This window comes from Defluviitalea raffinosedens, from assembly GCF_016908775.1.
Lineage (GTDB): Bacteria > Bacillota > Clostridia > Lachnospirales > Defluviitaleaceae > Defluviitalea > Defluviitalea raffinosedens.
In genome coordinates this window covers 1-57,671 of sequence record NZ_JAFBEP010000013.1, presented here as the reverse complement: position 1 = coordinate 57,671, position 57,671 = coordinate 1, and the positions used below count along the sequence as shown (strand labels likewise).

The 57,671-nt window shown below is 35.4% G+C and carries 46 protein-coding genes, 4 pseudogenes and 1 riboswitch (1 of these 51 running past the window's edge); of the genes and pseudogenes, 4 read left to right on the top strand and 46 right to left on the bottom strand.

Annotation, left to right across the window (positions count from 1 at the left end; genetic code table 11):
- The 6 genes from JOD07_RS10100 to JOD07_RS10075 all read right to left on the bottom strand — a co-directional run.
- Positions 1–846: the 5' portion of a DUF6179 domain-containing protein gene (locus JOD07_RS10100; protein ID WP_204613845.1), read on the bottom strand. It extends 525 nt beyond the left edge of the window; only the first 846 of its 1,371 coding nucleotides appear in the window; its start codon is at positions 844–846; its stop codon lies off the left edge, out of view.
- Positions 833–1,324, bottom strand: a complete 492-nt coding sequence (locus tag JOD07_RS10095; RefSeq protein WP_158741357.1) for a DUF6323 family protein — start codon at positions 1,322–1,324, stop codon at positions 833–835. The genes JOD07_RS10100 and JOD07_RS10095 overlap by 14 nt, the downstream gene beginning before the upstream one ends.
- Positions 1,325–1,628: 304 nt before the next feature.
- Entirely contained in the window at positions 1,629–2,558 is a 930-nt protein-coding gene (locus JOD07_RS10090) for a cysteine ABC transporter substrate-binding protein (protein WP_330636248.1), read from the bottom strand.
- A gap of 16 nt (positions 2,559–2,574) precedes the next feature.
- Positions 2,575–3,324, bottom strand: a complete 750-nt coding sequence (locus JOD07_RS10085) for an amino acid ABC transporter ATP-binding protein (RefSeq protein ID WP_279380856.1) — start codon at positions 3,322–3,324, stop codon at positions 2,575–2,577.
- Between the two features lie 11 nt (positions 3,325–3,335).
- Positions 3,336–4,013: an amino acid ABC transporter permease gene (locus JOD07_RS10080; RefSeq protein ID WP_158741359.1), complete on the bottom strand. Its 678-nt coding sequence runs from the start codon at positions 4,011–4,013 to the stop codon at positions 3,336–3,338.
- Entirely contained in the window at positions 3,994–4,659 is a 666-nt protein-coding gene (locus tag JOD07_RS10075; protein ID WP_204613844.1) for an amino acid ABC transporter permease, read from the bottom strand. The genes JOD07_RS10080 and JOD07_RS10075 overlap by 20 nt, the downstream gene beginning before the upstream one ends.
- A 574-nt stretch (positions 4,660–5,233) precedes the next feature.
- Between JOD07_RS10075 and JOD07_RS10070 the strand changes: the two genes are divergently transcribed.
- Positions 5,234–6,568 (top strand): hemolysin family protein, encoded by a 1,335-nt coding sequence (locus JOD07_RS10070; protein ID WP_243429303.1) that lies wholly within the window; start codon positions 5,234–5,236, stop codon positions 6,566–6,568.
- A 274-nt stretch (positions 6,569–6,842) separates the two neighbouring features.
- On the opposite strand, the gene JOD07_RS10065 is transcribed toward JOD07_RS10070, so the two are convergent.
- The 22 genes and pseudogenes from JOD07_RS10065 to JOD07_RS09970 form a co-directional block, all read right to left on the bottom strand.
- The gene (locus JOD07_RS10065) at positions 6,843–9,056 is read right to left on the bottom strand and encodes a chemotaxis protein CheW (protein WP_204613842.1); all 2,214 of its coding nucleotides are present in this window, start codon (positions 9,054–9,056) and stop codon (positions 6,843–6,845) included.
- A gap of 75 nt (positions 9,057–9,131) precedes the next feature.
- Positions 9,132–10,016, bottom strand: a complete 885-nt coding sequence (locus JOD07_RS10060) for a CheR family methyltransferase (RefSeq protein ID WP_204613840.1) — start codon at positions 10,014–10,016, stop codon at positions 9,132–9,134.
- Between the two features lie 229 nt (positions 10,017–10,245).
- Positions 10,246–11,721, bottom strand: coding sequence for an Hpt domain-containing protein (locus tag JOD07_RS10055; RefSeq protein WP_204613829.1), 1,476 nt, complete (start codon positions 11,719–11,721; stop codon positions 10,246–10,248).
- A gap of 47 nt (positions 11,722–11,768) precedes the next feature.
- Entirely contained in the window at positions 11,769–12,179 is a 411-nt protein-coding gene (locus tag JOD07_RS10050) for a response regulator transcription factor (protein ID WP_158741364.1), read from the bottom strand.
- Between the two features lie 47 nt (positions 12,180–12,226).
- A complete protein-coding gene (locus tag JOD07_RS10045) occupies positions 12,227–13,306 on the bottom strand; it encodes a protein-glutamate methylesterase/protein-glutamine glutaminase (RefSeq protein WP_158741365.1) in 1,080 nt (359 codons plus the stop codon).
- A gap of 90 nt (positions 13,307–13,396) precedes the next feature.
- Positions 13,397–14,872: a chemotaxis protein CheW gene (locus JOD07_RS10040; protein WP_204613826.1), complete on the bottom strand. Its 1,476-nt coding sequence runs from the start codon at positions 14,870–14,872 to the stop codon at positions 13,397–13,399.
- 18 nt (positions 14,873–14,890) lie between these two features.
- Positions 14,891–15,943: a methyl-accepting chemotaxis protein gene (locus JOD07_RS16015; RefSeq protein ID WP_416387173.1), complete on the bottom strand. Its 1,053-nt coding sequence runs from the start codon at positions 15,941–15,943 to the stop codon at positions 14,891–14,893.
- Between the two features lie 66 nt (positions 15,944–16,009).
- Positions 16,010–16,378 (bottom strand): annotated as a pseudogene (locus JOD07_RS16010) (methyl-accepting chemotaxis protein); the annotation flags it as partial.
- An 872-nt stretch (positions 16,379–17,250) separates the two neighbouring features.
- A riboswitch (cyclic di-GMP riboswitch) is annotated at positions 17,251–17,337 on the bottom strand.
- 409 nt (positions 17,338–17,746) lie between these two features.
- Entirely contained in the window at positions 17,747–19,381 is a 1,635-nt protein-coding gene (locus JOD07_RS10030) for a chemotaxis protein CheW (RefSeq protein ID WP_204613822.1), read from the bottom strand.
- Between the two features lie 49 nt (positions 19,382–19,430).
- Entirely contained in the window at positions 19,431–21,665 is a 2,235-nt protein-coding gene (locus tag JOD07_RS10025; RefSeq protein ID WP_204613819.1) for a chemotaxis protein CheW, read from the bottom strand.
- An 89-nt stretch (positions 21,666–21,754) separates the two neighbouring features.
- Positions 21,755–22,579 carry a CheR family methyltransferase gene (locus tag JOD07_RS10020; protein ID WP_204613817.1) on the bottom strand — a complete coding sequence of 275 codons (825 nt, stop codon included), beginning with the start codon at positions 22,577–22,579 and terminating at the stop codon, positions 21,755–21,757.
- 344 nt (positions 22,580–22,923) lie between these two features.
- A complete protein-coding gene (locus tag JOD07_RS10015) occupies positions 22,924–24,390 on the bottom strand; it encodes an Hpt domain-containing protein (RefSeq protein WP_204613815.1) in 1,467 nt (488 codons plus the stop codon).
- Between the two features lie 46 nt (positions 24,391–24,436).
- Positions 24,437–24,847 carry a response regulator gene (locus tag JOD07_RS10010; RefSeq protein WP_204613811.1) on the bottom strand — a complete coding sequence of 137 codons (411 nt, stop codon included), beginning with the start codon at positions 24,845–24,847 and terminating at the stop codon, positions 24,437–24,439.
- A gap of 47 nt (positions 24,848–24,894) precedes the next feature.
- Positions 24,895–25,971, bottom strand: a complete 1,077-nt coding sequence (locus tag JOD07_RS10005; protein WP_330636244.1) for a protein-glutamate methylesterase/protein-glutamine glutaminase — start codon at positions 25,969–25,971, stop codon at positions 24,895–24,897.
- 91 nt (positions 25,972–26,062) lie between these two features.
- Positions 26,063–27,541, bottom strand: coding sequence for a chemotaxis protein CheW (locus JOD07_RS10000; RefSeq protein ID WP_204613808.1), 1,479 nt, complete (start codon positions 27,539–27,541; stop codon positions 26,063–26,065).
- An 18-nt stretch (positions 27,542–27,559) separates the two neighbouring features.
- Positions 27,560–28,612, bottom strand: coding sequence for a methyl-accepting chemotaxis protein (locus tag JOD07_RS16005; protein WP_416387172.1), 1,053 nt, complete (start codon positions 28,610–28,612; stop codon positions 27,560–27,562).
- A 51-nt stretch (positions 28,613–28,663) separates the two neighbouring features.
- A pseudogene (locus JOD07_RS16000) lies at positions 28,664–29,047 on the bottom strand (methyl-accepting chemotaxis protein); the annotation flags it as partial.
- A 566-nt stretch (positions 29,048–29,613) separates the two neighbouring features.
- Positions 29,614–29,862, bottom strand: coding sequence for a hypothetical protein (locus JOD07_RS09990; RefSeq protein WP_158741368.1), 249 nt, complete (start codon positions 29,860–29,862; stop codon positions 29,614–29,616).
- Between the two features lie 45 nt (positions 29,863–29,907).
- Positions 29,908–30,267, bottom strand: coding sequence for a response regulator (locus JOD07_RS09985; RefSeq protein WP_158741369.1), 360 nt, complete (start codon positions 30,265–30,267; stop codon positions 29,908–29,910).
- A 695-nt stretch (positions 30,268–30,962) separates the two neighbouring features.
- Positions 30,963–32,135, bottom strand: a complete 1,173-nt coding sequence (locus tag JOD07_RS09980) for an MFS transporter (protein WP_201800604.1) — start codon at positions 32,133–32,135, stop codon at positions 30,963–30,965.
- A 134-nt stretch (positions 32,136–32,269) separates the two neighbouring features.
- Positions 32,270–36,349 carry a hypothetical protein gene (locus JOD07_RS09975; protein ID WP_204613804.1) on the bottom strand — a complete coding sequence of 1,360 codons (4,080 nt, stop codon included), beginning with the start codon at positions 36,347–36,349 and terminating at the stop codon, positions 32,270–32,272.
- On the bottom strand, positions 36,336–38,795 hold the full coding sequence (locus JOD07_RS09970) for an efflux RND transporter permease subunit (protein ID WP_204613802.1): 2,460 nt from the start codon (positions 38,793–38,795) through the stop codon (positions 36,336–36,338). Before JOD07_RS09970 ends, JOD07_RS09975 begins: the two co-directional genes overlap by 14 nt.
- Positions 38,796–39,013: 218 nt before the next feature.
- Between JOD07_RS09970 and JOD07_RS09965 the strand changes: the two genes are divergently transcribed.
- Positions 39,014–39,589, top strand: a complete 576-nt coding sequence (locus tag JOD07_RS09965) for a TetR/AcrR family transcriptional regulator (protein ID WP_158741372.1) — start codon at positions 39,014–39,016, stop codon at positions 39,587–39,589.
- A gap of 100 nt (positions 39,590–39,689) precedes the next feature.
- Here JOD07_RS09965 and JOD07_RS09960 read toward each other — a convergent pair whose 3' ends face one another.
- The 13 genes and pseudogenes from JOD07_RS09960 to JOD07_RS09900 all read right to left on the bottom strand — a co-directional run bounded on the left by JOD07_RS09960 (position 39,690) and on the right by JOD07_RS09900 (position 52,231).
- Positions 39,690–40,307, bottom strand: coding sequence for a class I SAM-dependent methyltransferase (locus JOD07_RS09960; RefSeq protein WP_204613799.1), 618 nt, complete (start codon positions 40,305–40,307; stop codon positions 39,690–39,692).
- A complete protein-coding gene (locus JOD07_RS09955; protein ID WP_204613798.1) occupies positions 40,300–40,755 on the bottom strand; it encodes a flavodoxin domain-containing protein in 456 nt (151 codons plus the stop codon). The genes JOD07_RS09960 and JOD07_RS09955 overlap by 8 nt, the downstream gene beginning before the upstream one ends.
- A 2-nt stretch (positions 40,756–40,757) precedes the next feature.
- Positions 40,758–41,219 (bottom strand): MarR family winged helix-turn-helix transcriptional regulator, encoded by a 462-nt coding sequence (locus tag JOD07_RS09950; RefSeq protein ID WP_158741376.1) that lies wholly within the window; start codon positions 41,217–41,219, stop codon positions 40,758–40,760.
- Between the two features lie 185 nt (positions 41,220–41,404).
- Positions 41,405–43,261 carry an FtsX-like permease family protein gene (locus tag JOD07_RS09945; protein WP_204613797.1) on the bottom strand — a complete coding sequence of 619 codons (1,857 nt, stop codon included), beginning with the start codon at positions 43,259–43,261 and terminating at the stop codon, positions 41,405–41,407.
- Positions 43,248–44,012 (bottom strand): ABC transporter ATP-binding protein, encoded by a 765-nt coding sequence (locus tag JOD07_RS09940; RefSeq protein ID WP_158741378.1) that lies wholly within the window; start codon positions 44,010–44,012, stop codon positions 43,248–43,250. The genes JOD07_RS09945 and JOD07_RS09940 overlap by 14 nt, the downstream gene beginning before the upstream one ends.
- Before the next feature lie 131 nt (positions 44,013–44,143).
- Entirely contained in the window at positions 44,144–45,178 is a 1,035-nt protein-coding gene (locus JOD07_RS09935) for a sensor histidine kinase (RefSeq protein ID WP_204613796.1), read from the bottom strand.
- Positions 45,175–45,849 carry a response regulator transcription factor gene (locus tag JOD07_RS09930; protein ID WP_204613795.1) on the bottom strand — a complete coding sequence of 225 codons (675 nt, stop codon included), beginning with the start codon at positions 45,847–45,849 and terminating at the stop codon, positions 45,175–45,177. Before JOD07_RS09930 ends, JOD07_RS09935 begins: the two co-directional genes overlap by 4 nt.
- A gap of 284 nt (positions 45,850–46,133) precedes the next feature.
- Positions 46,134–46,673, bottom strand: a complete 540-nt coding sequence (locus JOD07_RS09925; protein ID WP_158741399.1) for a PadR family transcriptional regulator — start codon at positions 46,671–46,673, stop codon at positions 46,134–46,136.
- Between the two features lie 190 nt (positions 46,674–46,863).
- Positions 46,864–47,565 (bottom strand): arginase, encoded by a 702-nt coding sequence (locus JOD07_RS09920; RefSeq protein ID WP_158741381.1) that lies wholly within the window; start codon positions 47,563–47,565, stop codon positions 46,864–46,866.
- 359 nt (positions 47,566–47,924) lie between these two features.
- A pseudogene (locus JOD07_RS09915) lies at positions 47,925–48,461 on the bottom strand (methyl-accepting chemotaxis protein); the annotation flags it as partial.
- A 31-nt stretch (positions 48,462–48,492) separates the two neighbouring features.
- Positions 48,493–50,580 (bottom strand): methyl-accepting chemotaxis protein, encoded by a 2,088-nt coding sequence (locus JOD07_RS15465; RefSeq protein WP_330636242.1) that lies wholly within the window; start codon positions 50,578–50,580, stop codon positions 48,493–48,495.
- A gap of 339 nt (positions 50,581–50,919) precedes the next feature.
- Positions 50,920–51,315: pseudogene (locus JOD07_RS09905) on the bottom strand (ABC transporter permease); the annotation flags it as partial.
- A complete protein-coding gene (locus JOD07_RS09900) occupies positions 51,308–52,231 on the bottom strand; it encodes an ABC transporter ATP-binding protein (protein WP_204613794.1) in 924 nt (307 codons plus the stop codon). The gene JOD07_RS09900 and the pseudogene JOD07_RS09905, both read right to left, overlap by 8 nt.
- 179 nt (positions 52,232–52,410) lie before the next feature.
- On the opposite strand from JOD07_RS09900, the gene JOD07_RS09895 reads away from it, so the two are divergent.
- Positions 52,411–53,103: a response regulator transcription factor gene (locus JOD07_RS09895; protein ID WP_204613864.1), complete on the top strand. Its 693-nt coding sequence runs from the start codon at positions 52,411–52,413 to the stop codon at positions 53,101–53,103.
- The gene (locus JOD07_RS09890; RefSeq protein WP_204613793.1) at positions 53,103–54,470 is read left to right on the top strand and encodes a sensor histidine kinase; all 1,368 of its coding nucleotides are present in this window, start codon (positions 53,103–53,105) and stop codon (positions 54,468–54,470) included. Before JOD07_RS09895 ends, JOD07_RS09890 begins: the two co-directional genes overlap by 1 nt.
- A gap of 166 nt (positions 54,471–54,636) precedes the next feature.
- Here JOD07_RS09890 and JOD07_RS09885 read toward each other — a convergent pair whose 3' ends face one another.
- The 5 genes from JOD07_RS09885 to JOD07_RS09865 form a co-directional block, all read right to left on the bottom strand.
- On the bottom strand, positions 54,637–54,948 hold the full coding sequence (locus tag JOD07_RS09885; RefSeq protein WP_158741388.1) for a hypothetical protein: 312 nt from the start codon (positions 54,946–54,948) through the stop codon (positions 54,637–54,639).
- On the bottom strand, positions 54,948–55,370 hold the full coding sequence (locus JOD07_RS09880) for a hypothetical protein (protein WP_204613792.1): 423 nt from the start codon (positions 55,368–55,370) through the stop codon (positions 54,948–54,950). Before JOD07_RS09880 ends, JOD07_RS09885 begins: the two co-directional genes overlap by 1 nt.
- A gap of 281 nt (positions 55,371–55,651) precedes the next feature.
- Positions 55,652–56,020, bottom strand: coding sequence for a RidA family protein (locus JOD07_RS09875; protein WP_158741390.1), 369 nt, complete (start codon positions 56,018–56,020; stop codon positions 55,652–55,654).
- Between the two features lie 3 nt (positions 56,021–56,023).
- Entirely contained in the window at positions 56,024–56,323 is a 300-nt protein-coding gene (locus JOD07_RS09870) for a hypothetical protein (protein WP_180322470.1), read from the bottom strand.
- A gap of 154 nt (positions 56,324–56,477) precedes the next feature.
- Positions 56,478–57,404 (bottom strand): hypothetical protein, encoded by a 927-nt coding sequence (locus JOD07_RS09865; protein ID WP_204613790.1) that lies wholly within the window; start codon positions 57,402–57,404, stop codon positions 56,478–56,480.
- Positions 57,405–57,671 lie beyond the last annotated feature (267 nt).

Here is a 57,671-nt window from a genome sequence, read left to right as displayed (position 1 = left end):
TATATCTTCAATTTTCTGATGTATATTTAACATGAGGATGTGATGTTCTGTTTTCATCAATTTTTCATTTAAACTTCGTAAATCTTCCTGCATAATACTAAGCTGCCTTATATTGCGGTCTGCAAGAGCGCATACTAAAGATGCGGTTAGTACTTGTTCAAAAATATTTATCAATAAATCCTTATACCCTTTGTCATATCCATAAAGTAGATAATGAATATGCTCTGCATCAAAATTCTTACAAAATTCATTTTCTAAGTATAACTGCTCAAGATATTTTTGAATAAATTCAACTCCGCCTAAATCATCAACAGGATTACAAAGCTGATAATCAATAGAAGCAGGACAATCATAAGCTCCATAGTCTAAGTTGTATGCCTTAAAAAAAATCCTGATACCGTTTTCACTTAATGTTGCATTATATGAATGATTAATTGTATCCAGTTTGCTCTTTTGAACCAAATGGTAAAGATGTTTTGCTGTCTGAAACTTCGTATGAAGTATTTTCCGGCCTCTTTCATACATCTCAAAAACATCTGCATTCTTTATCTTTAACTCGTCTGCCGCAATGTCGGGATTAGGCAGAGACTTTAAGTATAATCCTATTGTATAAAGATTTGATTTCATAATGCTTTCAGCAACCTCTACCCTTATAGAGCTGCTTTTTCCCATATTGTATTGTTCACTTTTATGAGCCAAAAGACGAATACACTGAAGCTGAATATTCTCTAAATCAGACTCATCCAAAAGTCCACAAGTATATGCCTCCTGCAAGATAGAATTAAAATAAAATTCACCACTTAATTTATTGCATTCAATGAGGTGTCGTTTCTCAATACTCCCCATTTTCATCCTCCTCTTCCCAGTCATCTTCATCTACATCGTCTGGTTCATATCCATAGCACAAATTACGCGCTAACCCATCCAGCTCTCGTCCTGATAGCAATTCCAGAGATCCTTGGCATTCGCCGTCAAAAGCATTTTTCATAAATCGGATCAATTCATCATCAGTGATTAAATCAAGAGTTTCATTTTTATAAAAATAAAACATCTCAATTAAAACATGGAGTGTTTCTACATAGTTGTACATAGAGATATAAGGAGAATCACAAAACGCCTTAATGATTTTGTCGATTACACCGCTGCCAAATTCAATACGTCCATAATTTTTCAAGGATAGACTTCTTGTTTCAATAAGCCCAAGAGCATCGATATGCGTTAAAGTTAACCCAAACTTAGAAGTATACTCATTACATTTTACAATTTCATCAACAGCTTGTTTTTGAATTAAAAATGAAAATGTACTTATAAGCTCAAATGACAACAAAACCACCTCCAACAAAATCATAAAAAACTTAAAAAATTCCCCCTTGACATTTAATCAAGAATATGATATGGTATAATTGAGTATTTTTATTTTAATTTATTAACCATATTATTATATCATCTAATTTTATTTAAAGCAAGAAATACCTTTAAAAGCCACCGATTATACATGTATAACCGGTGGCTTTCTCTTAGTCTCTCCCAAAAGTCCGCAATGATTTTTATATTAAATTAGGCTCAGAATCAATAATCTGATGAGATTAAGATATCCCACTCCAATTATTGACCTGAGCCTTCTTAGGTTACTCCAATTTCCCACCTTCAATAACAAGCTGTTCTTTATAGTCTTCTCCATAGATCTCAGCAAGGGTTGCATCATATGCCTGGTGTATAAAATTCTCTTTACCAAGAGCCTCAAGTTCTTTATTAATCCAGTCAAGGAGTTCCTTGTTCCCTTTCTTAACAGCCGGTGCAATTGTATCTTGTCCGCCTAATGAAGGTACACCAACTACAAATCCAGGATTCTTTTTTGCCCATGCGATCACTTCTGTATTGTCATTAACGATAGCATCTCCACGGCCATCCTTTAATGCTTCAAATATTTCTGTATATTGCTCAAATTTTAATTGCTCTATATCAGGATAATTTTGGGTCAAAAAAGTTTCTGCAGTGGTTCCTTTAGCCACAATTGCTTTTTTACTTTTTAACTGCTCAACTGAAGTAATCGGAGCACTTTCAGGAGATACTATTCCAAGAGAAACTTTCATATACGGATTAGCAAAATCTACTTTTTGCTTTCTTTCTTCTGTAACTGTGAAATTAGCCATGATAATATCCACTTTGTTTGATTCAAGGAATGCTACTCTGCTTGCTGCATCCACTATAACAAATTCAACTTTAGATTCATCACCTAAAAGATCCTTTGCAAATCTCCTTGCAATGTACACGTCAAAGCCCTGAAATTCTCCATTTTCATCGACATAACCAAAAGGATATTTATCACTGAAAACGCCAATTCTGATCTTCCCTCGTTCTGTAATTTCAGCAAGAGTACCTTTAATTTCTGAGTTTCTGTTTTCTGAAGTACTTTTCTCTGACGTATCAAACTCCGATGTGCTGGTTTCAGTAGTCGAACTTACATTATTGCTACAGCCAGCAAACACTCCCAGTAGCAATACTGTAATCATCAATACATGAAGAATTTTTTTAATATTTTTTGGCATAATCATCATTCCTTTCCTCTAAAATTTAATATTGAAATTTATTTAAGAAGTGCTGAGCACGTTCTGTCTTTGGATTTGTAAAAAATTCATCGGGTTTCGATATTTCACAGATTCTTCCTTTATCAATAAAAACTATTTTATCCGCCACAGCTCGGGCAAAAGACAATTCGTGAGTAACGATCAGCATTGTCATCCCTTGTTTTGCAAGTCCCAATATTACATCCAGAACTTCTCTTACCATTTCAGGATCAAGAGAAGCAGTCACTTCATCGAACAACATAATCTCAGGATTCATACACAAAGCTCTGACAATAGCAATTCGCTGTTTCTGTCCTCCTGAAAGCTGCCGAGGATAAGAATCTTTTCGATCCAGTAAGCCCACCCTGCTTAATAACTGATTGGCCTGTTCCATCACTTCATTTTTATCTCTTTTTTGAACTTTAACAGGACCTAACATGATATTTTCAATAACTGTCATGTGTGAAAACAATTCGTAATTTTGAAATACCATTCCTATACGTTGACGGACTTCCTGCCAATTCACATCTTGCCCAACAAGACTTTTATTACGATATCTTATATCTCCTCCCTGTATTTTCTCCAGTCCGTTAAGGCACCTTAAAAGAGTACTTTTTCCACAACCTGAAGGTCCCAAAATTACAACAACTTCACCTTTATTGATGCTTAAATGAATATCTTCCAGAACTGTTATATCATCGTATTTTTTATACACTCCCTTAATTTCAAGCAATACTTCATTTGTTTCTTTATGCATGATGAATCCCCCTATACATTCCATTTATTTTCCAAGTTTTTAGATAACTGGGAAAGAGGATAACAGATTATGAAGTACAATATAAACAGAAAACCATACACCCAAAAAGATGCTGTAGGAACTTCTGTGCGAGAATGCTCTATAATTTGCTGTCCTACTTTAATCACATCTATAACTCCTATCAAAACCACTAAAGAAGTCGTCTTAACCATTCTTGTAGCCAAATTGATCGCCCCCGGAAGCATTCTTCTTACAGCCTGAGGGATTAGAATATATCTGTAAAGCCCCCAAAAACTAAGGCCTATTGCTTTTCCAGACTCGATCTGATGTTTTGGCAGAGATTCCAATGCACCCCTTACGATATCCCCCATTTCGGCAGCCCCCCAAAGGGTAAATACAACAATCGAAACAAACTCACCACTTAAATCAATATTTATAACCGTTGTAACCCCGAAATATATAACAAACAACCAAACGAGAATCGGTATTATTCTGAATAATTCAAGGTATATACGACAAATTGAACGGATCCATCTGGACTTTGATGTCCAAATTACTCCAAAAATTATTCCAAGCAAAGAACCAATAATAATAGAAATGAAAGCAATTTTTGATGTTATTAATAGCCCTCCCAACAGACGCTGTATATTCTTTCCCTTAAAAAGAACACTAATTCCCAAATTCTGCATACCGAACTTTCCTTTCCAGCCACGTCAGAAGTAATGATAAAGGCAAAATCATGATTAAGTACACAACTACCAACATAAGCAAAGATTCCAACGTCTGATAATACATTCCTATCAAATCTTTGGTTACATTCATGAGATCAACCACTGCAATCGCTCCTACTATAGAAGTTTCTTTCAATAAGAAAATGCAATTTGCACCGATTGAAGGCACACTTACTGAAAAGGCCTGAGGAAAAACCACATATCTCACCAGCTGACTTTTTGAAAGGCCTATACTTAACCCGGATTCTATCTGTGTTTTGCTTACAGCTTCTAAACCTCCTCTGAAAGCCTCCGCCATATAACTTCCTCCCAAAAAAGACAAACCGATGATCGCACATGCTGTTTCGCTCAATGTTATTCCTAGTTTAGTAAGACCAAAGTATAAAAAAAACAATTGTATAAGAAGAGGCGTATTACGCGACAACTCTATGTAAATATGCACAACTACTTTTAATCCTTTTACTTTGAAGTACAAAACTATGCTGCATATAAAGCCAATTATTAAAGAAATCAATATACCCCAAAATGCAAGTTTCAGTGTTGTCCATGCTGCTTCCCGGTAAAGCGGCAAACTTTCTGCTATAAACTGCCAGTTAAGGTTCATATGTTCATCCCTTCAATCATATTTAACATCCTTTCAAATCTAAGTAAGTATAATATTTTGCCATAAAAAAATCCCACCCCTGTTCAGAGGCAGAAATTTACTTCAGCCTACGAAAATTTCTAACTGTAAATCTCCTTTAACATTCTTTTTCTGTTATTGTAATCCATACTATTTTTATCTGTATAATATACTATAGCAAAGAAATACTTCTGTCAACCATTTTTTATTAGATTTATAATAGTCTATGCGCTTCCTGTTCTAATTAATTCATAATTTTACCTTTTTTTAATGACTTCCTTGCCGTAACGCTCTCTAAAGCATATTTACAGTTTTTACATTGACGATAGTAATTTTTTTCGATACAATAAATTTTGAATATTTTTTGAAAGGAGATGCGCTCGTAAACTATGGATGAAGGTGAGAGTAACAACGAAGATAAACCTCCTTTATACCATATATTAAAATTAATGAATAAGACATAGACTATGTTGCGTGATTAAAAATAGCAATTTAAATATTCTGTTAGCAACATAGACAAATATATGGTATTGAAATCGTATAAGGAGGATTTATTTTGGAAGGCTCTATTTTATTAATGATCCTATTACAAGTTATTCTGATTGCACTTAATGCAATCTTTGCATGTGCAGAAATTGCGGTCATTTCTATGAACGACAGTAAACTGTCGAAGCTTGCAGCTGAGGGAGACAAACGCGCAATCCGTCTTGCCAGGCTAACCAGTCAGCCCGCTCGCTTTTTAGCAACCATTCAGGTTGCCATTACCCTTTCCGGCTTTTTGGGCAGTGCTTTTGCAGCTGATAATTTTTCGGACAAGCTGGTTGGATGGTTCATGAAATTGGGTGTACCGATCCCTGAAAAAACATTGGATACAATTGCTGTAATATTCATCACCATAGTTTTATCATACTTTACACTCATTTTTGGTGAGCTTGTTCCCAAACGAGTTGCCATGAGAAAAGCTGAACCCCTGGCACTAGGAATGTCCGCTCTGATTAGTGGAATTGCCAAACTCTTTGCTCCTATTGTCTGGTTTCTTACCGTATCCACCAACGCTATTCTGCGATTGCTCGGCATTGATCCTAATGCAGAAGAGGAAGAAGTAAGTGAAGAGGAAATTCGTATGATGGTGGATCTTGGAAGTCAGAAAGGGACAATTGACCATGATGAAAAGGAATTTATCCAAAACGTCTTTGAGTTTGATGATTTGACCGCTGGGGACATAGCCACTCACAGAACTGAAATCTCTCTGCTATGGTTGGAAGAAAGCATGGAAGACTGGAAAAACACTATCTACAGTAGCCGTCATACGCTTTATCCCATTTGCAGTAATTCAGTTGATAATGTTGTCGGTATCTTAAATGCCAAAGATTATTTCCGCCTGGAAGATAAAAGCCGGGAAAATGTAATGAATAAAGCAGTGAAACCTGCCTATTTTGTCCCCGAAAGTGTTAAGGCTGATGTTCTGTTCCGCAATATGAAGCAAAGTCGCAATAACCTTGCTGTAGTTCTGGATGAGTATGGAGGTGTGAGCGGAATTGTCACCATAAACGACCTTGTGGAACAACTGGTTGGTGATTTGGGATATGACGAATTGATAGAAAATGAAATCACGCCGATTGAACAGCTTGACTCCAAAACATGGAAAATTCATGGCAGTGCTTCCCTTGAGGATATATCTAAAGTACTTGGTGTTTCTCTCCCAAACGAAGATTACGATACTTTTAACGGTCTGGTTTTCGATGCACTGGGTGCTGTTCCGCAGGACGGAACAAGTGTAGAAATAGAAACTTCAGGGCTTTTCATCAAGGTATTAGAAATTCGAGATCATCAAGTGGAAAAGGCGATTGTTTCTTTAAAAGAGCCTACTCGTACCGAAAATGATATATAAACGAATGAGAATGGCCACGTAAAAACATGGCCATTTTTTTATGCATATATCTTTGCTTAGGTCTCAAAACACTCACAAATATTCTAAAGTAGCCTTTTGCCTTCGGCTAACAATAATATTGATGAACTCTTATTCTTATCACCATAAAAAAAGTTTCTGACATCAACCTTCCAACAAATCAATGCACAGAAACTCTTACTAGGAATCTCTTATTTCCTACCTGCATTTATCCTGGTAATTCTTTTACTATATGCTCAAATTCCATAATTTATTTTTACATAAGCTGCAGTAGATCTAAAGGATTTACAATTAAAACCACCTGTCCGTTTCCCAGCAGAGTGGAACCAGATATCCCAGGAATGGCAGCCAGATGCCCATCCAATGTTTTTACCACAAATTCCTGTTCATTTTTTAACTTGTCCACAACAATTGCAAAATTTTCGGCCCCATTGGACAAGATCACTGCATTCAACTCTTCTTGATCAGCATTCCTCTCGCCAGTCATAAAGATCTGGCAGAGCCATTCAATTCTAATCACATTTCCTCTTAAACATGTAAAATATTTTCCGCTATACTTATGAATACTGTTCCTATCTATTTTTACTGTTTCGATTATGTATTCCAAAGGAATAATATAGTTTTCTCCAGAAGCTTCTACAATCAAACCATGAGAAACAGCCAATGAAAGAGGTAATTGAATAATCATTTTTGTTCCTTTATCCATTTCGCTTTCAATCATTATAGCACCATTGAGTTTAGCAATATTACTTTTAACGATATCCATGCCCACGCCCCGACCGGATATCTCTGTAATCTGTTTGGCAGTACTAAAACCAGGAAGAAAAATAAGATTCAATAATTGATTGCGGTTCATCTTTTCAGCGTCTGTGCTGGTGATCAGCCCTTTTTCGATTGCTTTGTTTTTTAAAGTTTCAGTATCCATTCCCGCACCATCATCTTCAATCTCAATAAACACATGTTTATTTTTATTGTAAGCTCGTAGTACAATCTTTCCTGTCTCCGATTTCCCTTTTGTCAACCGCTCTTCTGGAAGTTCAATGCCGTGATCTGCAGCATTACGTATTAAATGCACTAAAGGATCACTAATTTGCTCGATAATTGTTTTATCTAGCTCTGTATTTTCGCCCTCCATATATAACTCCATTTTTTTCCCCGTACTCTGCGCTATATCCCGTACAATCCTGGGCATTCTTTGAAAAACCGTCTTGATTTCTATCATTCTTATGGACATAATTGCATTTTGAAGTTCATCTGAAATTCTGTTTATATATGCTCCCACTTGCTTAACTTCTTTCGACATTTCAGGCAAGTCATAATCTATATTTAATCTTTTAGCAATATGCATAAATGAATTCTTAGCTATAAAAAGCTCAGAAATCATATTCATCACTTGATCAATTTTTTCTTGATTAACTCTAATAGTCTGTGAAACGCTTGATTTGGTTATATCTATTTTATTGGATTGCAGCTGGTTTATGACTGCAGAGTTTGTAGTATCGCCGGGGACAGATTTAATTCGTGAAATACATCCTTTAATTTCATCCAGTATATCATCATTATGTAAATCAATGAATTCTTCAGAAATAATAGAACTCATTATGGACTTTAAATAATCTATTACTAAAAAACTTAAATCAATGAGATTATTTTCAAATTTAAATCCTTTATCTCTTATCAATACCAACAGGCTTTCAAAAGTATGCACAACTTCGGATAACTTTTTTAAAGAGAAGTATTCCGGGTTTTGAGAGGGTAATGATGCAAGATACATTGATGCCCCGCCTTTAATACTGTGAATCATTCTAAATAATTCACTGATGGCTTCCCTGTCATCACTATTGCTATCAAGCTTCATAAGCAAATCATTCTCGATTTTATCGATATTTTCCATGCTTTCAATCAGAAACTGCTCTTTTATTCCTTCCGTCAAACCTTTTTTAAACTCTTCTGACTGTAAAATTTCAATCTCTTTCTCCTCTGAATCTTTATTATAAATTTTGCTTTCTTGATCCTCCCTGTTTTTACAGTTTTCATATGCGAGTCTCAAGTTATCAACTAACTGTTCTTCTTTCTGATGATCTTCATTTTCCAGGTACAGACCATTTTCATCATCCAGGGCATATTCTTTTAATTTCTCATGCATCCCTTTTATATAAGCATCTAAGAAATCTATACAGGAAAGTAAGCTATCAATAAGTCCTGTATCAACAGTTGCTTTTTTATCCCTTATGGCCTCCAATATAACTTCTATCTCATGGCTTAATCTTACAATGCCTGATATCCCTACAAAAGAAGACTCCCTCTTAATTCTTTTAACTTTTTCAAGGATTTGACTAAGCAAATTCATATCTTCAGATCTCACTTCAAGCTTCAGAACTTCCTTTTCAAATCCTTGAAGGCATTCCATACATTCATTAATAAACACTTTAACTACATCAATATCTTCTATATAGATTTTACTCAACATAATATTCTCTCCTTAGATCAAAAGAAGCATTTATGTGGTTTAAATCCAGTCACAAGTAGTTGATACCATCACAAATTAGTAAGAGTATCTTGCTATTTGAGCATCATTTACAGGCAAATCTTTTTCTCCATAATACTGTTTTGGCCTGGAATAAACTATTGTATCTCCTATTCTTTGAACTTTATAGGCAGATGAGAATCTTCCTACGGATTCCGAATGTCCTAGAAAAATAAATCCTCCGGGATTTAAAGATTCGTAGAAACTATCCAGAACACTTTTTCTCGACTCATCATCAAAATAGATCAAGCAATTCCGACAGAAAATAAAATCACACCCTTTAACAACGTTCATTTCATTTTGATCCATCAGATTAATCCGTTTAAAAGAAACAGGTTTTCTTACACTCAGATTGACAAGATACCTGTCTTGCATCCTTGTAAAATATTTCTCCAAATATTCAGGAGGTACATCCCTTACAGCTCTGCTTTCATAGATGCCAATTCTCGCACTTTTCAATACTTCAGTATTAATATCAGAAGCAAGTATTTCAATTTCCCATTTTTCAGGATGCTCAAGCATCTCCTGAAGAATAATAGAAATGGTATAAGGTTCTTCACCTGTGGAGCATGCCGCACTCCATATTTTTATTTTTTTTCTGTCACCTTTCTCTCTAACAACTATAGGTAACACATCCTCTGCAAAATTGCGCAATTGAGGAAAATCACGAAAAAAATAAGTTTCATTCACCGTTAGCTCATTAATTAATCTATCGAACTCAGATGAATCATCCGAAAATTTCAGCATCATATAATACTCATTTAAATTGTCCATCTCAAGGGATTCCGCACACTTTCCGATCCTTTTTTCTACATAATATTTTTTATTCCGCTCATAATATATTCCTGTTTTTTTATAAATCAATTTTATGAATTTATGAAATAATTCATCAGATAATATCATTCTTCCACCTCTTCATCACTCATAGCTTCTTAAGCAGCATCGCTCACCTTTTCAAAATGGTCCTCCAGCATTTATTACAGTACACGGGCTGTCATATTACATTTCAAAACTTCATTGCATAAGCGACTGCTATACTAGCGAAGGTATCATTGCAGCAGGCGGCATCACTTACAACATTTATGACATTATAACTGCTGAACCTATGTAATTTATATATATTAATCATTTCTTATTTTAGTTGTCCGTTGTCAATCCTTTTAAGCATTCTATAATAAAAATCACTGGAATAAAGAATTCCCAAAAGGGCATCCGATTCAGATTGAAATATGTTAAATTTTTCAATGGATTTTATTGAATCAAAAATGTTAATTATTCTTCTGGCATAAATTCCCTTTACAATAATCCCTATTTCTAAACCATAATTTTCCATACAATTTTTAAACTCAATGAGAGTTTTTACCTCATTTTCATATAAAATATCCAGTTGACTTAGATCAATAAAAATAACTAAAGTTGTAGATTTATTGACTTTTTCACTAAAATCATTCAATTTATTAATAAAATCTGTCTTTTCTGGTTTTAAAATTCTAAACAAATACTTTCCTTTTGCATAATTATAAGCTCTTTTACTCAGATTCAACATCTGAAATTGAATATTGGAATACAGTTCTTCAGCAATAGCGTTTTCTCTTTTATACATTTTAGTAATAAAAGTGAGAAACTCATTTAAATCCTTGATAAATAGGTTGAGTTTATCTTTATTTTTCATTCTGTCACAGGCGTTAACCGCTTCACTGTATAAAGACTCTATGCTGTATAGTGACTTTATTATGTTAGGTTCTTCCCCATTTATTTTAATTTCCTTTGATCTATTAAAAAGCAAATGATATAGTCTTATAAAAATTTCTAGAATAATAATATAAAAAGTATGATCGCTACTGTTAAAAAAGTAATCATTTCCTTCCAGCTTATTTCGGGTTAGATCTACTACGTTGATCCTTTCAACATAAAACAAGTCAAAATAAGCATACAGTTCAGCTTCTTCCATATCTGTGCATAGAATACAATCAAAAGTTTTGATTTCATTCGTACCAGATAATTCGGAAAAGAAACTGTCCGTTACACTGGAATACGCAAGGGAACCAATATCCTCAACACTTTTTAAGATCATTAAAAGTACAGGAGAGACCATAGGTGCATCTTCTTCAATAAAAAAAGTAATATAATACTTATTTCTACCTTTAACCTTTTTGTTCAAAAGGCTTGACACAATTCCTGTACCTGGCTGTTTTACCACAACTGATTTTTCTTCCTTTTTACCGAATCTGATAAGAGCTCCAACGTCTTCATTAATCATTAAAGCTTCATCCATAAGATCCTTTGGCACCTCTCCGGAACCTTCTTTTTTGTATTCCAGCATCTGCTTAACAATATCCAAGCCTTTAAAACATAGAGACACGATGTCTTGGTCAAACAAGATGAAACCGTTTCTTGCACAATCAAGCATATCCTCTATTTTGTGCATAATATTTCCAATATCCTCGTACCCTACCATGTGAGAAGATCCTTTAATTGTATGAGCGATTCTAAACAGTTCATTAATCTCTACAGATGAATATTCCATTTCCAGGCGAATAAGACATTCCTCTGCCTTTTGAAGCATTTCCTCTGTATCTTCCATATACAACTGGAACATGGTATCCATTAAGCTTACCTCCTAATACAGTATGATACCAATCAGTTTGGGATTGGTTATTTTATTATTTGAATAATGGATTTCCTCCACCTCTCCAGTTTCTCCACAGAATAATTTATAATCTGTGTGATATACTCTACATCCGAAAGAGTTTTCTGTATATAGTCATTGGCCCCATATTCAAGGGCGTTCAATATTTTATCCATAGTAGAATTTTCTGCCATCATTATAACCTGTATTAAAGCATCAAAACTTTTGATCTCCCTTAAAAGCTCAATTCCGCTCATTTCAGGCAAATCTATATCTATCAATGCAATATGGTATTTATCGCTTTTAACTTTCTCAAAAGCATTTTTGGCACTTTGAGTAACTTCAACTTCATAGTTTTGCTGTTCCAGATGATTTTTTAGAGTGCTTAGTATTTTTTCATCTGCATCTGCTATCAGAACTTTGTATTTATACTTCATTGGAAACCTCCATATAATTCAAAAAATACCTATTCATTAGATGTAGCCTAAAATTTTTTAACGGCTTTTATGATTTCATCCGCTATCTTATAAGAGGGCACTACAATCTCAGCGCCATCTCTTTCGATTGCTTCTCTTGGCATACCGAAAACCACTGCTGTAGACTCATCCTCAGCTATGGTAACGCCACCAGCTTTTCTAATCTTTACCATAGCATCTGCCCCATCATCTCCCATTCCGGTCATTAATACGCCGATCACCTTTTTAGCGCCAAAAGTGTCTAGTGCAGATTCCATCGTTACATTCACCGATGGCATAAAAATTGTTTGAGGATTGTTGGAAAGACGAAGTATCCCCTCTTTTCTTACCAATAGTTGATATCCTCCCGGAGCCAGATATCCTCTTCCATTTTGAAGGATATCTCCTGGTTCTGCTTCCTTAATTGGAAGCTGGCAGGCACTATCCAGTCTTTTTGCAAAAGAAGAGGTAAATGACGGCGGCATGTGCTGTATGATGATTACTGCAGCCTGTAAATCCTGCGGAAGCATCGGAAGAACTTCCATCAGTGTACGAGGACCGCCAGTAGAAATACCTATGAGAACAATTTTTGAAAGGTCTGGACTAGTGATTATGGGCGTTTTAATTATAGGTGCTGTTTTCTTTGCTATAGCGATAGTGCCGTCACGCCTCCTAAATTTGTCTTTGATACTTTTCTTGCTTTTGGATTTATGAGCCACTTTAATTTTTTGAATTATTTCCCTTCCGACAATATGTATATTAGAAGATACAGTTCCTGAAGGTTTAGTAACATAATCAAAGGCACCAAGCTCAAGTGCTTCGAAAGTTATCAATGCTCCTTCTTCAGTAAGTGAACTCACCATCAAAACAGGTATATCTGGATCTTCGTTCAAAATATGCTGCATAGATGTCAGACCATCCATAACAGGCATATTGATGTCCATTGTAATCACGTCCGGTTTTAACTCGTACACCTTATCGATGGCATCCTGTCCGTTCCTCGCTGTTCCAATCACTTCAAGGCTCGGATCAGTCATAACAATTTCCTTCAGAGCTTTTCTCATAAGAGCTGAATCATCTACAATCAATACTTTTATTTTGTCGGTCACGAATATCACCTGCCATCATCTTTAGAAAATTCGGGCGCACCCCGAAATAAATATTACTATACCCGTGGTAACGCCCTAAAAAACTTAATTTTAACACAAAGTTAGTATTTTACTAATATCCAAAATCAATATCATTCGTTTACCGTCATTAAGTTTTCCAACGCCTTCCACATAATCACTGTCAACCCCATTGCTTAATGTATCAGGTGGGGCTTCTATCAAGGTCTTTTCAAATCTAAGTACTTCCGAAACCGAATCAACCACAATTCCCGTTCTCTTTCCATTATGATCAATGATAATAATCCGTGTGGCATCAGTAATTGATTTTTCTGGAAGATTGAATAGTTTTCTTAAATTCAGTGCAGGTATTACATTTCCTCTTAAATTTACAATTCCTTCAATGCAGTATGGAGCCCTGGGTATTTTGGTTACTTCCGTCATCCTGTTGATTTCCTGAACATTAGCAATCTTAACCCCATATTCCACAGAATCTATTTTAAAAGTTACCAGCTGCTCTTCATCAATCAGTTGTTTCCCAATGCTCTTTCCATCACTATCCTCTTTGTAAATTCCATCAGTTCCGCTGATTCCACTGATTACATCAGCAGAAATTAATTTTGAAGGTTCAAGCATCAAAATCATACGCTTACCTTGATCCAACTTTGCCACTCCTTTGAGCTGATCCTCGCTTTGAGTGGAAAATCTCGGTGGAGACTGAATAATACTTGAGGGGACTCTCAAAACTTCTAAAACCTTATCCACCATAATTCCCGCAGTAAAACTGCCCATATCCACCACCAGGATTCTGGTGTGATCGTTAACTTCCAGATGTTCCATTCCAAAACATGTCCTTAAGTTTATTATAGGCAACAAGTTATTGCGTATAGAAACTACTCCTTCTATGTATTCTTCACAGTTTGGAACCTTCACGATCTGAGGTGTGCGGATAATTTCTTTAACCTTCATAATCCCAATGGCATATTCCTCTTTACCTAGGAGAAAGGAAACTAATTGTTCCTCATCGATAGACTCATTATTACTGCTGCCTAGGATCGCACTGTTCTTTTGCAAACTTTCGTTCTGCTCTTTTATCTCTTCCTTTTGGGCGTTGTTAACACTTAATGCCTTTACAACATCCAAAAGCATGACAAGCCTGTTTCCATTCTCCAGCTTTACAACACCGTTTAAATAGTCTAAATCCACATTTCTTATAATTTCTGGTGGTGCCTCTATGTCTGCAATATTTACCCTCATTACTTCCGATACTTTATCTACAATTACTCCTGTTGCTTTGCCATCTACATCTATGACGAGCACCCTACTGTTTTCATCCCTATTTTTTCTCTCTAGATTAAACCAGGTCCTCCCATCGATGATTGGCAAAATATTTCCTCTTAAATTGCACGCACCTTCAACATAGACTGGAGCATTCGGCACTCTTGTGATATCAGGAACCCTGATAATTTCCTTTACATCCATAATATCAGTCCCGAATTCATCCTCTCCAAGCAGGAAGGTAACTAGCTGGCGCTCTGTAAAGCTGGCATTGTTTATACCAGTAGCCATGACTATCCCCTCCATTCTCTACATATTCTGAAGTTCATCAGCCAATCCTGAGATCTCTTCAATCGCTTCTGCAAGTTCCTGCATACCTTTGGCCTGTTGATTTGCTGCTGCTGCTGCCTGTTCAGCTCCACTGCTGGCTTCCTGAGCAGCGGTTGCAATCTGATCCACACCCTTCTTTGCCTGTTCCAAAGCCACTAACGACTCTTCTGATCCTTTAAGAATCTCTCTTGCTCCTGTAAGGATCTCTATCATGCTTTCTTCAATAATATTGAGATTGTGTGTTGTTTTCTTTGCCTTTTCTACTTCAGTTAAAGAAGTTTTACTGGAAAGATCTATATCCGCTGCAACTCTTTGAATCTGATTCTGAATGCCTCTTACAAGATCCTTGATCTTATCTGTGTTTTCCGCAGATTCATTGGCAAGCGCTCTTATATCTCCGGCAACAACTGAAAAACCTCTTCCGAATTCTCCTGCCCTGGCCGCTTCAATAGAACCATTTACAGCCAGCATATTCGTTTGAATGGTTACATTAACTATAGCGTCCACAATTTTATCGATTCTTCTTGTAGTTTCCTCTAGGTTCTTAATATTTTTTGCAGAGACAATGCTAGATTCTGCTGAAGAAGATATTCCAGCAATCAAATTATCCACTGCTGTTTTGTTTGCCTCCAGCAACTGTTGAAGTTCTTCAATCTTTTCTGCAGAGAATTTCGCCCTGTCACTCATTTGCTGCGCAGCTACTGCAAGTCTGTCACCTAGTCCTGCAGCTTTTTCAGTAAGCTCGGCTTGAGCCTGGGCACCTGCTGAAATCTGCTGCATTGCCTTTAGAATCTCATTGGCAGTAGAATTTGCTTCCTCCACATTAGCTGACAATTCCTCAGATGCTGCCGCCAAGGACTCTGAAGACTTCTGGGCATCCGTAGAATACTTTAACTCTTCAGCCATCTGAGCCAAATCAGCAGCACCTGCATTTAACTCATTAAAAGCCAAATTTTGCATTTGAATTGATTTTTCTACTTCTTCAGCGGCACTACTTTGTTGTTCAGCAGCTACAGCAATCTGTTCAGCCATCGCCAGGAACTCACTGGCTCCTTTATTGGCATCCACTGCATTCTGAGATATTTCCACAACTCCTTCCCTTACCAAAATGATTTCCTCATTGATCTTAATAAGATCCTCAGTAGTTTTCAGTGCCTTCTCTACTTCTTCATTGGCAGCTTTACCAGCATTCTCAATATCCACCACAACAATTTTCACATTCTGTTGAATTTCATTCACCAGTTCTGTGATATTTCTGGCTGATTTTTCTGAAGTCTCGGCAAGATTTCTCACTTCATCAGCTACCACTGCAAAGCCCTTTCCATGTTCTCCCGCCCTGGCCGCTTCTATGGCTGCATTTAACGCAAGCAAGTTAGTTTGATCGGCAATTCTTACCACTGCCTGCACAATTTCTCCGATCTCATTGGATTGCTTCTCCAGTTCTCCAACAAGTTTTACGGATTCCATATTGGTATCCGCTGATGCCTTGATCCCTTTAATCATCAATTCTATATCATTAGAAGTATTATCTATCAGTTCTTTTGCAAGATCCACTCTCTTCAAGGATTCTTTCGCGTTCTTTTCTGCCACGACTGAAGCTTTATCGATCTGGTTAATAGCAGCTCTTGACTCTTCGGCTGCAGAAGATGCTTCACTTGCACCTCTGGCAATCTGTTCCATCGTTGCACCAAGTTCTTCGGCTGCACTGCTTGCTTCTTCAATCCCTGAAGCCAACTGCTCTGTTGCAACCGCAATCCTTTCAGAAAGTTGCTGCTGCTTTGCCAGTGTTCTGGCTCTCACTTTATCCTGAGCCTGTTTTCTGGCAAGTTCTCTTTTTTTCTCCATTTCATCTGTGATCCGAAGTGAAGTCTGTGATGTTCCTTTTTCACTTTCCATGTTTGAAGGCTTTGCAAGTTTTTTTTCCATAACATTTTGTCCTCCTATTTTTAAGTAAATTACGATGGTTTATATAATTAAATGCACAAGAATCAGAGTTGTTTCCAGTCCATTGTACATTCCCATCCAATTATATTGCCATGTTGTCAGTTATATCTTAAGGATTAAAAATAATATAGTATGTGTTCACGCCATCAGCAGTAGATTCCTTTCCCATATATCCATCACAGTGCAAAAAAGAAACTTTTTTCCGAAGTTCTTCTATACTGCACTTTATTTTACTTTGAATTCACACTTTGAGTATTTCAGCCATTCACTCGATACCATTCATTTCTGGCATCGTAATATCAAGTGTTACGATATGCAGTTTAACTCTGCAATAAATGAATAAAAGCCACAGCAACATCGTCTGCCATAGCTTTAAATAAGTTCTTCAAATGCAACCTGGCAACCCGACAATCATAGTGTTCTCTCACCTTAGACTCGTGGCTTTGCGTCCTTATTTTTCAATAAGTTTGCCTTTTCATGGTATTCTGTTTTTACTTAACTAAAAATCTCGTCAAATCCCATTGCAATAAATTAAAATTAAAAAATAGTACCAGCTTTGCCAAAGCTTTTTACTCCAAAAATAGAATTAAAAAATTTAGTTGTATTCTCCAAATCAAAATTCCGCTAAATATTGTACGTAAATTCGATACATTTCATAATAATTCGACTTAATTTGATGTAAGTATATCAAACTCATTAAATGATGTCAAACTAAATACCTATAAATTTATATAACTTTTCCAAAAACAGTTGGCGTAGTCATATTCCCGTAAGCAATAAAAAAAGAGTTTCTGACATTATTATTTCAGCAAAAACAATGCCTGGAAACCCCTTACTTTAGAATCTTTATATTCCTTTATCTCTGTTCGCATTTTCTATTCTTAATCCATCTTACATAAAACTCAACAAAGCTGAAAGGTTTAATATCAAAACCATTCGCTTACCATCATTCAGTTTTGCTATTTTGTCTATATAGCAATTCTGATCTTTTTCTTTTAATGCTTCTGAAGCTTTTTCAATACAGGCTTCTGAAAATCTTAAAACGCCAGAAACCGAATCAATCAAGATACCTATTTTCTTATTTTCAAATTCAGCAACTAAAAATTTGGATCCACAATAAGAGTCTAAATCTTGAAGTCCAAACATTTTTCTTAGATTCAGTATAGGTATGACCTCTCCCCTTAAATCAACCATTCCGGCTATGAATTGAGGTGCTCCCGGAAAATGTGTGATTTCGTCAATTCTGTTGACTTCCTGTACCTTATGAATTGCTATTCCATACTCCTCCTCATCAATTCTAAAAATAACATATTCACTGGTAAGTCCTACTTCATCAGGATGGAATGTACTGTCCTTTTTTGATTCTTTTTGATTAACTTCCAAAATCCCTTGTATATCTTCTAAATGAATCAACTGATCAGGCTCTAACATCATAATTAATCTTTGACCGTTGTTCAAATTATAAATTCCTTTAGTAAAACCTATACCAGCAAACATTGCATCCTGCACATTTTCTTTTAATAGTTGCTTTTGCACCTGAACCACATTGGACACCTTATCAACAATTATACCATATGACAAAAATCCATTGTTTATAATAATCACACGACCTCGTTTATCTAAAACTTCACACTTCATACCAAAATATTTTCCCAGATTAATAGCAGCCAAAAGTTCATTTCTTATAGAAAACATACCCTCTATATAGTCTGCCGTATTCGGTACCTTAACAATATCAGGCAATCCAATGATTTCTTTTACATAATCAATACTAAAGGCATATTCTTCTTTACCAACACTAAATATAATAATCTGATCTTCTTCCTCTTTTGCTTCCGAAGATATTAAATCTTCTATGGGGGGATGGTTCTGCTTTACAGTCTCATCAATCCCTTTAACTTTTGTAATTTTCTCGGCATCTAAAATCATAATCACTCTTTTACCCTCATCAAGAACTAGAATACCTTGAATCATTCCACCATCAATTCCTTTAATACTGGATGGAGGTTCGTTTACTTGTGTTTCTTCAATATTGATAACTTCTAAAACTTTATCGGACACCAGTCCTGTCATTTTCCCATGAATATCTGTAACAATAATTCTGCTGTTCTCATTAAATTCCTGTTTTGGCATACCAAATAATTTTCTGCAATCTATAACAGGCAACAAATGATCTCTCAAACTACACAAACCTGTGATATACTCTGGAGCATTAGGAACCTCTGTCACTGAAGGAATCCTGATAATTTCCTTTATATTCGACACTTTTAGAGCAAACTCTTCTTCGCCTACACGAAAAATTACCAACTCTATTTTCTTTGTATCAACAGCTTTTTCTCCATTATCCTCTGCTTCTTTTTTAACATTGTCCAGAATTACTGCCTCTGGCATTATCAAACTATCATTCTCCAACTCTTCCATTGATATTTCTGAATTTTGATTCTGTCCATTCTGTTGCTCTACAAGCACTTCTTTTTTCATCTTCTTAAAATTACCCTGTTTTTTCTTGCTGCTCCTTCCTGCCATTTATATTCGCCAGCCTTTCCACCATATGCTTAAGTTGAATACTTTATTTTTACATAAGCTGCAGGAGATCTATAGGATTCACAATTAAAACCACTTGTCCATTTCCCAGTAAAGTTGACCCAGATATCCCAGGAATAGAGGCCAGATGCCCATCCAATGTTTTTACCACAAACTCCTGTTCATTTTTCAGCTTATCTACAACAATTGCAAAATTCTCAACTCCATTGGATAAAATCACAACATTCAATTCTTCTTTCCCGACATCTCTCTCACCAGACATAAAAACCTTACTCAGCCATTCAATTCTGATAATGTCCCCTCTTAAATGCATGAAACACTTGTCATCATATTTATGAATGTTACTTCTATTAATTTTTACTGAACCAACAATATATTTCAGAGGAATAATATAAGTTTCATTTGCTGCTTCTACAATTAATCCCCGGGAAATCAGGTCACGGGTAACTGCCAGTGAAAGCGGTAATTGGATAATCATCTTCGTCCCTTGATCCACTTCGCTTTCAATCTTTATATTTCCATTTATGCTAACAATATTACTTTTTACAATATCCATACCCACGCCACGACCAGATATCTCTGTAATTTGCTTTGCAGTACTGAACCCTGGAAGAAAAATAAGATTTAACAATTGACTACGAGTCATCCTTTCCGCTTCAGCACGGGTAATAAATCCTTTTTCAATTGCTTTTTCTTTCAATTCCTCAGCATCGATTCCCTTTCCGTCATCTTCAATCTCAATAAATACATACTTGCTATTGCTGTAGGCTCTCAATACAATTCTTCCTATTTCTGGCTTACCTTTTGACAAACGCACGTGAGGGAGCTCTATACCGTGATCCGCAGCATTACGAATCAAATGCACCAAAGGATCTCCAATTTGTTCAATAATTGTCTTGTCTAACTCTGTGTCCTCCCCCTCCAAACGCAACTCCATTTTCTTACCTGTACTTTGAGCTATATCTCTTACGACTCTGGGCATTCTTTGAAAAACTGTTTTGATTTCCACCATTCTTATGGACATAATAGCGTTTTGAAGTTCCTCAGAAATACTGTTTAAATATTCTTCAAAATGTTTCATTTCCTTAGAGATTGCTGGCACTGCATACTCTAAATTCAATTTGGTTGAAATATATGTAAATGAATTTTTTGCAATAAAAAGTTCAGAGACCATATTCATCATTTTATCAATTTTTTCTTGATTAACCCGTATGCTCTGATTTATGCTGCTCTTCGATTTTACTTCATCAACTTTTTCTAATTTCAATTGAGTTGATGCAGCTTTTGATAATGCATCCTGTGATGTTGATTGAATTTGAGATATATGTTCTTTTATTCCATCAAGGATATCATTATTCTGTAAATTCAAAAATTCCTCCGAAAAAAAAGAGTTTATAAAAGACTTTAAATAATCTACCACCAAGAAACTTAAATCAATAAGATCATGATCAAATGGAACTTTCTTGTCTCTTATCAAATCTAATAAATTTTCAAAAGTATGGACAACCTCAGAAAACTTCTTTAATGCTAATTGTTCCTGACTTTGATGAGGTACAGTTGCAAGATATATGCCTGCGCTAGCTTTGGTACTATGCATAATTCTGCAAATCTCACTGATGGCCACTTGATCATCGTCATTGACATCAAGCCGCACTAATAAATCATGCTCGATTTTATCAAAATTCTCCATACTTTCATACAAAAATTGGTCCTTAATTCCCCCTGTCAATCCCTTATTAAACACTTCAGACTGCAGAACTTCCAAATTTTGATCTTCAATAATTTCCTTCTGATCCTTACTGTTTTCATCATCTCTAATTTCACAACTTTCATAAGCTTGTCGCAAAGTTGCAACCAACTGTTTTTCATCTTGCTGATCTTCATATTCCAGATACAATCTACTGTCAACATTTGAATCAAGTTTCATTAATCTCTCAAGAAGTCCTGTTGTATAAGTATCCAAAAAGTCTATATACAAAAGCACTCCATCAATAAGTTCTGTATCAACGGCCACTCTTTTATCTTTTATAGCCTTTAATATGCATTCTACCTCATAAGTTAATCTCACAATACCTGATAGCCCTACAAATGAAGACTCTCTCTTGATTTTTTGGGTCCTTCTAAAAAGATGACTGAGCAAATCTATGTCTTCAGAGTTCACCTCAAGCTTTAGCATATCTTTTTTTAAATCTTCAAGACATTCCTTACACTCATTAATAAACATTTTAACGATATCAATATCTTCTGAATAGATTCTGCTAAACATAATATTCTCCCCTTAAACCAAAAGAAACATTTATTTGGTTTTAATTGATTATTAGAGTCATCTATAGGCAGATATTTCGTTCTGTAATACTACTTAGGCTTAGAATAAACTATTGTATCCCCTATTTTTTGAACTTTATAAGCAGATGAAAACCTTCCAACAGACTCCGAATGTCCTAAGAAAATAAATCCTCCAGGATTCAAGGATTCATAAAAACTTGATAAAACAGTTTTTCTTGACTCATCATCAAAATAGATCAAGCAATTTCGGCAGAATATAAAATCGTATCCTCTAATATTGCTCATATCATTTTGATCCATCAAATTTATTCGCTTAAAAGATACAAGTTTTTTTACACTCAAATTAACAAAATACTTATCCTGCCGCCTTGTAAAATATTTCTCCAGGTATTCAGGAGGTACATCCCTTACAGCTCTGCTTTCATAGATGCCTATTTTTGCACTTTTTAATACCTTGGTATTTATGTCAGAAGCAAGTATTTCAATCTCCCATTCTTCTGGGTGATCAAGCATTTCTAGAAGAATAATGGAAAGAGTATAAGGTTCTTCGCCAGTGGAGCATGCCGCACTCCATATTTTTATTTTTTTTCTGTCACCTTTCTCCCTAACGACTATAGGCAGCACATCCTCTGCAAAATTACGCAATTGAGGAAAATCACGAAAGAAATAAGTTTCATTCACCGTTAACTCGTTGATTAATCTATCAAATTCTGATGTGTCATCTGAAAATTTTAACATCATATAGTACTCATTCAAGTTGTCCATTTCAAGCAATTGTGCACATTTTTCAATCCTTTTTTCTACATAATACTTTTTATTACGTTCATAATATAAACCTGTTTTTCTGTAAATCAATTTTATGAACTTGTCAAATAATTCATCAGATAATACCATTTTTCCTCCTATTATTGCTCATAACTTCCTTAGCAGCTTCTCTCACCTTTTCAAAATAGTCCAGTATTTTTGACAGCACATAAGCTGCATTACTAATATCCAAAAATTCATTGCATGAGCGGCTGCTATACTTGCGAAGGGATCATTGCAGCAGGCGGCATCATATCACAATGCTCATACACTATAACTGCTGAACTATATCATTTTAGATTTATTAATACGCTTCTGCTCATTAATTTGCATAATTTCAACAATACCCTTATGTATTTTCCCAATTTGCTATATGAGATCATTTTTTTACTTTTATACCTTGTATGTCTATTGGTGTTAAATCAATATTTAGCTTATTCACCATGATCTTTAAAAAGACTATGACAAAAGTTTTGTGAACAAAGCATACCTAGAACCGCATCAAATTCAGATTTAAATAGGTTAAACTCTTCAACAGGTTTTATAGAATCAAAAATGTTAATAATCCTTCTGGCATAAGGTCCTTCTGCAATAATACCGACTTCTATCTCATAAACCTTCAATTGATTTTTAAACTCAATCAGAGCTTTGATCTCATTTTCACACAATAAATCCAAGTTACTTAGATCAATAAAAATAGCTAACGTTGCCGATTTATTAACTTTTTCAATAAAATTACTCAATCTACTAACAAAATCTTCCTTTCCAGGTTTAAAGATTCTGAATAAATATTTCCCCTTTGAATAAATATAGGCTCTTTTGGCCAGATTCAGCATTTGAAATTGAATATTGGAATGCAGTTTTTCTTTAGTATCTTTTTTCCTTTTATACATCTTTGTAATAAGAATAAAAAAATCGTTTAAATCCTTCATAAATGAGCTGATTTGATCTTTATTTTTCATTTTGTCACTGACATTAACAGCTTCATTGTATAAAAACTCTATACTGTATAAGGCCTCTATTATGTTAGGTTCTTCTTCGTTTATCTTAATTGCCTTTGATCTGTTAAAAAGCAAATAATATAGCTTTATAAAAATTTTTAAAACAATACTATAAAAAATATGATCTGCATCGTTAAAGAAATAATCATTTTCTTCCAATTTACTTCGAGTTAAATCTACTATATTGATCCCTTTTACATAAAATAAATCAAAATATGTATACAACTCTGCTTCTTCCATATTTGTACATAAAATAATGTCAAAAGTACTTATTGCATTCTCACTAGATAACTCTGAAAAATAGCTATCCGTTACACTTGAATAAGCAATGGTGCCAATATCCTCAACACTTTTTAAAATCATTAACAATACAGGCGAAACCATAGGTGCATCTTCATCTATGAAGAAAGTAACATAATATTTATTTCTGCCTTTAGCTTCTTTATTCAAAAGGCTTGATACAATCCCCATGGCTGGCTGCTCTGCCATAACTTTTTTTTCTTGTTTTTTATTGAATCCGATTAAAGCTGCAATGTCTTCATTAATTTTTAAAGCTTCATCACTAAGGTCCTTTGGCATCTCGTTATTCTCATTTTCTTTTTTATATTCCAACATCTGTTTAACAATATCCAAGCCTTTAAAGCAAAGAGATACAATGCTCTGATCAAACAGTATAGATCCATTTCTTACACAATCAAGCATATCCTCAATTTTATGCATAACATTTCCAATATCTTCATAACCTACCATCTGAGAAGAACCTTTAATTGTATGGGCTATTCTGAACAATTCATTAATATTTTCTGTGGAATATTCCATTTCAAGGCGAATAAGACATTTTTCTGCCTTTTGCAGAATCTCTTCCGTATCTTCCATATACAACTGGATCATGGTATCCATTTAAGTTTACCTCCTAATACAGTGTAATGTCCTTCAGTTGAGTTAACTATTGTACGATTTGAATAATAGATTTTCTCCACCTCTCCAATTTTTCCACAGAGCAATTCATAACTTGGGTGATATACTTTACATCCGAGAATGGTTTCTGTATATAATCGTTAGCGCCATATTCGAGAGCATTTAATATTTTTTCCATTGTGGAATGTCCTGCCATTATAATGATCTGGGTTAATGCATCATAACTTTTAATTTCTTTCAAAAGCTCAACCCCATTCATTTCAGGTAAGTCTATATCCATCAAAACAATATGGTATTTATCGCTTTTGACTTTCTCAAGGGCACTAATAGCGCTTTGAGTAGTTTCTACTTCATAGTTTTCTTGCTCCAGATGTGTTTTTAAAGTACTTAATATTTCTTCATCAGCATCCGCTATCAAAACTTTATATGTATATTTCATCGAATACCTCCATACAATCCCAAAAATACATACCATTAGATTTGATACTAACTCTTTCTGACGGCTTTAATGATTTCATCCGCTATTTTATAGGAGGGCACTACAATCTCAGCACCACCTCTTTCAATTGCTTCCCTCGGCATACCGAAAACCACTGCTGTGGACTCATCCTCAGCTATGGTAATCCCTCCAGCCTTTCTGATCTTTACCATAGCATCAGCTCCATCGTCTCCCATTCCAGTCATAAGAACGCCTATCAATTTCTTTCCTCCAAAGGTATCCAGTGCAGATTCCATTGTCACATTTACCGATGGCATAAAAACAGTTTGAGGATTATGAGAAAGCCGAATCATCCCTTCCCTTCTGATCAAAAGTTGATATCCTCCTGGAGCCAGATAACCTCTCCCGTCCTGAAGAACATCTCCTGGCTCTGCTTCCTTGATCGGGAATGGGCAAGCACTATCCAGTCTTTTTGCAAAAGAAGAAGTAAATGAAGGCGGCATGTGTTGTATGATCACAAGAGCAGCCTGTAAATCCTGTGGGAGCATTGGAAGAACTTCCATTAATGTCCGAGGACCACCTGTAGAAATACCTATGAGGATAATTTTTGAAAGGCCAGTACTAGCAGATATGGATGTTTTAGTCGCAGGTATTGTTATTTTGGCCTTAACTGTAGTACTGCGCCTTTCACTTCTTCGAAGCGTATTTCTCTTTTTGGCATATTCAAAACCCAGTTTAATTTTTTGTATAATTTCCCTTCCGACAACATGGATGTTGGAAGATACAGTTCCTGAAGGTTTAGTAACATAATCAAAGGCACCAAGTTCAAGAGCTTCAAAAGTTATCAAAGCTCCTTCATCAGTAAGTGAACTCACCATCAAAACAGGTATATCCGGATAATCGCTCAATATATACTGCATAGCTGTCAAACCATCCATAACAGGCATATTGATGTCCATAGTTACCACATCCGGTTTTAACTCATGAACTTTTTTAATGGCATCCTCTCCGTTCCTCGCTGTTCCAATTACTTCAAGACTTGGATCGGTCATGACGATTTCTTTCAGAACCTTTCTCATAAGGGCTGAATCATCTGCAATTAATACTTTTATTCTGTCGGTCACGATCATCACCTACCATCATTTTTAGTAAATTCGAATAACCCCAAAGTAATAGTCTCTGATCCTTCGGGGTCAATCCTAAAAAGGCCGAATCTTAACTAAAACTCAATACCTTATTAATATCCAAAATTAATATCATTCGTTTACCATTATTAAGTTTTCCAACACCTTCCACATAATCACTGTCAACTCCATTGCTTAATGTATCAGGTGGGGCTTCTATCAAGGTCTTTTCAAATCTAAGTACTTCCGAAACCGAATCGACCACAATTCCCGTTCTCTTTCCATTATGATCAATGATAATAATCCGTGTGGCATCAGTAATTGATTTTTCTGGAAGATTGAATAGTTTTCTTAAATTCAGTGCAGGTATTACATTTCCTCTTAAATTCACAATTCCTTCAATACAGTATGGAGCTCTGGGTATTTTGGTTACTTCCGTCATCCTGTTGATTTCCTGAACATTAGCAATCTTAACCCCATATTCCACAGAATCTATTTTAAAAGTTACCAGCTGCTCTTCATCAAGCAATTGCTTCTCCATGCCCTTTCTTTCTCTATTCTCTGTATAAATTCCATCAGCGCCGCTAATTCTACTGATTACATCAGCAGAAATTAATTTAGAAGGTTCAAGCATCAAAATCATACGCTTACCATAATTAAGTTTTGCCACTCCTTTGAGCTGATCCTCGGTTTGAGTAGAAAATCTCGGTGGAGGCTGTATAATGCTTGATGGTACACTCAAAACCTCTAAAACCTTGTCCACCATAATTCCCGCAGTAAAACTGCCCATATCCACCACAAGGATTCTGGTGTGATCGTTAACCTCCAGATGCTCCATTCCAAAATATGCTCTTAAATTGATTATAGGTAACAAGTTATTACGTATGGAAACTACTCCTTCTATGTATTCTTCACAATTTGGAACCTTTACTATTTGAGGTGTGCGAATAATTTCCTTAATCTGCATAATACCAATGGCATATTCTTCTTTCCCCAAAAGAAAGGAAACCAATTGCTCCTCATCTATAGACTCTTTACTGTTGATATTTAAGTCAGCATTGCTCTTCTTTTGTAAATTTTCGTCCTGAACTTTACTCTCTTGTTTTTTTACATTATTGACACTAAGTGCCTTTACAATATCCAAAAGCATGATAAGCCTGTTCCCATTCTCCAACTTTACAACACCATTTAAATAATCAGAGTCCACATTTCTCACAATTTCTGGTGGTTCCTCTATATCTGCAATATTTACTCTCATTACTTCTGATACCTTATCTACAATCACTCCAGTAGCCTTACCGTCTACATCAATCACTAATACTCTGTTGTTTTCATCTTTTTTTTCCTTTTTTAGATTAAACCAGGTCCTCCCATCGATGATTGGCAAAACATTCCCTCTTAAGTTGCATGCACCCTCGACATAGGTGGGAGCATTCGGCACTCGAGTAATATCAGGAACTCTAATAATTTCTTTTACGTCCATGATATCGACCCCGAATTCATCCTCTCCAATCTGGAAGGTAACTAGCTGGCGCTCGGTAAAGCTGGCATTGTTTATACCAGTAGCCATGACTATCCCCTCCATTCTCTACATATTCTGAAGCTCATCAGCCAATCCTGAGATCTCTTCAATCGCTTCTGCAAGTTCCTGCATACCTTTGGCTTGTTGATTTGCTGCTGCTGCTGCCTGTTCAGCTCCACTGCTGGCTTCCTGAGCAGCGGTTGCAATCTGATCCACACCCTTCTTTGCCTGTTCCAAAGCCACTAACGACTCTTCTGATCCTTTAAGAATCTCTCTTGCTCCTGCAAGGATCTCTATCATGCTTTCTTCAATAATATTGAGATTGTGTGTTGTTTTCTTTGCATTTTCCACTTCTGCTAAAGACGTTTTGCTGGAAAGATCAATATCCGCTGCAACTCTTTGAATCTGATTCTGAATGCCTCTTACAAGATCCTTGATCTTATCTGTGTTTTCCGCAGATTCATTGGCAAGCGCTCTTATATCTCCGGCAACAACTGAAAACCCTCTTCCGAATTCTCCTGCTCTTGCTGCTTCAATAGAACCGTTTACAGCCAGCATATTCGTTTGAATGGTTACATTGACTATAGCATCCACAATCTTATCGATTCTTCTTGTAGTTTCTTCCAGATTTTTTATATTCTTAGCTGAAATAATACTGGATTCTGCTGAAGAAGATATTCCAGTAATCAAATTATCCACTGCGGTTTTATTTACCTCTAGCAATTTTTGGAGCTCCTCTATTTTTTCTGCAGAGAATTTCGCCCTGTCACTCATTTGCTGCGCAGCTACTGCAAGCCTTTCACCTAGTCTTGCAGCTTTATCAGTAAGCTCTGCCTGTGCCTGAGCACCTGCTGAAATCTGCTGCATTGCCTTTAGAATCTCATTGGCAGTAGAATTTGCTTCCTCCACATTAGCTGACAATTCCTCTGAAGCCGCTGCAAGGGATTCCGAAGATTTTTGGGGATCCGTAGAATACTTTAAGTCTTCAGCCATCTGAGCCAAATCAGCAGCACCTGCATTTAACTCATTAAAAGCCAAATTTTGCATTTGAATTGATTTTTCTACTTCCTCTGCAGCACTGCTTTGCTGTTCAGCCGCTACAGCAATCTGTTCAGCCATCGTCAGGAACTCACTGGCTCCTTTATTGGAATCCACTGCACTTTGAGCTATTTCCACAACTCCTTCCCTTACCAAAATGATTTCCTCATTGATCTTAATAAGATCCTCAGTAGTTTTCAGTGCCTTCTCTACTTCTTCATTGGCAGCTTTACCAGCATTCTCAATATCCACCACAACAATTTTCACATTCTGTTGAATTTCATTCACCAGTTCTGTGATATTTCTGGCTGATTTTTCTGAAGTCTCGGCAAGGTTTCTCACTTCATCAGCTACCACTGCAAAGCCCTTTCCATGTTCTCCCGCCCTGGCCGCTTCTATGGCTGCATTTAACGCAAGCAAGTTAGTTTGATCGGCAATTCTCACCACTGCCTGCACAATTTCTCCGATCTCATTGGATTGCTTCTCCAATTCTCCAACAAGCCTTACAGATTCCATGTTGGTATCAGCTGATTCTTTTATTCCTTTAATCATGAGTTCTATATCGTTTGAAGTATTTTCTATCAATTCTTTTGCCAAATCCACTCTTTTTAGAGATTCTCTTGCATTTTTTTCAGATATAATGGAAGCTTTATCAATCTGGTTAATAGCAGCTCTTGACTCTTCAGCTGCAGAAGACGCTTCATTCGCTCCTGTTGCAATTTGCCCCATTGTTGCACCAAGTTCTTCGGCTGCGCTGCTTGCTTCCTCAATTCCTGAAGCCAGCTGTTCGGTTGCAACTGCAATTCTTTCTGCCAATTGCTGTTGCTTGGCCAATGTCCTGGCTCTCACTTTATCTTGTGCTTGCTTTCTGGCAAGTTCTCTTTTTTTCTCCATTTCATCTGTCATCCGAAAAGATGCTTGTGTTACTCCTTTTTCACTTTCTCTGTTTGATGGTTTTGCAAGTTTTTTTTCCATAATATTTGACCTCCCATGCTTAAATAGATTACAATGGTTTATTTGATTAAATGCACAAGAATCGGAAGTCTTCTTTTTCCCTGATCCATCGCACATTTTCATCCAAATTATGTTGTAATATTTTCAGTGACCTCCTCAGGATTGAAAATTATGTAATACATATTCACACCATCACCTGTTGGCTCATTTCCTATATAACCATCACGATATAAAAGAAAAATTTTCTGCCGAAGTTCTTCTATATTGCACTTTATATTGCTTTGAATCAGAATTTTATGTATTTCAGCTAATGTATAAAATTGCAATTCACCAATCTTTATGTATTTTAAAAGTTCTTCATCCGTCAGTTGAAGCATAACTTCCACACCTCTTAATCATTAATACCCAATATTGTTATTTAATCATTTCCTAAACTTATTCAAATAATTAATCACCACTTCAGGTTTGTACGGCTTTACAATAAAGCCCCGTGCACCATTTAGAATCGCTTTCTGTACATAGGGTTCTTGTCCCATAGCAGAAACCATGATTACAGCCGGCTTAGATTCCAATTTATTAATTTCAGCCATACACTCTATACCATCCATTTCTGGCATTGTAATATCAAGTGTTACGATATCCGGTCTTAATTCCTTGATTTTCCTTAGTGCCACTTGACCATTTTCAGCTTCACCTACAACCTCAAAGCCATTTTGTGTAAGCAATTGTTTAAGCTGTGCCCGAATAAATGCTGCATCATCCACCACTAATACCCTTGTCATATTTACCACCTCTTGGCATTTGAATATTCTGTTTATTTTTTATTATATGAATATATTTTAAATTAATAAAATTCCATCATAATTGTTTGCAATAATCCTAACAGAAAAAACTTAATAGTTGACTAATAAGTTTATAAGTTGCTTCCTCATATTTAATTATTTTGCCTATTTTGAATTAAGTAAATCTTGATAAGAGGGATTAGAAGAATTCCTTTCTTCTTATTCCAAACTCAGTATTTATCGACCCTAATCTATTGCTTTTTCGATATCAAATTTTAAAATTCGACGTAGATCGACTTTGCGTCGTAAGTATATCAAATTGATTATGTCATGTCAAACTAATTACCCATAAAACAAAAAAATTTTTTTACACTCCTTATGTATGAAATGATTTATCCAAAAATAAATCCCAGATATGACTTGGCAAATACATATCTAGGGTTTATATTGAAAAAATGACTTATTCAATTTCTATGAATGTTGCATAACTATAATTCTATATCCTCATCGTGAGTGAATTATATTTCCTATACTCTACATACTCAGAAAGGAAATACCCCATAAATAAACCCCAGATATGTTTCTTCAGATACATATCTGGGGTTTACTTGACGAAAAATTATTCCATCGCTTCGCATTCTAACAATTCAATACTTTTAATCAACACAAACTGAATTAAATATCTGGACTGCTTTTTAACAAGTCGGACTATGTTTTAAGCGTTTTCTCAGCAATCCAGTTGAAAACATCATAGACAAATATAAAATAAACATATAGACAGGGAACATTTTAGCACCGACAAACTGTGCAATCAGACTGAAAACGGGTGGAACCAGCATGATTGCCATATAACACATTCCCATTTGAAATCCAATGATTGACTGCGACAATTCTTTTCCGAAATTCAATGGTGTCAAATGTGTCATATTCGGAAATAAACTTCCGTTGCCAAAACCAACTGTAAATAGTCCCACAACAGCAAAATATGGGTTTGCTGTAATAAACATCAGAATAATCGCAAGTCCGGTAATAGCTTGCCCCCCATAAATAAGGATATCAGGTCTGAGTTTTGATGCAAGTAGCCCCGATGCAAATCTGCCCAATGTAACTCCAACAAAATACAGCGTAACAAGTGCAGCTGCTCTGTCCGGCTCGAAACCCTTTCCATCTGCGAGAAATGTTGCTCCCCATATGAGACAGGTGGATTCAATTCCACAAGAGAACATCATGACTTCTACATGAGAACGAACAGCTGGCATCATGACTATTTGCTTAACTGATAGCAGTTTTTGCGTGGTTTCCTCTGTAGTATCGTCAAATTTTACCTTTCTCCACAGAGGAATTGACAGTGTCATAATCAAAGCAATGACTGCCTGTAAAATAAACATAGTTGTATATCCTCTGCGCCAGTCGGAATTGTCTGAAAGGGCAAATGACATAAGATAAGGACTCAGAGAGACTCCTACTCCGTAAAAGCAATGCAGAAAATTCATCTGCATATTGTTATAATGCAAAGCAACATAATTATTCATCGCAACATCTATGGCTCCTGCTCCTATGCCAAGGGGTATTGCCCAAAAACAAAAGGTTGCAAGACCTGTCGACTTCGAAAAAGCAAATAATGCCACAGCTGTTAATATAGTACTTAAAGAACCAACTTTTGCAGTTCCAAGTTTTGCAATCATTCTTGCACCCATAAAACTCGAGATGATTGTGCCAGCATAAATAAGCATTGAAACAATGGAAGATGCTGATACAGGAAGATTGAATTCCCGATAAATAACAGGCCATGCCGCTCCAAAAAGCGAATCAGGAATACCCAAACCAATATATGAAATATAAATAATGATTAAAAGCAGTATAGCCATTATGTCACCTCAAATTAAAATTAATCTGCAGTTATGGTTTTCTTCATAAACCCACTTACTACAGTGTAAATCATTTAACGACATTTCGCAAGATTGAATAAATATTTAATATTCTAAAATTGTTGTAAATTCATTTAATGTGTAACACAAGGATTTACATTCCGTCTTCTGCGTATCCACCAAAAAACAGCAATGATTAACACAAGCGATAAAATAACTAATAAGATGATCCATGCAATGTGGGTTGATGAAGTGACAATGAAAGTTGCTTCTGTCCCCTCCATATTAAAGAGAATATATTTTCCTCTTGTAGTATACTCAATTTTTTCCCAGACACCGTCTTTTAAAAGATAGATATTCATTCCGGAAGTCTGTCTATTAGGTGCCAGATAACGAATAGTATGCGATGTCTGCCCATCATCCGTTACAGCTACGGTCCATCCTTCCAAAACTTTCTCTCCTTTAAATGAATTTGCTTCTTCTGATTCTGTAATAGTTAAAGATGAATTCGCTGTGAACAGACCATCTACCAAAATTACAGATGGGCCACCATCCCGAGTTTGATTGCTTGCCAAGGTCGTAATATATTGTATGTAAACTGCTTCAACAGTCGCATCAAAAGTCAGATTTGTGAAATCTTTCATATTCCATTCGCCGTAATATCCTTCTTTTGGCGGAACAACTGGAATTTTGTCTTTCGAAATCGTCTCTCCATATTTAAAAGGTACAACAGCCACTTTGTTGCCATCACTTATAAAAGTAAGACGAAAGCTTCTAAAATTTGCAGGCAACCCTTCTACTGATAGCAATTCCTCGTAAGAAATCGGTTCTGCTTTTCCTGCATAACTTATTCCGTTGATCCCTGCTAATTCAGCATGTACAAAACCATTTCTTTGCACCATGCCCTCTGCATTTCCGGCAATAGCTCCCACATATTCATGTGCATCTTCCACCTGAATCAATGAATAACAATCAAAAAGGTCAGTACCATAACCTACAATGCCTCCAACATATCTAGAACCTGATAAGGAACTTTTTGCATAACTCTTACGAATGACTCCGCCAGACTTGCCTGCTATACCGCCCACATAATCACCATTCATACTGCTAATTCTGCCATTATCTACAGATTGCACCACGTATCCGAAATCCATCAAACCAACAATACCGCCCGCATGATTCTTTTTAGAGGCAATCTTACCATAATTTTCACAGTCAGATATAATAGCTCGAAGTAAAAATTTGGAGTCCCCAGACATTTTCTCTGTCAAATTATGGTCATCTTCCAGATCAAAATCATACTCAATGGCCATAGCCCCAGAAATTCCTCCAACATTAATATCTCCCTCTATCATTCCATAGTTAATGCTATCGGCCACCTTTCCACCCATATCTGAATCAGTATTCTGTGTTGAAATATCTTCCATGTGATCATCAGGATCCGCACTGGCATCTGAAACATCTTCGACAATACCCACCAGCACATTAAAGACAACAAACATCTGATCTGAAATGGCTCGCATATGTGCAAGCAGTGTATCAGATGTATCAACAAGCGTATCATTTAAACTGGTTAATGAATCCGAAATATTACCAAGTGCTGTAAAAATCTCATCCTTGGTTTCTATATATTTGCTGTCTAATTGCTGAAAAGTTATTTTAGGTTTCGCCGCAAGGTCGGAGACTAAATCACCTATATCACTAACTGCATCTGCCAAAACATCCAATGAACTTTTTAATGTTCCTGTGGCTTTGTTAGCGGAGGAAATGGCTTTTTGCACTAAATCAGAGGCATCTTCAAAATAAGGCCATGCATCACTTAAATATGAAACAGCTTTCTTCATAGAAGTAATAGCTCTGCTTAAGTCACGGGAGGCTGACTTTAAATCTTTTATACCTTCATTCATATCCTTAAAATCAATCTCCCGCAATAATTTTTCTGCCTCATCATTGATTTTTCCTAATGCGTCTATTGCTTTGGAAACTTCATCAGATATTTGCTTGAGATTTGTAATAAAAGCTTCTCCAAGTTTTTTAAGTTCATCTGATTGAAGTAAATTCTTAAGTGCCGTATTGATTTTCAATAAAGCATTTCTGGCATTGCGAGTAGCAACCACAAAATCAGTCAAGTTCTTCTTAAAACCTTCTGAATCGACATCAATTTTGAGCTTTTGAAGGTCTTTCATTGTACTCTCAAGAGCCTGTATGCCCTGGGATATCTCTTTAACCCCATTCAAAATTTCTGTACTGTCAGTATTTTGCTTTAAAACGTCCAAACTATCTCTTATCATTTTTAAACCATTTAAAGCATCTGTGTAATTAATATCTGAGTTTTCTACCAGAGCTTGCTCAACCTTCTTTAATCCTTCTTCAATATTTCGCCATGCCTGCTGCATTTCGTCATTATCCTTATAAGCTTCTATAAATTTTTCAAGCCCGGAAGACAATTTAGAGAATCCTGAGATTGACAACTTAGCTGCTGTTTCAAAATTTGCTACTGCAATTTCCAAGGCAGTTAATGCATCTAGCAACTCTTTCTCATCAAAATTATCCTTTGGCCGAATTAATGCATTACTCATTTCCTGAAGAGCTTCTGCCATTTTACTCGTCGCAGCCACCAGCTCCTTAGCCCCATCTCGGATAATAGGAGCATTCTCCTGCCACTCTTTAGATTTTTCCAAGGTATCTGCAATACTAATAAAATTATTTCCCACATCACGAATTTTTTTAATCGCAGCAATAAGATCAGATATTCCTGCCTGGATATCGGTTAATGCATCCTCCACAGCATCGCTGTCACCAAGGCTTGATACCAAAGAGTTTAAAGCATCTGCTAGCTTATTAACGGCATCATCTGTATCCTCCAGTGCATCTTCCATCTTATCAAGCGCAGGATAAAGCGTATCCATGCCTTTATCTACATGATCAGCTGTCTTCTCCAATTTTCTCAAAGCAGTTTTATACTCTCCAATTGCCTTAGCCATATCATTTACTGAAGTTGAAGTCAAATCCATAATAGGTTCCGTATCTTTCAGTGTTTCCGTAATTCGGGCGCTGACATCATTTATGCTGCCAATACTGTCATTCAGCAATGAAGTGGTTTGATCTGACAGAGAGTCGCTGGCATTCCTTAAATCCGTTGCATAGCTCCTGGCTCTTGAAAGTTTTGCAGAAATTTCTGAGGAATAGTAATTGCCATCATTGATCGCAGTATTGATCATTGATTGTAACGTATTCAATTCCTTACGCAGTTTCTTTAATGAATTCTCTGAAAGTTGCCAGGTAGTATAAGGTTCTATCTGCCCGGCAATGCCCCCTACATCCTTTCGCCCATAAACAATACCTCTATTGCTGCATCCATTTAAGTATCCGGATTGTCTTCCAACAATGCCACCAATATTATATCCTACGTGCTGATAACCAACTGTACCATCATTTGAACAGCTTTGAATAATACCGCTGGAAATACCAGCAATCCCCCCCACATCCATTACATCTGCAACATCCTCTGTGGAAAAAGAAATAAAATGACCTATATCAATACTTTGAATATCTTCAAGATCTAACGAATGTTCTGTCACAATGGTATTTATATGTGCTTTATTATTACTGAGCAGAATTTTCCCAAGATTTTCTCCTGCAATACCACCCACGTAGTGCTCACCATATATAACACCCTGTACAAAGCTATTTGAAATGAGCCCCTTAGCTTCATTAATACCAGCGATACCTCCTACATACTTATCACCTCTGATTCTCCCAATAAAATTGCAATTTAGGATTATTCCACTGTTGCTTCCAGCCACTCCTCCAACAGTAATTTTCTCTCCTTCAGGAGTTACAGTGCCTTTAACGGTCAGATTTTTGACTAAGGCTCCTTCTTGAATATAACGGAACAATCCTTGAGGAGAATTATAATCTGTCAGAGAAAGTCCGCGAATCGTATACCCCTGACCGTCAAAGATTCCTCCAAAAGTAGGTATGGGTGTAAACTCTATACCGGAAAGATCAATATCATTGGTCAAAATAACTGTTTTCCCCCGAGACCAAGTATCAAAAGAAGACTTTTTAGCCAAAGCAATCAAATCTTCCGCAGAACGGATATAGATTGTATTTGAATACTCATCTGCCAAAGCAGCATTTGGTAATGCAATATTCATGCAAAGAACCATGATCATCAGCATTGAAACTATTCTGACTTTAAAGTTTTTCATATATTTCCACCTCCTGCTCTTCGGATTCCTCACCAACCAGTTTCATTTCTCCGGATTCAACAAGAGCACTCACATCTCCTCGGATAATACCACGAACAATACCAGTAATCGTACCTGACACTTTACCATTAATACGTCCGTTGACATATACCACTCCTCTGGCATTCTGTGCGCGCACAGGCGTATTGATCGAGAACGATGTTTTTTCAATTACTTTATCCCCCAGCAGTAAAATTTGTGGTAAAACAAACATAACCAGAATAAGAGATATGATCGTACCCCGGCCAATACTTTGCCCAATACCAACGATCGCAGGTTCCGAAGTCATATTTCCAATCAGAATACCGGCTACTGCAAGAATCATTCCAGAAGTAATCAAGGTTGGAAATGCCAAATTCATGGTTTCAATAATCGCATCTCGTGGATGCATTTTACTTTTCAGATCCTGATATCGACTGGAAATAACAATAGCATAGTCGATATTTGTACCCATCTGGATTGAGCTGGCAATCAGATAACTCATAAAAAATACATTGGTTTTAGACAAAAATGGGAATGAAAAATTAATCCAGATACTTCCCTGAATAACCATAATTAAGAGTATGGGCATACCCACTGATGTAAAAGTCATAAGCAAAACAACAATAACGAATACAACAGATAAAATACTGACTAAGGTATTGTCATGAACAAATGCTTTAGACAGATCGTATTGACTCGTAGGTTCACCAACCAAATAAATGTCACCATCATAATATTTGTCAGCAATTTGATGCATGGTGTCGAGGAATGCAAACGTATCTTTTCCTTCTTGTGGAAGATTCAGATAGATCAGCATACGACTAAAATTTTCCCCTTGCAGCTGCTGTTTTGCATCGTTCATCTGTGCATAGGCTTCTTCCAAATCCTCCCGCACATCATCCTCTACTGTTATATATCCCTCGTCTACCTGTTCATACAAAAACATAAACATGTCAATCAAAGGTACACTGTATGAATCCAAACCACTGACTACTTTAGCATAATTTTCATCGTTTACTGCATAAAGCCCATACAGAACTTTAGCCATTTCATAATCCAAATCAATCAACTCAGAAAATTCTCTGGGTGTCAGTTTATCTGTAAGCATGTAACCATCCATCGCCTCAATATTTGCAAGCCCCATCGTGCGATCAGTCTCATCATAACTTTCCAGTTCCTTAAGCAACTTAGCCTCAGCTTCATAATCACCAGAAGGCACTAACATTGCAATGAGATTTTCAGAACCAAAAGTATCTTCAATCATCGAGTCCGCAATCTGTAGTTCATTTAGCCTCGGTGTTTTTAAGAACGAATAGCCATAAACATACGAAACTTTTCCTGACCAGTACATTGCTACTACCAGTACTAAAAGAAAAATGGGCGGTATAATTTTTCTTGTTCGATAAGCAAACTCTCCTACAAAAGAAATTTTGGGAACAAAATTCTTATGTTTGGTTTTGTCTATCAGGTTGCTGAACACCATCAAAAGTCCCGGCATCAGCGTAAATACTGACAACAAACTTAATAAAATAGCCTTTATAAGTACAACACCCATATCTAATCCAATCTTGTACTGCATAAAAGTCATTGCCAGCAATCCACCAATGGTAGTCAGACTACTTGCTGAAATTTCTGGAATAGCCTTGCTTAATGCCGTAATAACTGCCTCTCTCGCCGGCAATTGCTCATGCTCTTCCAGGTATCGATGGCAAAAAATGAGCGCATAGTCTATGGACATTGCAAGTTGCAATACAATCGTAACCGAATCTGATACGAATGAAATCGTCCCAAAGAAGAAGTTTGTACCCATATTGATAATTGCTGCTGCCAAAAAAGTCATAATCAAAACAGGTATTTCAGCATATGTTCTGGAAGTTAAAATCAAGGCACTTACAACAATAATGGCTGCATATATAGTAATGATACTTACTTCACTGGTAATAATTTTCGCCGTAGGGTTTCCCAACTCAGTATCTATGTAAAGATCATATCCAGAGAGTTCCTCTTTTAATATTTCCAATGCTTCAAGGCATCGATCATCTTTCTCATCATATGCAAAAGTTACATTAAAAAGGGCTGAAGCATCTTTATAGTGATCCGTACTTTCATCAAAATCAACACCAGAAACACCCTCTATCCCTTCAATGCGTCCAGCGAGCATTTCTGCCTGTTCGTAGGAAATATTTGCAACCATGACCTTTGCTGACCCATAAGTAAGAAATTCATCTTCCATAATTTTCAGACCCATGTTCGTTTCAGAATCCTCAGCAAGATAAGCTGACAGTTTATTTTCAACATTTACCCAATTTCGAGAAAAAGCAGAAAAAACAATCAGTACAGCAAATATAAAGAAAAAGAGCTTGCGCCTATCTACAATAACAGTAGCCACTTTAGTCATAAAATTTGTATCTTGTGCTTTACTCATAAGATCAGATCTCCTTTTAATGAGATTAAATAATCAAATACATTCGATTTAAAAAGTTTCGTCAATATCTTTCATAAAATCTTAAAAATGAAATTTTGTTGATTAATTGACACCAGTCTATTATAATATGAAATATAGCAAAGAACAATAATCACATTTATCAAAATTAGTTGATTAATCAACATTTTTTAAAAAAATGTTCATTAAGGAGAATCATCATGGATAAAAAAAATAATGATCGTCGTGTACTCAAAACAAAAAAGCAGCTCCGTCAAGGATTAACAGAACTGCTAAAAGAAAAAAGTATAAAAGACATTTCAGTCAGAGAACTCTCAGAACGGGTTGATATTAATCGAGGAACTTTTTATTTACATTACAAAAATATTTTTGATATGGTTGAACAGATCCAGTCAGAAATGTTAAATGATTTTCATAATGTATTAGACAAGCATCCCTCAAAATCTCTAAACGGAAAACCTCTGCCAATACTGATCGATTTATTTCGCGTTGTTGCCAAAAACTCTGATATATGCAAAGTACTGATCGTTAATAATGGTGATGTTGCATTCTTGAATCAACTGAAAGATTTGGTGAAAAATCGTTGCCTGAATGATTTTATGGAAGTATTTAATACAGGAAAATCACAGAATTTTGAGTATTTTTCTTCTTTTATTGTATCTGGATGCATCGGACTTTTACAAAGCTGGCTGGACAAAGGACTTAAAGAATCTCCTGAACATATGGCAATGCTGGCTGAACAGATGATTTTGACCGGGATTAAAGTAATCCAATGATTTTTCTATAATTTAATTTGAATTTAAAATATTTAAAAAATACCCTCGTTATGATCTACAGATCGTAACGAGGGCTTGGGATAAGCAGTATATACATGTATTAAAGCATTGGTATGGCCTTAAACAATATGGTATGTTTTCCTGTCTTTTTTGAATCTATTAATCGAAAACTACATTCATTCATAAGATTTCTCATTTCTTCTTTCCCATAATAATGGAAATCACCTTCATTAGAAAATCTGGTAAAATAATCCATTAATCCTCTTAAGGGTTGCGGCATCCATGGGTCACCTATTAGCAATACACCGTTATTTTTCAAAACTCGCCTCATCTGAGCAAGTACTGCTCGCGGATTAGTATAATGATGAAATGATGCATTACAGATAATAACATCAAACATACCCTCCTCATATGGAAGATTCTCCGCATCACCAAGTATTATCTGAGCAATATCTCCGTATCTTTTCTTTGCGACTTTAACCATATTCTCTGCCAAATCAATTCCATGTAATTCCAAGCCTCTATCTTTAATAAGTCCCAAAAAATCTCCGTTCCCACAGCCAATGTCCAGCAACTTCCCTGAAGTAAATTTCTCCAGTTCTTTAAGCAATGAAGTATACATATGTTGTACGAATTTCCCATCATGGGAATCTACATAGTGATCAGCTGTTTCGTTAAAATGCCTGCGCGTTTTTTCTTTTGCATCCACTTTATTCATCCGTACACCTTCTTAAAATATTTTCAAAAAACTTAATTGCCTCATTAATCTCATCTGCTGTAGGATTTTCCTTATTAATCCCGCCTATTAGTTTTAATGGTCCATAAGTATCATAACCCTTACAGCCATAAACACCAAGAATTGTGCAGTTCTTTCCTGCAACGATCTCTTTGACCTGCATCGAGTAGTCTTTATTTGGATTTCCGCATGTGTATATGAAAAACACATTTTTGTTGTGAGGAAGCTTATTACGAATTACATCAGTAATAGTTTTATAATACTTTCCATATGCCACACCGGATGCAAGTCCTATCAAATCATATTTTTCAAGATCCTCAATAGGTCCTCTTGCATCAATTAAGGTAATACCATATTTTTGACCAATAGCATCACAAATTTTTTTAGTATTTCCGTGATGATAGGATTCGAATAGAATAGCCGTTTCCATATTTATTTCTCTCCTTTTAATTTTTCTGCATCTAATATTTTCTCTATTGACTCTATAAAATGCATCACAACCTGTAAATCAGCCTCACTCATCTGATTAATGACCTCTTTCCATTGTTTTCCTGCACTTTGGTGATACTCTGCATGTCCTTCAAATGCCTTTTGACCTAATTCAGTAAGTTCCAGACATATTTCAGCTTCCGAAACTTGCGATTGTTTTTTTACTACAAATCCTTTTTCAACCAACTTTTTTACCATCTGAGAGGTAGCCCCCTTGGTAACCCCCTGCCGTTCTGCCAGTTCTACGATACCAATATGAGGATATTGGCCAATCAGTTGTATAGTATGGATTTCTTTCTGTGTCAGCAAAATGCCTGTACCATAAGTGCGTTTGAGCTCTTCATTTTTATTATACTTATGTATTACCCGTTCTAGTGTTTGAGCTATTTCAATATATTTAGACATAAACCCTCCTTGTTTAGATACTAATCTGTTTAGAACCTAAACATATGATATATTACTTAACACATCTTGTCAACTATATCATTCAAATTCAATTTACCTGTAATAAATAGATGACTTTTTATTGTATAGGAAAACCTGAGGAATTTCCTATACAATAAAAGCAGGCTTGATTTCGCTTATCAAGCCTAACTTTCTATTACATAAATATATTTTCTTCTTGCAACGATATAGAATATGCCATATACGATGATAAACACCAAGATACTTATGATTGTCGGTATGATTAGAGCATATTTCATAAGATCACTTAATACTGAAATAGCAACAATACTATGAATAATGCCCACTATTAAAGGCAGTATAAAGAATATCCCAACCTGCTTGGAAACAGCCTTATTCATTTCAGAATCTGTTGTGCCTATTTTCTTAAGTATTTCAAATTTTCCTTTATCTCTGAAGACTTCGCTTAATATCTTGAAATATATTATACTGCCTGTAGCAAATACAAACACCAAAAACAGAAACGCTCCAAGGAAATAAATTATTCCAACTAAATCATACTTACCAGCTCGAGCTATAAAATAAGTAAACAATTCAGATTCCGCAGGCAATACTTCAGCTAACTTTAAGGTCAATTCTTCTGTATCCTCAGGATGATCCAATATAATGCCATTAAATTGCTTTTCTTCAAACTTAAACTTTAGTGTTTCATATTCTTCATCACTGACAACAACACAGGGATAAGGCAGCCCGGTGCCAAACAAAGGAACCTTTACCTGAGCTTTTACTTTATACACTTTACCTCCTATCTCAACATCTTTTTTTTCCAGCATGTTTAACATTACTCCTGGTCTTTCGATATATACCGCTTCTTCTTCCAATCGTTCGATTCCCGACACTATTTTACTTCTGACATTCAGATCAGATAACACTTTTTGAAAAGTAGACAGTCGGATTATAATTCTATCTAATTCAGGTGCAAAGAGAAAATTCGCTTTTTCCCTTAATTCAACATTATGCTTAGAATGCGCTATTATTTCATCTACCTTTTTTAATTCTTCCGGATTGTCAGAAACATAGGTAACAGTGTATGGAACCTCAATTTTATGATTTTCCTCTACAAAATATTTAAGAGAACTTACCGTACCAAAGGAAGTAATACATGTAGTGACCAAAACTGCTACTGCTGCAAAACTCCTGTAATTGTACTTAATTCTAAAGGCCAGGTTCGAAAAACTTATAATATTGGTTCCCTTATACAGAAAACTTTTTCTCTTAATCAAATTCCTGATAACCATAGGTAAAAATGAACCAAATAACCAATAAGTACCTATGACAACCAGTATTACTGTCCATAAAAGTGCATTACCAAAACCGAATTTACTATAATTTACTGCTATATAATAAGCAACACCTATGACTAATAATGATGAAAAGCCTTTCAAATAATTCACTTTAGGAAGTTCTTCTGCTTTCTTCAATGTGTTCATCAAATCAATCAAATTAGTTCTTACAATATTCACATATCCCTTCAGGAAAGCTATGAACAGAATAACTGAAAATACAACTACGGTCTCTATGATTCCTCTAATAGATATCAAGAAAGCAATGCTCATATTCAGCAAAGCTATTTTTGCAAGCAACATTAAAAACAACTTGCTGAACAATATTCCGATGGACAAACCTACAACCAAAGCTATTATGCCTAACATCAAACCCTCCGATGCAAATATGAAAGCAATTTTATAATTATCAATTCCCATGAAAACATATACACCTATTTCCTTTTTTCTTTGATTGAGGAAAAAATTACTGGAATACATGATGAAAAACAACATAAACAGAATCATAAGCAAAGATGCCGTTACCGATGCACTTTGTATATATATTGTTAGGTTCTGTGTTTCTCGAAATTGAGGATTATGCCTCATAGACACAAAATTATAATAAGTGGCTACTGAAAAAACCATTGCCATCAAATACATACTATAGGTTTTTAAATCCCTTCTGAAGTTCATTAGCACCAGTTTAAATGAACTCACCTAAGCCACCTCCCATGGAGCCAACAAAGTCAATAATTCTCCTGAAAAACTCTTTTCTGGTAGAATCTTTATCCAATCTTGCATGAATTTTACCGTCTTTCAAATATAGAATTCGCTTACAATAGCTTGCCGCAAAAGCATCATGGGTAACCATTATAATCGTTGTCTTTAATTCCTCATTCATTTTCAAAAGACACTGTAATAATTCCTGTGAAGACTTAGAATCCAAAGCTCCTGTAGGTTCATCTGCAAAAAGTATAGATGGCGAGGTAATGAGCGCTCTGGCTGCTGCCGCTCTTTGTTTTTGTCCTCCTGACAGCTGATAAGGGTATTTTTTCAGCTGTTCCTTCAGGCCAAAAAAAGCACTTAGCTTTTCTACCTTTTCTTTGATTTCCTTTACATTGACATTTGAAAGAGCTAAAGGCAATGCGATGTTATCTTCAATAGACATATTGTCTAAAAGGTTATAATCTTGAAATAGAAATCCAATATTATTTCTTCTGAATATTGAAAGTTCTCTATTTCTCATAATTAAAATGTCTTTGCCTTCATAATATATTTTCCCTGATGTAGGCCGGTCAATAGTGGATAAAACATTTAACAAAGTGGTCTTACCCGCTCCTGAAGGACCCATTATGCCTAAAAATTCCCCTTTGTATACATTAAGATCAATACCATCTATAGCTGTAAAAACCATTCCTTTTGTCCCATACTCTTTTCTCAAATCCTTGGTTTCAAGTACTGTTTCCATACGATCCCTCCTGTTTTTTTGCATTAGAAAATTCCCTCCTAAATTACAGAAGAGAATTTATTCTTTGTCTATATTCTAATGCTTATCAAGGCTTTTCTCCATCATTTTAGGTGACAATACCACTTCCAATATTACATTTTTATCACGTTTAAATAATCCGACAACTTGTAAAAGATTATCCTGAATTCGGTGTATTTGGAAACCTCAGAGGATACTTCAATATTAAAATTAAGCTGTTCTGAAACCTTCTTGCAGATATAAAGTCCCATACCCGTAGATTTACTGGTCTTTCTTCCATTTTCTCCTGTAAAGCCTTTATCAAAAATCCTGTTTATATCCTTTGCAGGTATACCTATTCCATTGTCTCGTATGGAAAGTATTATGCTTTCATCCCTTTCCTCTGCATTCAATTCAATTTTTCCGCCTACATCCACATATTTACACGCATTGTTGATAATCTGCTCTATGACATAATAAGTCCATTTTCTGTCTGTATATATATTAAAATCCAGATGATTAATTTTCAGTTCTATTTTTTTAGATATAAATGCATTCATATTGCTCTTGATTACATTTTTGACCAGGCTGTTTAAGTCAATCTCTTCAACTATAAAATCCTGACTGTAATTGAGCGCCTTGCTCATATAAAGTACTTGATTCACTAGAAAATTAATCCTGTCTATTTCCCATCTTAATTCTTTCGAAAAATCATGCATCCCTTCATTTTCTATATTTTCTGCTAAGAGTTCACAAACTGACAGAGGTATTTTGATTTCATGAACCCATTTTGTTATGTAATCATTTATTTCTTCTAAGTCTCTTTTTAACTCCTCCGTCTCTCTCAACTTTTCCTTATTTTTTAAAACAATGATTTCTTTTATAAGCATCTGCTCCAGTCGGTTTCCTTCTTCCTCGGCAAAATGATCCAGATTTTCCTCAAATTCTATAGCTCTTTTTAGTCCTATATAGGTATTTCTCCACTTTGCATAGTCTACAATCAAAAATATCAAAAAAGCAAAAAATAATAATATATTTAAATAAATAATATCCAATAGTGGTTTGTTTAAATCTATACTGCTGATTAATGTTAAATCTACGATGAAAAGCATAAAAAAGAATAAAAGAACTGTTCTGTGCGAGTCCTTTAAATACTTAAATAGCATCATAGTATCATATACCCCTGTGATTTTTTAGTTAATATGAAATCCTTTAAGCCAATATCCTCTAATTTGCTTCTGAGTCTGTTAACATTTACTGTTAAAGTGTTTTCACTGATAAAAAATTCACTTTCCCAAAGTACCCGCATTATTTTATCTCTGGATACAATCTTCCCCTTATTTCTCATAAGCAACTGAAGGATCTTAAATTCATTTTTGGTAAGTTCAATTTTCTCTCCATTATAGGTAAGGGTTCCGTCATTAATATTCAAAATCGTCCCGTTACATTCAATAATTTGCCCGTCATTCTGTCCGTAAGCATAAGTTCTTCTGATAAGGGCCTGAATTTTTGCCAGCAAAATGTCCATAGAAAATGGTTTAGTCACATAGTCATCTCTCCCCATATTAACCGCCATAACGATATCCATATTGCTGTCCCTTGAGGAAAGAAATATGATTGGAACATTGGAAAGATCCCTAATCTTTTTACACCAGTAAAATCCATCAAAATAGGGTAAATTAATATCCATGATAACCAAATGTGGATTATGTTTTGCAAATTCCTGTAAAATTTCTTCAAAATTCTGGACTCCAATACCTTCAAAGTTCCACTTGGAAATGCCCTCTTTTATATGATTGCAAAGGGATCTGTCGTCTTCAATTATAAGTATCTTATACATAAAATCACCTCAAATGATTAATGCTTAGAACTTCATCATGATTTTCAGCTTGCCAATTACAGTTATCTATTACAGTCACAAAAGCTATACATTCATCTCGTTACAAACCTTCATATATGTTATTACATCGAGTATCCGATATCTTAATTTTACAATGTATAAGTGATACTTCAACCCTTATTTCAGAATCTAATAAAAAAGCTCCTCGTCATAAAAAATCCATTCAATGACAGGAGCTTATATACACTAACTTACAGAAGAAGCTGTAACAGCATCCAAATAGGCTAAAAAGAACTACTTTTCAAACTGCTCAATGTTTCTTCAGCCCATTCAAGTTCTGCCTTATAATGCCGTTCATGATGGCTGAAGATAATACTTACCATGGTTCTGTATTCCGCTGGAATTAAATTTAAAGTTTCTTTTTTATGGTTTTCAAGATGAGATATTGATTTGTTCAGGGTGTCTATATAATCTATTAAATGCTTAAAAACTTCTGCTGTTTCAATATAATCAGAAAAGAAAAAAACAGCATCTGAAGAAAATAACGGCCTATACTCAAATTCAAGTAACTCGGACATCATATTTTTAAATGCCTCTTTTCCTTGGTCCGTTATGGAATAAATAACTTTTTCAGGTCTGCTTCCTGACTTTTCACTGCATGCATTAAGTAAACCGCTTTTTTCCATTTTCTCGAGATGATAATAAATTGTAGGCAGCTTAATTTGCGTAAAATCAGAAAGCTGCTCTACAATGATTTTTTTAATTTGATATCCATGTTGGGGGCCAAATCTTTGAAGTAAACCAAGAATATAAAATGGGATCATTCCATTCACCTTTCCATAAAAAAAATTAACCAGTACTGACTGTAGTATATTTTAGCACTGACTAATCTGTCAACTCAAAATACCCCTATTTTTCCCTGACCTTTTCAAAGAGCATATATCTAACTTCCATTTGATCCCTCCGTCCACATAAAAACCATAGTTTGAAAACTCTATGGCGCACCCGTTCATCCTATGCCAATAAATAATTAATCTGATCGGATAAACTAATCCCAGCCGTATCCCATTTTCTTTCCGGACATTCCACTATTTCATATGACAGACCCAACCCATCAATAAATTGAATAAACTTGTCATCAAACCATGGAGGGGTCCATGTTCCAGATCTGCATATATGAATTGCTGCCACCACAACACATTGATTGAAATTATCAAAATCATAATATCTGATGTTATAAATACGATTAAGCGATTGAAAATATTCTGGCTTCTCTATTGTATGGGGGCTATAAAAAATAACAGCTTTGTTGATAAGCCGCTCCTTTAGAAGTTTTCCAAGCCAATTGGAACAATTAACTTCAGCATCAAGAGACAAAAATCCGCCATACCCAAGATCCGCATGGAAATCAAACAAGTATACTGTTTTACAGTTATTTTGATGTGCAATTTCATATGACATGGTATGAGAATCTGAAACATAAACTCTTATGTCCTTTACAAATTTAAATTTTTTCTTGATTTTGCTCCAGAATGTATAAAATTCGTAAGAAAGGTGAAATGCTTTTTGAATATCTTCTCCCCGAGCTTTTCCCTGAATATATCTTTTATACCAAAGGTCAATCAGGTTTTTCTTATTTTCTGAGTAATAACCCCAATAATACTTTGAACTATAGATAAAATAGTCCCAATCTATGGATAGCAAGCACTTTTCCATATCATAACCTCCTGCATCTGACTGTCCTGTTAGGATATAAGTGCTTTTTTGCCCTTCTAAAACTCTACCTGTAATATATTTTAGAAAGATTAGAACTCCAACACCCCTAAAAAATTACATTATTTCAAAATATATCGCTAATACTTATTATTTGATTCTTATATTATAAAGTCAATTCTCAATAATACCGTTTAATCAGGATAAGGGATTATTTGTTGAAAATATCTTTTCAAAAATCAGTATTATTAAAAAGATTATGTCTTTTCTTCATGTTGGTTTAAATCCGTAATGGTGATTATAAAAAACTCAACAGAGCAAAATCTCTGTTGAGTTTAATCGAATTGCATTTAGTTTACTTTTTAAATTTTAAATTGTGAAACAGTACACTGCAAATCTTGAGCAAGTTGAGATAAATTCTCGCTGGCTTCAGAAAGAGCTTTCATAGAAGCAACTTGCTCTATGGTTGCAGAAGTTACTTCCTGGGTTGCTGCAGAGTTTTCTTCTGCAATTGCAGACAAATTCTCCATAGTATTTAATATGACGTTTTTCATTTCAACCATTTTCTTGCCTAATACATTCAATTCTGTAACTGCTTGCTGGCATTCTTTCATTGCATCATCAATCAATTTATATTTTTCTTCGCTTTTTGAAATACTCTCAGTCTGTTCTTTTGTAATTTGGGCTATTTTTGCCATAGTGCTTACCGCATCTTGTGAATTAATCTGCAATTCCTCCACTATTTGTCCTATGACATGGGAGGAATTTGCCGATTGCTCCGCCAATTTTCTAATCTCGTCTGCCACAACTGCAAAACCTTTTCCAGATTCCCCTGCCCTTGCAGCCTCTATGGCAGCATTTAAAGCTAAAAGATTCGTTTGCTCTGCAATAGAAGTAATAATATTGCTGGCCTGATTAATCTTTTGTTTACTATAATTTAAATTTACTTACCTGATTGATCATATCCTTAGCCATGTCTCTTAAGTTTTCTACGGTGGAGAATAAGCTAACAGCAGTTGCATTCATTTCTTCTGATGAAGCTGCTATTTCTTCTGAAGCTGCGGATGTTTCTTCTGAAATAGCTGATGTACTTTCTACTCTCTCTAAAATATTCTCTTTTTCTTGATTTATATTTTTGGCAGAAGAATATGCTTTGTTAATTTCAGGAATTACATTTTCAATTTCACCGACAATTTCTTTAAATGACTTAATTGTCGAGTTAATTCCAGTTAATTGATTATCCAATTCAACCTTCATACTGTCGCAATTTTTTAGAATTACACCCGTATCATTAGTTATATTGCTTAATAGATGAGCAATTTCATTTGCAGAATTCTTGCTTTGCTCTGCTAGTTTTCTTATTTCATCTGCTACTACAGCAAATCCTTTACCCGATTCACCTGCTCTGGCTGCTTCTATTGCTGCATTAAGCGCCAGTAAATTCGTTTGTTCTGCTATGCTGTCAATCAAAGTAGTAATCTCATTGATCTGCTTTACATTTTGGCCTAAAACTCTAATCTTTTCTTCAAATTCTTTAAAACTTCCCCCTACACTTTCTACGGATAACACAAGTTCTCCCATATTGTTGTTTCCTTCACTTGCCAATGTATTAATCGAATTTGCTTTTTCTTGTATATCCGTTAATGTTATCGTCATTGTTTCAATTGCTCTAGCAAAATTTGAAAGTGTATTAGTAATATCTATTAGATTATTTGACTGTTGCTCTGTACCTTTAGAAACTTCTTGAGCAGCACTAGCAACCTCTTCCGATGAACTGGCCACAGTTTCAGCAACATTATGTAAATTTTCAGCTTTGATATTAATAGCATTAGAATAATCTTGAATTGTTGATAGCATTTCTTTTAATGATACCTGCATTGATTTAGTGGATTTAGCGATTTCACCTATTTCACTATTACTCATTAAATACTTTGCATCTATTTCTGCTGAAAAATCACCATTTCCCATTACTCGTAAATAACTGGCGATATTAGTTATTGGATTGGAAATTTTTTTAGCAATTAAAATGGTTATTACTACGCTTAATGTGACAAAAAATGCAATAAACAAAATTGTTATCATACCTATGCTTTTAGCACTACTCAAAAATTCAGACTTCTCAACAAAACATACGTAAATCCAGTCCAGACTTGAATTTAGGTCCTCAGGTCTTTCAATGCTTATATAATAATCTTTGCCATCTGACATTTTGGCTTCAAACGGAGCTTTAATATTATTCAAATCCTCTAATTGACTTATATTAAGCTCACTGATATTTTTTGAAACTAAACTTTCGTCTTTAGGATTTGCCAATATGGTACCATTTTTATCGACCATAATAACGTAACCGTTTTTTCCTATTTTAATACTCTCAATCATCTTCGTTAACACATCGAGATGAACGTCCAGACTTATAACACCTGTAACTTTACCACTAGCATTTTTTATGGCCGAAAGTGATTGAATACAGTTGGTACCATCAGACCCGAAATATACATCCGTATTCAAATAAGGTTGATCTGGATGTTCTAATCCTAGTTTATACCAATCCCTTGTTCTTGCATCATATCCATTCTTCCTGTCTGATGCTGGATAACGAAGGTATCCGCCATTTTCTTCAACACCTAATGAAATACTTTGTATTTCTGGGTGAGATTCTGTGAACTTTTGCAAAGTAATATATACTTCTGCTTCATAAGGGTCATTTTCCAGAGGTGTCATTTTAACAATGCCAGAAGGATCTTCTTTATCAACATAGGAAGTTATTCTTGAGTCCAGTTCTTGTAAAAGAGAATCCTGTGATAACATAAGCGTATTTTCCTGAATTAATGTCAACTGGTTTTCTATACCAGTATTCACTTGAACTAATTCCCTGTGAATAGAACTTGTATAATCTTTTTTCGTTTGATTAGCGACTACTCCATAAATGATTATACCCATCAATAATAATGAACTTACAATTAAAGAAACAAAGCTAAGTATTAATTTAGCCTTAATACCATATTTAACATTCAACACTCTCTTCATTGCTTCCTATCTTCCTCCATCCTAAACCAATGAGTTTTCAAAATCAAATGAAAATTGTGCTGATCATTCCTACGATCACTTATTTCTTTAAAAGTCTTATTTTGATTTTCTAAATAGTACAATCACTTAAAACTTTAAAATATTTTCAAGGTACCTTTCAATAAAAAACTACTCCATTAGATTGCTGCCAGACTACATTCATCATATATAGTCTGTCTACGGCTTAAGTCGCAAACTTAAATCTATCGTTCTACATTATGTTACACGTATCGACATTTTTCAATGTTAAAATAGTACTAACTTTTCAATAAAACTGTTAATTTTATTTTATATTCTTTCATTAAAAAATGTTTGGATAGAAAAAAAGGTTAAGTAATACTTAATTCCAAACAAAAACAACACTGTTATTTTTGCAAGTACCATCTGTGTACTGGTCACAGGAATGACTCGCAAATTTTTAAATGTATCGTAATCCCTCTCCATAAAGAATAATAAAGCAGCAATCACACCAATTATACAAGGAAGCAAAAATTGTACTCCAAAACCCAACACCATATTAAAAAGTCCATCGAAAGCATCTGCCTGATTAATATAACGTTCCATTATGGAAGGTGTCAAAATAATGTACGTCAAGGGTACCGGAAATAGAAATGCTGACAGAATAACTAGAAAAATAAACTTTTTGCGTTTTAATTTTCTAAACTCATTCCTAATTAATTTAAGCAATCCCCTCACCTCCGGTTACTCTCTTAAAGTAGTCCTCCAATGGCTCCTTGTATAGATGAGCATCCATAACATCCAATCCCTGCTTGATATATTCTCTAAGGATTGATGAAATTGGAATATGAACATCCATAAGCTGAATGTTGTTCTTATCATTTATTTTAAAATTACGAGTATGAAAGTTGTTTTGGAGAATTTGCGCTGCCCGACCACTGTCCGATACCGTAAAGTGTATATATTGCTGACTTTTCAATTCCAGTTCTTGCAGACTTTCTTCTTCCAAAAGCACACCATGATCGATAATTCCCACATCATCTGCCAACATAGCTATTTCAGAAAGAATATGACTGGAAAGCAAAATCGTTTTTCCCTGTAGATCGCAAAGTTCACGGATAAAAGAACGAACTTCGGCAATTCCGATTGGATCAAGGCCATTGGTTGGCTCATCCAGAATCAATAAATCAGGATTATGCATCACTGCAAGAGCAATTGCCAAACGTTGCTTCATTCCAAGGGAATACTGTGCGAACAGTTTTTTATCACGATAAGGCAAGCCAACAAGTTCTAATGCATTTTTGATGTAGGTCTCCTTTTTTAAACCACGAAGATCAGCAAATATCTTCAAATTTTCTGTGGCGGTCAGATTAGGATAAAAACCCGGGGATTCAATTAAGCTGCCGATATGGGGCAAAATTTCCCTGCTGTGTACACCTGTATCTTTCCCAAAGATCTTAATATTCCCAGATGTTGGTTTGGTAAGCCCCAAAAGCATTTTCATCGTAGTTGTTTTACCGGCACCATTTCTTCCAAGCAATCCATAAATACGCCCTCGCTGAACATGCATGTTTAAGCCGTCAACACTCTTCTGGGAACCATATTGCTTTATCAAATTTTCTGTTTCAATAACATATTCATTCATAGTATACATTACCTCCTTTGATGAAGGCATTGTATCACAGGTACCTTAAGAAGATTTGGAAATAACCTTGAGATTACCTTGAGATTACTCATACTAAGATATGCAGTCTTAAATTTATACGATATAATAAATGAAAAGATAAATATCACCCGAAAAAACAGTGGAAGGTGTCAATTATGATGTTAGACAAATCCATTCTTATTGTAGATGACGAACAGGATTTATTAATTATGATCAAATCCATTTTTATGCGGGCAGGTTACACGAATATCATTACTGCCTCTTCGGCAAAAGAAGCACTCAAAATGCTTTCTAAAAAAATACCTGATATGATTATCCTGGATATTATGATGCCAGAAATGGACGGCTTTGAACTGTTACAAGAAATCAGGACAGTCAGTAAGGTTCCTGTACTCATATTAACTGCCAGAGGTGAAGCTGAGGATCGATTTTCGGGCTTTGAACTTGGCGCAGATGATTATCTGGTTAAACCATTTTTACCCAAAGAACTTTTGTTGCGTGTTAACGCAATTTTGAGACGGGCATATCCTAAAAGTAATCGGATTGTCGTCCTTGATGCGGTATGTGTTGACTTAGATCTGGCAGAAGTAATACGAGAAAATGATAGAATTCCTCTCACTGCAAAAGAATATGCGATTTTTTTAAAATTAGCAGAAAATGCAGGGCGTATTGTTACAATTGGTTCTCTTTGTCAAACAGCATGCGGTGAGATTTGGCAAGGCTATGAAAATACCCTTATGACTCACATCAGACATCTTCGGGAAAAGATTGAGAAAGAACCCTCTGCCCCTGTTTCTTTACTCACTGTAAAAGGATTGGGTTATAAATTGATCGTGAAGGAGGAATATTAATGGAGCTTGCATATCGTTTCTTTCGAAAATATTTTATCTCTACTATTTTCCTCCTCCTTTTTTTTCTTTTATTTAATATGTTACTGATTATAGGTGTTTTACTCTTTGCCAACATTAATTCAAACCACCTCGAAATGCCAGTAAAAACCATCAGTAATCTTATTTCTGTGAATGATAAGGGAGATATATATTCTGAAGATGCTGTGGGGAAATTATTAGATCAGAAACAAGCTTGGGCCATGCTGTTAAATGACTATGGAACCGTAATATGGCAGTACAACATGCCAAGTCATCTGCCCAAGCAGTACTCGTCTACAGACATAGCAAAATTCAGCCGATGGTATCTTAATGAATATCCTACTTATGTGTATGAACATTCAGCTGGTTTATTGGTTATTGGGTGTGCCCCTGAGAGCATTGTGAAATGGAACTATTCAATGAATACAAAATATACTTCTCTTATGCTGGCAGGCTGTGTCATTATTGTCATAGCAAATGTTTTTCTGATGCTTCTTTTATTTTGGCAGAACACTCAAAGGGTCGAAAAAGCAATTACTCCAATTTTACAGGGGATTGAAAAAATCTCTAACGGACAAGAAGTTTCTCTGCCGGAAAAAGGAGAATTAGCCGAAATCAACCACAAACTGAATAATGCCGGATATCACCTTTTAAAAAAAGAGCAAGCCAGAGCAGAATGGATTAATGGAATTTCCCATGATATACGAACTCCTCTTTCCATTATGCTTGGGTATGCTGGTGAAATTGAAGACAGTGATGGTGTCCCTGAAGAAATCAGAAAGCAAGCCTGCATCATTCGACAACAAGGAATGAAACTTCGCCAACTCATAACCGACTTAAATCTGGTCTCAAAACTGGAATATTCCATGCAACCTCTTCATTTATGCACCATTGATCCTGTTGAGCTGACCAGGCAAATACTGGTTGGATACACAGAGAATGGATTGAATGAAAAATATACTTTGAAGTTAGAAGCAAATCAGAACGAGATACCTGGCATACAGGGAGATGCCTCTTTGATTGCCCGTATGCTGGAAAATCTGATTCAAAACAGCATCAAGCATAATCAGGAAGGCTGCCATATTGTCATATCAATTCAATCTGGTGAGGGTAAATGTATTATTAACGTATCTGATGACGGTAAGGGAGCGACAGAATCAAAACTTATGCAATTAAATAGAGGAACTATTTTAGAAGAGACTTATGAAGTAAATAGCGAGACTCCCCACGGTTTAGACCTACGATTGGTTCACCAAATCGTAAAGGCACATAATGGAGTCATTCAATTTTCCAATAGAAATCCCCATGGCTTTTCAGTTACAATTGAATTTCCAGCAAGACATGAATGATAGCTCTCTTAATTTTTACCATTATCAATCTGCTAAATTATATATTTTTTAAACAATTGATATGGTCCTTCAAACAACAAAATAAGGAGCATCAGATCTCTCAAATGCTCCTTTTACCATTATTTTCATCTCATTGCTTTCTTAACTTTTAATTAATTTCCCAATCCTAATTTTTCTTAAGTACTTGCTTTACAATATTCTGTGGATCTTTTACAAGCAATACTGCAACCCATATCACTAAAGCCAACGTAATTACGGATAAGCCAAGAAAAGCATCATTTAATATAGCCTCAGCTGCCGGGGTAAAATAACCTGCCCCCAATTCCATATATTCAAAAACGGCATCAACCAGCCACATAATAGAAGCACCCCAGAACATATAACATAAGGTGCCAACCTTTAGTTGACGTGCTTTTTCACTGGTGTACCAAACCACTGTCGTGATCACAGCAGCAAGAACAGTTAATAACAACGTCATTAATGAACCCCTTTCGCTTCCATACCGGTCATCAACTCATCTTTTCTGCTCTCAATTAAGCTGGTTACATAAGTCATAATACCCCAGACAACCGTTACCAATACCGCCATCGAAACGCCTACTGTAGACATTTCTTTTAACATTTCTGCTGTATCAACAGGATTGCTTGCAGCTGTAATGAATGGGAAAAATGGCTGAATTTCCCCATGCCATAAATGTTCAAATGCAAGCAAACCGGTGCCTCCCCAAAGCAGATGATTTAAACGTTTAAGTTTTTTTGAAAAGCCTTCTTTACTAAATGAAGAAATGCTCATACCATATTTCAGTTGCCCCTCATTCTGTTTCTTTTCATTATGCTCAATTACTTTTGTTACAATGGTTGTTACCACAGCTTCTGCAGCCGGTACGATAAAACATGACATAATCATATCCCCCTTCATTACATAAAAAGATACATGAGTCTGTTCCCAATATCGTACATCTCCATAACGTTCAATTTAATAAATAGTAAGTAAGGAGGCCTCGCGCCTCCTTATATGATTACTAATTATCCGAAATTATATTGTATTTTAGGCAATATGTCAATTCCTTGCAACTATTGATTTTTGTACAAAATTTGCTTTATATTCTTCATTATTATTAGACATATATTACATATATGCTATAATCATTTTGCTGTCTCTTAACTTGAGTAAATTTTCTTCTACTCACTTTTATATGCAATTGCATCCATTTGTACATGAAGTCCTTCTGGACCACCAATATGTGCAAAATCTGTCTGGATGGTTTTTCTTGCGGGATACTTCCCAGAGAAACGTTCTTTAAAAACTTTTTCCATGACAGGTATATTCCATGGATCTCTTAATAAAACATCTACTTTAACCACTGATTCTAATGTCAAACCAATCTCTTTCAGGCGACGCTCCATTTCATCCAAAGCCTCATGTACCTGGGCTTCAACAGATTGTCCAACATTTCCTACACAAAAATTCAAAAACACAAAATCTCCAGCCTCAACCATTTCTGACCATGCATATTCTTCATTAACATGATATCTTTTAATATTAGACATAATCTATTTTCTCCCTTTTTTTTCAATTAAATCAAAATAATCTTGCAGATGAGATACTCCCAGATATTTTGCAAAATTACTTATTGTGACATCAAGTATTTCCGGTTTATGCCCTCGAACTTTGGACTGTAAAACAAGGTCAGAATTCCGACCAACCACATTTAATGGATCGTACTGAATACTACCTACTCTTTTAAAGTATTCTATAACGCCATCTGAGCCTGGAAAGCCTTCATAGTCATTTAAGTTATGATAGTTGATTAGAAATTGTCTCAATTCTTCTTTTGAAAGAACTTCATTCACCCTCACCCCTCCTTTATTGTAAGTATACTAAAAAAATTATGACATCTGTATGTCATAAATCAGGCTAGTAACTAAAAAAATACCAACATCTTCTATACATTTCTCAAAATACACTAAAGCCCATTATGATTAAACAACCTTACACGGACATCTATCATAAATATAAAAGCAAAATCATAATAGTTTGATCTATTTTCATCTTTTCCTGGCTTCTCCAGTCATCAGATAATTTTTGACATAAAAAGTTTTTCCCAAAATTCCAAAAGCCCTCTTGGTCTCTTTTATCTATTAGAATACTTAATTCTTTTTCAAATTCTGTTTTGAAGCATGGAAATTTTGAAAGAAGAAAATATACCTTGTACAATTCAGAAAAATTGTTATTAAAACCTTGATTTAATATAACTCTTGTGTACCCTATCTTTTCTCCACTATAATGCAGCCATTTTAAATAATTTTGCTTTAACGCATCATCTATTTCTGCCTGCATGTTAGCAAAAAACTCGATAAGATAGATTGAATTAAGGCCGATATAACTTCCTTCAATATCGCACCCCAATAATTCTTTTGCTGTTTTATTGGCTCTTTCCCTGTTGTATTCACCATCTGCAAAGGTTTCTTTCAGAATAGTATGCCAACAATTGAATATTGAGAAAAATTCCTTGCATTTTGAGCCAAATATCGAAAGCTTAGAGGCTACAAATAAAGGTTGTGCAGATCTGTACCATTTATTTTTTTCAAAACCATCGGGCCACTCTATTCCGCCTTTTAGAACTTCCTCCATATAGCCACATAGTTTATCTACCAACAAATTCCCCCGTTGAAGGTCCAGCATTTTCATTGAATCTACAGCACATTCCGTAGTAGGGAATTTCTGCTTTATTTTGGAGTTTCGGGAATGAAATCTTCCATATCCACCATCATCATACTGATGTGCTTTCAATAATTCAACCCACTTGCTATGATAGAATCCATCAAACAATTCCGAATCAATATCTTCTTTAAGCATTCTTCTTATTCTATATTGAACTGCAGTACAGGGTGTTCGTTCTTGAATTCGATCGATTACTTTAAATAGGCACATAAATCAATTCCTTTCATGAATCAAATCAACAGAATCGAATAGTTAATACCCATGATCCACATGTCTCCATTGCCCACCTCTGCTTCGTACTAAAATCCAATTCCACCCTTCATATGTACTGTTCGGATTGAGTGAACCATTACCTCCAGATGAATCGACATCAAATGAAGACATGGTGTTAGTATATTAGTGTAGACACAAAAAGCCGAACACCTTAAAATATAAAAAGGGAAGGAAGTGTCTACAATGGCAAAAGGGCAAAAGTAT

Coding starts and splice junctions, on each gene's coding strand:
- JOD07_RS10090 (WP_330636248.1), bottom strand. CDS start 2,558: ATGATGATTATGCCAAAAAATATTAAAAAAATTCTTCATGTATTGATG.
- JOD07_RS10085 (WP_279380856.1), bottom strand. CDS start 3,324: ATGCATAAAGAAACAAATGAAGTATTGCTTGAAATTAAGGGAGTGTAT.
- JOD07_RS10080 (WP_158741359.1), bottom strand. CDS start 4,013: ATGCAGAATTTGGGAATTAGTGTTCTTTTTAAGGGAAAGAATATACAG.
- JOD07_RS10075 (WP_204613844.1), bottom strand. CDS start 4,659: ATGAACCTTAACTGGCAGTTTATAGCAGAAAGTTTGCCGCTTTACCGG.
- JOD07_RS10065 (WP_204613842.1), bottom strand. CDS start 9,056: ATGTTGAGTAAAATCTATATAGAAGATATTGATGTAGTTAAAGTGTTT.
- JOD07_RS10060 (WP_204613840.1), bottom strand. CDS start 10,016: ATGATATTATCTGATGAATTATTTCATAAATTCATAAAATTGATTTAT.
- JOD07_RS10055 (WP_204613829.1), bottom strand. CDS start 11,721: ATGGATACCATGTTCCAGTTGTATATGGAAGATACAGAGGAAATGCTT.
- JOD07_RS10050 (WP_158741364.1), bottom strand. CDS start 12,179: ATGAAGTATAAATACAAAGTTCTGATAGCAGATGCAGATGAAAAAATA.
- JOD07_RS10040 (WP_204613826.1), bottom strand. CDS start 14,872: ATGGCTACTGGTATAAACAATGCCAGCTTTACAGAGCGCCAGCTAGTT.
- JOD07_RS16015 (WP_416387173.1), bottom strand. CDS start 15,943: ATGGCTGAACAGATTGCTGTAGCTGCTGAACAACAAAGTAGTGCCGCT.
- JOD07_RS10030 (WP_204613822.1), bottom strand. CDS start 19,381: ATGGCAGGAAGGAGCAGCAAGAAAAAACAGGGTAATTTTAAGAAGATG.
- JOD07_RS10025 (WP_204613819.1), bottom strand. CDS start 21,665: ATGTTTAGCAGAATCTATTCAGAAGATATTGATATCGTTAAAATGTTT.
- JOD07_RS10020 (WP_204613817.1), bottom strand. CDS start 22,579: ATGGTATTATCTGATGAATTATTTGACAAGTTCATAAAATTGATTTAC.
- JOD07_RS10015 (WP_204613815.1), bottom strand. CDS start 24,390: ATGGATACCATGATCCAGTTGTATATGGAAGATACGGAAGAGATTCTG.
- JOD07_RS10010 (WP_204613811.1), bottom strand. CDS start 24,847: ATGAAATATACATATAAAGTTTTGATAGCGGATGCTGATGAAGAAATA.
- JOD07_RS10000 (WP_204613808.1), bottom strand. CDS start 27,541: ATGGCTACTGGTATAAACAATGCCAGCTTTACCGAGCGCCAGCTAGTT.
- JOD07_RS16005 (WP_416387172.1), bottom strand. CDS start 28,612: ATGGCTGAACAGATTGCTGTAGCGGCTGAACAGCAAAGCAGTGCTGCA.
- JOD07_RS09990 (WP_158741368.1), bottom strand. CDS start 29,862: ATGCTTCAACTGACGGATGAAGAACTTTTAAAATACATAAAGATTGGT.
- JOD07_RS09985 (WP_158741369.1), bottom strand. CDS start 30,267: ATGACAAGGGTATTAGTGGTGGATGATGCAGCATTTATTCGGGCACAG.
- JOD07_RS09980 (WP_201800604.1), bottom strand. CDS start 32,135: ATGGCTATACTGCTTTTAATCATTATTTATATTTCATATATTGGTTTG.
- JOD07_RS09975 (WP_204613804.1), bottom strand. CDS start 36,349: ATGAAAAACTTTAAAGTCAGAATAGTTTCAATGCTGATGATCATGGTT.
- JOD07_RS09970 (WP_204613802.1), bottom strand. CDS start 38,795: ATGAGTAAAGCACAAGATACAAATTTTATGACTAAAGTGGCTACTGTT.
- JOD07_RS09965 (WP_158741372.1), top strand. CDS start 39,014: ATGGATAAAAAAAATAATGATCGTCGTGTACTCAAAACAAAAAAGCAG.
- JOD07_RS09960 (WP_204613799.1), bottom strand. CDS start 40,307: ATGAATAAAGTGGATGCAAAAGAAAAAACGCGCAGGCATTTTAACGAA.
- JOD07_RS09955 (WP_204613798.1), bottom strand. CDS start 40,755: ATGGAAACGGCTATTCTATTCGAATCCTATCATCACGGAAATACTAAA.
- JOD07_RS09950 (WP_158741376.1), bottom strand. CDS start 41,219: ATGTCTAAATATATTGAAATAGCTCAAACACTAGAACGGGTAATACAT.
- JOD07_RS09940 (WP_158741378.1), bottom strand. CDS start 44,012: ATGGAAACAGTACTTGAAACCAAGGATTTGAGAAAAGAGTATGGGACA.
- JOD07_RS09935 (WP_204613796.1), bottom strand. CDS start 45,178: ATGATGCTATTTAAGTATTTAAAGGACTCGCACAGAACAGTTCTTTTA.
- JOD07_RS09930 (WP_204613795.1), bottom strand. CDS start 45,849: ATGTATAAGATACTTATAATTGAAGACGACAGATCCCTTTGCAATCAT.
- JOD07_RS09925 (WP_158741399.1), bottom strand. CDS start 46,673: ATGATCCCATTTTATATTCTTGGTTTACTTCAAAGATTTGGCCCCCAA.
- JOD07_RS09920 (WP_158741381.1), bottom strand. CDS start 47,565: ATGGAAAAGTGCTTGCTATCCATAGATTGGGACTATTTTATCTATAGT.
- JOD07_RS09900 (WP_204613794.1), bottom strand. CDS start 52,231: ATGAATGAATATGTTATTGAAACAGAAAATTTGATAAAGCAATATGGT.
- JOD07_RS09895 (WP_204613864.1), top strand. CDS start 52,411: ATGTTAGACAAATCCATTCTTATTGTAGATGACGAACAGGATTTATTA.
- JOD07_RS09890 (WP_204613793.1), top strand. CDS start 53,103: ATGGAGCTTGCATATCGTTTCTTTCGAAAATATTTTATCTCTACTATT.
- JOD07_RS09885 (WP_158741388.1), bottom strand. CDS start 54,948: ATGACGTTGTTATTAACTGTTCTTGCTGCTGTGATCACGACAGTGGTT.
- JOD07_RS09880 (WP_204613792.1), bottom strand. CDS start 55,370: ATGTCATGTTTTATCGTACCGGCTGCAGAAGCTGTGGTAACAACCATT.
- JOD07_RS09875 (WP_158741390.1), bottom strand. CDS start 56,020: ATGTCTAATATTAAAAGATATCATGTTAATGAAGAATATGCATGGTCA.
- JOD07_RS09865 (WP_204613790.1), bottom strand. CDS start 57,404: ATGTGCCTATTTAAAGTAATCGATCGAATTCAAGAACGAACACCCTGT.